The sequence below is a fragment of the Duganella sacchari genome (assembly GCF_900143065.1).
Lineage (GTDB): Bacteria > Pseudomonadota > Gammaproteobacteria > Burkholderiales > Burkholderiaceae_D > Rugamonas > Rugamonas sacchari.
Map to the genome: position 1 here is coordinate 627,712 of NZ_FRCX01000001.1, position 55,887 is coordinate 683,598.

The following is a 55,887-nucleotide window of genomic DNA, read 5'->3' on the forward strand; positions in this document are numbered from 1 at the left end:
AGCAGACCGGCTTCGCGCAAGGCCGAACGTACGGTCTCGTGATAAGCATCGCCAAGCTGGACCAGCGGCAGGCGGATGCCGCTTGGCATCTTGCCCATTGCCGCCAGCGCCCACTTGACCGGCACCGGATTCGGTTCAACAAACAGTTTCTGGTGCAGCGGGAAGACTTTGTTGTTCAGCTCGATGGCTTTGGCAAGTTCGCCGGCAATCGCTGCCCGGCACATGTCGGCCATGATGCGTGGCGCCACGTTGGCGGTGACCGAGATATTGCCGGCGCCGCCGCCCAGCATCAGCGCCATCGCAGTCGGATCGTCGCCCGAGTAGACAGCAAACGATTTTGGCGCCAGGCGCAGCAGGTCGTAGCCACGGCCGATGTTGCCGGTGGCATCTTTGACGCCCACGATGTTCGGGATTTCCGCCAGACGCAGGATGGTCTCGTTGCTCATGTCGGCAACGGTACGGCCGGGCACGTTGTACAGGATCACTGGCAGGTCAACCGCCTCAGCGATGGCCTTGAAGTGCTGGTACATGCCTTCCTGGGTAGGACGGTTATAGTAAGGGACAACTTGCAGGGTGGCGTCCGCACCGGCTTCCTTGGCAAAGCGGGTCAGCTTGATCGCTTCAGCGGTCGAGTTGGCGCCGGCGCCGGCGATGATCGGGATGCGGCCCTTGGCGTGCGCAACCGTCGCCTTGATCAAGGCGCAGTGCTCTTCCACGCTCACGGTGGCGGATTCACCGGTGGTGCCGGCAATGACGATGCTGTCCGTACCTTCGGCAATGTGCCAGTCGATCAGCTGATTCAAACCCTCAAAGTCCAGACTGCCGTCTGCGTGCATCGGGGTGACGATTGCTACGATGCTGCCCTTAATCATAGGAAACCACTGCAAAAAGTATTAAAACAACGATTGTAGTCGATAGGTTGCGCCCGTGGTGCATCCGGGGGCACAAATCGACGCTCAAAATGGCGGTAATAGAGCCGCCTCTCGGGGAAAATCGGGCTTGACGGCGCATAGTCGTTGCACCATGGCAGCTTTTGGCTCGGTAATCACGCCATCTTCAAACGCCACCACACGCAAGCCATGCTCGCTGGCCAGCGCCAGCAGCTCGCCAGGTTGCAGCAAGAACGCCGGATTCGATGGTTTGCCGAACTGCGCATTGCCATCCGCGAAGGTTTCGTAGATCAACACACCGTTCGGCGCCAGACTGCCCACCATCCCGGCAAATAAGGGACGATGCAGGTAGTTTGTGACCACGATGCCGGCAAAACGCTGCGGACCGAAAGGCCAGGCGGCGTCCTCCTCTTCCAGATCGATGGCCGACGTGGTAATGCCGAGGCCGCAAGCGGCCGCAAGCGCGGCGGGATCGCGGTCCACCGCCACCACTTCATGGCCCAGTGCGGCCATATGGCGCGAGTGGCGGCCGCTGCCGCAAGCCAGGTCCAGCACCGCGCCGCCGGGAACCAGCGGTGCGTAACGCTGCACCCAAGGAGAGATTTGATCGCTCATGATTTTTACCCGGTTTTACTTAACTATAAGCCAAGCCCATGGCCTCGCGGACATCGCGCATGGTTTCCAGCGCGAGACGGCGGGCCGCGTCGTTGCCGTCGGCCACAATGGCGCGTACCAGCGACGGATCGTCCAGATACGGCTGCGCACGCTCGTGCATGGGCTCTTGTTCCTTGATGATGGCGTCAATTACGGGCTGTTTGCATTCAATGCAGCCGATCCCGGCCGACTTGCAGCCATTGACCACCCATTCCCGGGTCGGCTGGTCGCTATACACCTGGTGGAACTGCCAGACCGGGCAACGGGCTGGATCGCCAGCATCGCTGCGGCGCACGCGCGCCGGGTCGGTCGGCATGGTCTTGATTTTTTTGGTGACCGAGTCCTTGTCCTCGCGCAGGGCAATCGAATTGCCGTAGCTCTTGGACATTTTGCGGCCATCCAGGCCAGGCAGGCGCGCGGCCTCGGTCAAGCGGGACTGCGGTTCGACCAGGATCAGCTTGCGGCTGCCTTCGAGGTAGCCAAACAGGCGTTCGCGGTCGCCCATCGACAGGCTTTGCGCATCATCGAGCATGGCCTTGGCCTGCTCCAGCGCTTCATCCTTGCCGTCCTGCTGGTATTCGGTGCGCAGCTCGTTGTAGAGCTTGGCGCGTTTGCTGCCCAGCTTTTTTACGGCATCCTGCGCCTTTTCCTCGAAACCTTTTTCTTTGCCGTACAAGTGATTAAAACGGCGTGCAATCTCGCGCATCATCTCGATGTGCGGCACCTGGTCTTCACCCACTGGCACCTGGCTGGCGCGGTAGATCAGCACGTCAGCGGCCTGCAGCAGTGGATAGCCGAGGAAGCCGTAGGTTGCGAGGTCTTTATTGGCCAGATTCTCGATCTGGTCCTTGTAGGTCGGCACGCGCTCCAGCCAGCCCAGCGGCGTGGCCATGGACAGCAGCAAGTGCAACTCGGCGTGTTCCGGCACGCGCGACTGGATGAACAGCGTGGATTGCGAGGGATCGATGCCGGCGGCCAGCCAGTCGATCAGCATGTCCCAGGTGCTGCGCTCGATGACGGTGGGATCGTCGTAGTGCGTCGTCAGCGCATGCCAGTCGGCCACGAAGAACAGGCATGGCAGCTCGGTCTGCATCTTGATCCAGTTTTTCAAGGCGCCATGGTAGTGGCCCAGGTGCATGGAACCGGTCGGACGCATGCCGGATACTACGCGATCGGGATACATAGACGGGCTCAGCTAAAAAGGAGAATCAACGGGGTGACCAGCAGATGGAACACACTTTGCAGAAGATGCATGCCGCCAATCAGGAAACCGGTCAGCAAACCGAATTGCATCAACAATATCAAGCCAATGAAAATATAGACGCCGAAACGCTCGATGCTGGCAAAACGGCGGGCCAGCGGCATCGGCAGCAAACCGGTGACAATGCGGCCGCCATCCAGCGGCGGAATTGGAATCAGGTTGAACACGCACATGGCGGAGTTCACGCCAATGCCGGCCTTGGTCATCTGCACGAAGAAATCATGCTGGTCCATGGCAAACACATAGCTAAAGATTACCCACAGCACCATCCAGCCCAGGCCCATCACAAAATTGGCAGCCGGGCCTGCTGCGGCCACGAAAGCCATTTGCTTTTTCGGATTGCGCAGACGGCCGAAATCCACCGGGACCGGCTTGGCAAAGCCCAGCGCCGGCAGACTCAGCAGGCTGAGCACCAAAGGCAGCAGAATGGTGCCAAATGGGTCGATGTGTTTCAGCGGGTTGGCGGTGAGGCGGCCGAGTTCGGCGGCGGTGGGGTCGCCGAAATAGCGGGCGACATATCCGTGTGCGGCTTCGTGCAGGGAAATTGCAAAAAGAACAGGGATCAGATAGACCGTGATGGTCTGGATAATACTGTCGGTTTCGTTCATGGACGGGATTTTACCAGAGGCGGCTTGCCTGCTTTGCGGCGCCGTCGGAGGCCGGGCCGCTTGCCTGAATAAGAAAGGAGAATCAGAGTCCGAACATGGAGGCGTCGCCACGGCCCTGGCGCACCAGTTCGGCGTCGTCGCCGGTCAGGTCGATCACGGTGGTGGGTTCCATGCTGCAGGCGCCGCCGTCGATAATCAGCTCCAGCTGCTTGCCGAGACGCTCGCAGATGATGTCCGCATCATTCAGCGGCTCGTCTTCATCGGGCATAATCAGCGTCGTGCCCAGCAAAGGCTGTTGCAACTCTTCCAGCAGCGCATGCATGATGGCATCTTCCGGCACCCGCAGCCCGATGGTCTTGCGCGAAGGATGGCTGAGCCGGCGCGGCACGCACTTGGTCGCTTCGAGGATAAAGGTGAAGGGTCCCGGCGTCGCCGCCTTCAGCAGGCGGAACTGGCGGTTGTCGACGCGGGCGTAGACACCCAGCTCGCTCAAGTCGCGGCACAACAGGGTCAGGTGGTGTTTTTCGTCGATGCCGCGAATGCGGCGCAGGCGCTCGACGGCGCCTTTATCGTCCAGGTGACACACCAGCGCATAGCAGGAATCCGTCGGCACGGCGACGATGCCGCCGCCATGGATGATCTGCGCCGCCTGTTTTATCAGGCGGGGCTGCGGATTGACGGGGTGGACCTGGAAGAATTGGCTCATGCTTAAGATTGTACGCTACGCAGCGCCGCAATACGCTCTTCAAAAGGCGGGTGGGTCGAGAACAGCGCGCCCCAGCCGCCACGGCCAGCGCTGATGCCCGACGCAGCAAACGACTGCGGCAGCGCGCCAGGTTCCACACCGTTCAGGCGTGCCAACGCGTGCTGCATCGGCACCGTGCTGCCCAGCAGCTTGGCCGAACCGGCGTCCGCACGGAATTCGCGCTGACGCGAGAACCAGGCCACGATCAGCGAAGCCAGCAGGCCGAACACGATTTCGCATACAAACACGGTAATCATGTAGCCGATGCCCGGACCACGACGCTCTTCATTCTTGTTGAGCATGCTGTCGACAAAAAAGCCGACCACGCGCGCCAGGAACACCACAAAAGTATTGGTCACGCCCTGGATCAGGGTCATGGTCACCATGTCGCCGTTGGCGATGTGCGCCACCTCGTGGCCCAGCACGGCTTCGACCTCATCGCGGTTCATGCTTTCCAGCAGGCCGGTCGATACCGCCACCAGCGCCGAGTTCTTGAATGCGCCGGTCGCAAATGCGTTCGGTTCACCCTGGTAGATCGCCACTTCCGGCATGCCGATGCCGGCGCGCTCGGACAGCGCCTTGACGGTGTTCACCAGCCACAGCTCGGTCGAGGACGTCGGGTTGTCGATCACGCGCGCGCCCGTCGACCACTTGGCCATGGGCTTGCTGATCAGCAGCGAGAAGATCGCGCCGGTAAAGCCGACCACCAGCGAAAACGCCAGCAGGCTGCCCAGTTGCAGCGTACCGCCCGCGCCCGGACGGCCGATGCCCAGCAGCGACAGGACGATGGACAGCACCAGCATCACGGCCAGATTGGTGGCGATAAACAGGAAAATGCGTTTCATATCAGGGTCTCCGGTACGACAATTTGCCGAAATCATAAGGTAAGACCGGGCTAACGCAAAATCAAGATACAGCTACTTACATGCCGACGGTAATCGACAGGCAAAATTACCGGTAGCTTAGAACCAGTCGTGCCAGACCGGTGTCACATTGGCAGGCAGCGGCGGCAAGGCTGCAAAATCGACGCGGGATTCGCCCGGCGCATGGAAGTCGGAACCGCGCGAGGCCAGGAAGCCGTAATGATTTGCCAACTGCGCATACACCGGATACTGGTCCGGCGTATGGCTGCCGGTGACCACCTCGATTGCCGCGCCGCCCAGCTGCTTGAATTCGCTGAACAGCTCGCCCTGCGCCAGCTGGGTGAAGCGATAGCGGCCCGGATGGGCGATCACGGCGATACCACCCGCATCGCGTATCCATCTGACCGACTGCTCCAGCGTCGCCCAGCAATGTGGCACATAGCCCGGCTTGCCTTCGGACAGATATTTCTTGAACACCTCGGCCGTGCTGGCACAGGCGCCGATCTCCACCAGATAACGGGCAAAGTGGGTGCGCGACATCAGGTCGGGATTGCCGACATATTTAAGCGCGCCCTCGTAAGCGCCGGTAATGCCGATCAGCTCCAGCTGCTTGGCGATTTCGCGGCCACGGTTATCGCGGCCGGAACGGGTGCAGGCCAGGCCGTCCACCAGCGCCGGGTGGTTCTCGTCGATCTGCAGGCCGACGATGTGGACAGTCTCCTTGGCCCAGGTAATCGAAATTTCCACGCCCGTCACAAAGCGCATGCCTTGCACAGTGGCCGCCGCGCGGGCGGCGGGAATGCCGCTGACCTCATCGTGGTCGGTCAGCGCCCAGACATCAACCCCCGCCTTGCGGGCAGTTTCCGCCACGGCAGCAGGAGCAAGAACGCCATCGGAGACGTTGGAATGACAATGCAGATCAACTTTCATAACTGTCATTGTACGCTGCCTTGGGCCATCCGATGCAAGGGTGCGGCAAACGCGGCCTCGCGCAGACGGGCGCCGCGCTAGCAGCTTGGCGTTGCGGAGCAGATGCAGCATGGCAAGCGATTCCTAGCGCGCCAGGAATGCCTCAATCATCTGCGCCAGCGCTTCCGGCTGGTCGTGGTGCAGCATGTGGCCGGCGTCGTGAACCAGTTCCTGGGTGACGTCGCGCAGGTGGCCCAGGCGGCGTTCCAGTTCGACGCGGCCGGCGGGTTTGCTGCCCATCCAGTCCCACATATTGGTCTGGTCGGCCTCCACCCACAGCACCGGCGCCGTGATCGCCTGCCAGCAAGCCATCACATCATCGACATGGTAGGGCAGCGGGCCGGCCTGCTTGTGGACCGGATCGCCGAGGATTTCCCACGCGCCCGCATCGTTCTGCGCCGACCAGTGCTGCGCCAGGAAAGCGGCCTTGTCGTCGCTGAGGCGGGGATTGGTTTTCTGCAGCCGCGCCGCCACCGCCGCCTGCGTGGGATACGTACGCATGTCCGGCTGCTCCAGCAGGCTGTCCATCCACTTGGCGTAACGGCCTGGCGTCTGTTCCGGCTTGGCCGCGCGCAGGCCGGCGCCTTCCAGATTGATGAGCTTGCGGATGCGTTCAGGCCGCGCGCCCGCATACAGGCCGACGATGTTGCCGCCCATGCTATGCCCCAGCAGATAAACCGCCTGGTCCGGCGAATAGTGGCGCAGGATCGCATCCAGGTCGGCCAGGTAGTCCGGGAACCAGTAGGTATCCAGCCCGCTGCGCTGCGACAGGCCGAAACCGCGCCAGTCCGGCGCAATCACATGCCAGTCGCCCTGCAAGGCATCCACCACAAACTGGAACGAGGCGCCCACATCCATCCAGCCATGCATCATGAACAACTTCGGGGCGCCCTCATTGCCCCAGTGGCGGACGTGGCAGCGCAAGCCGCGGATGGTCAGGAATTCGGAACGGGAAGGGGTGTGGGTCGTCATCTCTGTCTGCCTTGAAAATACGCGGGCCAGCGCCATATCGTAACCTTGCCAGCCGCAAAGCAAAATAATAGCACGACCGTTCGATAGCTGCGCAAGCGTAAAATAGCGCCATCCCACCGCACTCAACCAGGTTCCAATGTCAATATATCAACTGGGCGATCACACGCCCGAGATTGCCGCATCGTCCTTTGTTGCTGACACCGCCACTGTGATAGGCAAGGTCAGCCTCCACGACAACACCTCGGTGTGGTTCGGCGCCACCCTGCGCGGCGACAACGAGCGTATCACCATTGGTGAAAACAGCAACGTGCAGGAAGGCACGGTGATGCACACGGACATGGGCTACCCGCTCACCGTGGGCCGCAATGTGACCATCGGCCACCAGGTCATGCTGCACGGCTGCACCATTGGCGACGGTTCGCTGGTCGGCATCCAGGCTGTCATCCTGAATGGCGCCAAAATCGGCAATGGCTGCCTGGTCGGCGCCGGCGCGCTGGTCACGGAAGGCAAGACCTTCCCCGACCACTCGCTGATCATCGGTGCGCCGGCCAAGGTCGCGCGCCAGCTGACGGAAGAGGAAGTCGCCGCCCTGCAAGGCAGCGCCGACAGCTATGTCAAACGCGGCCAACTGTTCAAGACGCAACTCAACAAGATTGGATAAACAATGAGCACCACCCCAACCACTGGCCAGGACACCCTGCAAAAATTCATCTTCGAGAACGCCGCCGTACGCGGCGAACTCATCGACATTTCCGCCACCTGGCGTGAAGTGCTGTCACGCCACCACTACCCTGCCCCGGTCAAAAAACTGCTGGGTCAGATGGTGGCTGCCGCCGCGCTGCTGTCGGCCAACCTGAAGTTCAACGGCTCCATCATCATGCAGATCCACGGCGACGGCCCGGTGCGCCTGCTGGTAGTCGAGTGCGACGCCGAGCTGCGCCTGCGCGCCACCGCCAAGCTGAATCCGGATATGGACGTGGCCGACGACGCCACGCTGACCTCGCTGCTGAACGCGCAAGGCAAAGGCCGCTTCATCATCACGCTGGATCCGGCTGAAAAAGTGCCTGGCCAGCAACCCTACCAGGGCGTGGTGCCGCTGGACGGCGACGATGTCAGCACCGTCATTGAAAACTATATGCTGCGCTCCGAACAGCTGGATACCAAGCTGTGGCTGGCGGCGGACGACAACGTCTCGCGCGGCCTGCTGCTGCAAAAGCTGCCCTACCACGGCGGCAAAGCGGAAGCCACGCCAGTCAGCGAAGAAGATGCACTGGAAACCTGGAACCGCGCCGTGATCCTGGGCTCGACGGTGAAAGAGCAGGAACTGCTGGAAACCGGCATCGACGTGCTGATCCAGCGCCTGTTCTGGGAAGAGACCATCCGCGTGTTCGATCCCGTGCATCCGCAATTCCATTGCAGCTGCACGCGCGAGAAGGTCGGCAATATGCTCAAGATGCTGGGCCAGGAAGAGATCGACAGCGTGATTGCCGAACTGGGCCACGTCGGCGTCAACTGCGACTTCTGCGGCAAGCACTACGAGTACGACAAGGTCGATTGCGCCCAGCTGTTTGCCAGCAGCGCTCCGGTCGAAACACTGCTGCCCGCCGGCGAAGCCAAGCACTAATCAGCGGATTGTGCGTACCTCTGCGCCACCACGGCGCAGACCATCAGCTGCAATTGGTGGAACAGCATCAGCGGCAACACCACGGCGCCCAGCGCGCCGCCCGCGAACAGCACCTTGGCCATCGGCACGCCGCTGGCCAGGCTCTTCTTGGAACCGCAAAACACAATCGCAATCCGGTCCTCGCGATTGAAGCCCAGGCGCCGCGCCAGCTGCGCGCTCGCGCCCATCACCAGTGCCAGCAACAGCACGTTAATCAGCATCAGGCCGGCCAGCGTGCTCCATGACACCTGGTGCCACAGCCCTTCGCCCACAGCCTCGCTAAACGCCGTGTACACCACCAGCAGAATCGAGCCCTGATCGACCATGCGCGTGAGCGGCTTGTGCCGCTCCACCCAGGCGCCGATCCAGCGCCGCGCCACCTGGCCGGCAATAAACGGCAGCAACAGCTGCAAGGCAATCTGCAAGGCCGACTCCATCGGCGAACCGCCCTGCATCTGCGCCGAGGTCAGCAGGCCGACCAGCACTGGCGTGATAAAGATGCCCAGCAGGTTGGAGGCCGACGCGCTGCAGATCGCCGCCGGCACATTGCCGCGCGCCGCCGCCGTGAACGCAATTGACGACTGCACCGTTGACGGCAGCATGCACAGGAACAGGATGCCGAGATACAGGTCCGGCGTCACCAGCGGCGTCAGCACCGGCTTCAACAGCAAGCCCAGCAGCGGGAACAAGGCAAATGTGCACAGCAGCACCAGCAAGTGCAGGCGCCAGTGCGTGACGCCTGCAATCACCGCCTCGCGCGACAGCTTGGCGCCGTGCAGGAAGAACAGCAGCGACACCGCCACATGCGTCACATCATTGAAAATCACGGCGCCCTGGCCATGACAAGGGAAGAAGCTGGCCGCGATCACCGTCACGATCATGGCCAGCGTGAAGTTATCGGGCAAAAAACGCGGACGCTGCATCATTTCGGACACTTCACTTCCAGCACATCGACCGCGCCCAGGGTTTTCGCGGCCGTGGCGCTGCGCACCAGGTCGACCCGCTCCACACAGTCCTTGCGCACCAGCCGCTCATACGCGCGCGTGCAGCTGATGACGGCATCGCCGCCGCTACCCGTATTGCAATAGAAACCCTCCGCCTGCATGCGTACCAGCGCCTGCTCCATCGGCATGCCGGGCTGCACCGTCTGACTGACGAAATGGCCCAGCTTGGACTGATCGATTGTTGAGCAAGCTGCCAACATCAGTGGCAAGGCTGCCAATAAAAATCTCTGCATTGTCGCGGTCTCCTTATTTCCAGACAGCAGTTTAACGCATGTCCGCGTCATGATCCGGTAACACTTGAGACCTATGATGCGCAGCGTTATTCATCCCACCATCTGGACAAAACATGAACAAGAAATTATCCGCCGTGTGCTTCGCCGCGCTGAGCCTCCCCATGCTGGCCATGGCCGCCAACGTTGCTGCCGCCGTCGCCGACATGGCCGATGCCCCAGCCGTTGAAACCGCGCCGGAAATCGAGGCAGCTGCTGCGGCGCCGATCGCGACCGTTGAAGTCGCTACCCGCAAGACCCGTTCCTCTGTAGAGCTGGGGAAGCTGGAAATGCAGAAGATCCTGCCGGGCATCAACCCGCTCAAGGCGCTGCAAACCCTGCCCGGCGTCAGCTTCCAGACCGCCGACCCATGGGGCAATAACGAGCAAAACCTGTCACTGTTCATCCACGGCTTCAGCGGCCAGCAGCTGGGCTACACCATGGACGGCGTACCACTGGGCGACCAGCAATACGGCAACTACAACGGCCTGTCGCCACAGCGCGCCATCACCAGCGAAAACGTCGGCAGCGTGATCCTGTCCTCGGGCGCCGGCGACCTGTCGACCGCTTCGACCAGCAACCTGGGCGGCACCATCGAGACCTTCTCCAGCAACCCGCTGCCAAACCGCAACGTGGCCGTGCAGCAGACCGTGGGCAGCTACAAGACCTCACGTACTTTTGTCCGCTTTGATACCGGTAACTTCGGCGACGGCAACAGCGCCTACATCTCCGGCGTGCACCACGAACAGAAAGCCTGGGACTTCGCCGGCCGCCAGGGCGGCGACCAGATCAACGCCAAATTCATCAATAACAGCAGCCTGGGCAAGCTGACCCTGTACGTCGCGTACTCGGACAAGATCGAACCGAATGAAGATAGCACCGTGCGTTCGGCCAGCGAGAAATACCAGCCGTACACCCGTCCGTTCATGTACCCGAACTTCCAGCAGGCACTGTCCTACCTGTCGGCCACCGGCGGCACGCCTGCAGCCGACGGCAACAACTACCGCAACTACTACAGCGACGCCCAGCGTACCGACTACCTGACCTACGCCAAGTTCGACATGAACCTCGGCGAAAACACCACCTGGTCCAACCAGATCTACTACCACAATGATGACGGCGTCGGCGTGGTGGCCGGTCCGATCGGCGTGGCCGGCCTGCCGGCCCTGTTCGCGGTCTACTTCCCGGGCCAGAACCTGAAACAGGTGTTCGGCAACTCGGGCTTTGCCACCCGCACCACCGAATATGCGATCAACCGCAACGGCTGGCTGTCGACGCTGACCACCGAAATCGGCGATCACAAGCTGCAAGGCGGCCTGTGGCTCGAGCACAACCGCTCGTCGGCCTACCGCCGCTGGTACGCGCTGGACGTCAACAATCCAAGCTCGCCGTACGACCGTCCAGGCAATCCGCTGATTACCCAGTACGGCAGCGAGATCGACAACAAGGTCGCCCAGCTGCACCTGCAGGATGAATGGCGCGTGCGTCCCGACCTGGCACTGCAGGCCGGCTTCAAATCCAGCCTGCAATTTGCCGATGGCCAGTTCCCGGTCCAGCCGAAGAACGGCGCGATTGCCAACTCGACCGCGCTGCCAGTGGGCGAGATCATCACCAAGAAATGGTTCCTGCCGCAGATCGGCGGCCGTTGGGACATCACCGCGCAAGACCAGGCCTTCTTCAACGTGCAGAAAAACATGCGCCAGTTCGTCACCTACGGTGGTGGCGGCGCGTCGCCATGGAGCTTGTCGAGCCAGGGCGCGTTTGACCTGTTCAAGAGCACCGCCAAGCCGGAAACCTCGATCACCTACGAAGCCGGCGTACGCACCAGCCACAAGCTGGACCTGGGCGGCGTGACCGCGATTGATGGCCAGATCAACGTCTACCACGTCGACTTCAAAGACCGCCTGCTGCAAATCAGCCCGACCTCGGTGATCTCGTCGATTATCGGCGGCAACCTGGCCGTGCTGACCAACGTCGGCAGCGTCAAGACCGATGGCGTCGACCTGTCCGGCACCGTGCACTTCGGCCGCAACTTCTCGCTGTACAACGCGCTGTCGTACAACCAGTCCAAGTATGACAACAACTACGTGAGTGGCAAAGACACCGTGCTGACCTCCGGCAAAAAAGTACCAGGCAGCCCGGAGTGGATGGACAAATTCGTCGCCACCGCCAACGTTGCCGACACCGAATTCCAGCTCATCGGCGACTACGTCGGCAAGCGCTACGCCACCTACACCAACGACCTGGAAGTATCGAGCTACTTCCTGACCAGCCTCAGCGTTTCGGGTAAACTGCCGTTCCTGAACGGTGGCTGGCTCAAGAACGCACGCTACCGCCTGAACATCACCAACCTGACCGACCGCAAGGGCGACCTGAACGTGGTGGTAGGCGCTGCCAGCGGCACCTACAACACCTTCCCGATCGCACCGCGCCAGGGCTTCCTGACTTTGATGGCAGACTTCTGATGAACAAACTGATCTTGCCTGCGCGGCTGTCACGCCGCGGCTTCATCCAGACGGCAGCTGCGGCTGCCGGCGCCTCGCTGCTGCTGCCCGCAGCGTCAGTGCTGGCAGCGGGCATGTCGCCAGCGCTGCCGCCCGCCGACCTGTCCGGCCTGCCGGGCATCGCACCGGTGGGCGCCGGCAATGGCCGTCCGCTGGTGTTCGGTCACCGTGGCGCCAGCGCGCTGCGTCCCGAGCACACACTGGCCTCCTACGCCAAAGCGATTGCCGATGACGCCGACTATATCGAACCCGACCTGGTCAGCACCAAGGACGGCGCGCTGGTGGCGCGCCACGAAGCCTTCCTGAGCGAAACCACCGACATCGCCAGCCATCCCGAATTTGCCAGCCGCAAGACGCGCAAAACCATCGACGGCGAAACGCACGAAGGCTGGTTCGTAGACGACTTCACGCTGGCCGAACTGAAAACCCTGCGCGCCATCGAACGCATTCCGCAATACCGTCCCGGCAGCGCGCAGTACAACGGCATGTTCCAGGTGCTGACGTTTGAAGAAATCATCGACTTCGTGGCGGCGGAATCGGCCGCGCGCGGCCGCATCATCGGCATCGTGCCCGAGCTCAAGCACTCGACCTACTTTGCCAGCGTCGGCCTGCCGCTGGAAGACCGCTTCCTGTCCATCCTGGGCGCGCACGACTACACCCGCCGCAACCCGGTGGAAATCCAGTCGTTCGAAATCGCCAACCTGAAATACCTGCGCGGCAAGCTGGGCCGCCGTGCCAACCTGCGCCTGATGCAGCTGGTGATCGGTGAGAACGTGCGGCCGATGGACGTGGCCGCCGCCGGCGGCACACTGACGTTTGCCCAGATGTGCACGCCAGCAGGCCTGCGCGACATCGCCCAGTACGCCGACGTCGTCGCACCGCCAACGCGCAGCATCATCCCGCTGAAAAAAGACGGCACGCTGGACCAGCCGTCGTCGCTGGTGCAAGACGCCCACCAAGCCGGCCTGCGCGTCGAGCCGTGGACCTTCCGTCCGGAGAACCACTTCCTGGCGGCCGACTTCCGCAACAGCGCAGGCGACGCCGCCCGCAACGAAGCGGGCTCCATCGCCGAAATCAAACGCTACATCGCCGCCGGCATCGACGGCCTCTTCACCGACGACCCCGCCCTGGGCCGCGCCGCCCTTGCCTGAACTCCGGGGTCAGGTCCGTCATTTCTACACGAGCCCATCTGTAGGTCACGCTACGGCTGGGCTCGTGTTCAATTGGCGGACCTGACCCCGGAGTTGGACCGTGGCGCGCAGGCCGCCGCCTTCGGCATCGTCGAGGTGGATCTGGCCGTTGTGGCTGGCGGCGACGGCGGCGGCGATGGCCAGGCCCAGGCCGCTGCCGCTCTGGGTTTGCTGGGGATCGCGGAAGAAGCGGTCGAATACGCGTTCACGCAGTTCGGGCGCTATGCCAGGTCCCTGGTCTTCCACCGATAATGTCGCCGCACCTGCCGTGCCGGTCACGCTGACGCGTACCACGCCGTCTTTCGGGCTGTATTTGATGGCGTTCTCGACCAGGTTGTCGATCAGTGACACCAGGCTTTCGCGCTGCCCCATGATGCACACCGGCTCGGCCACCGTGAGCTCGAGTTCGACGTTGTTGCGCGAGGCCAGCATCGACAGCATCGCCAGCCGGTCCTGCACCAGCGCGTCCAGCGCGACGTCGGCGTGCGGCTCGCTGTCGGTGGCGTCGCTGCGCATCAGTTGCAGCAATTGCCCGACCAGGCGCCCGGCGCGGTTGCCGCTGCTGAGGATGCCCTTTAACAGTTCGCGCTGCACCGGATGGCCGGTCTGCCCCTGCAGCGCTTCCGCATGCACGCGCATGGCGGCCAACGGTGTGCGCAATTCATGCGCGGCGTCGGCAATGAAGCTGCGCTCGCGCTGCGCACTCTGGCCGACCCGTTGCAGCAAGGCGTTGATGCTGTCCACCATGGCCGCCAGTTCGCGATGCGGTGTCTTGGAGGTCAGCGGCGTCAGGTCCGCCGGCCCGCGCGCCGCGACTTCCTGCGCCACCTGCCGCCATGGCCGCATCGCCAGCCGGATCGACAGCCACGCCGGCAATGGCAGTAGCGGCAAGCTGATCAGCAACGGCGCCAGGAAAAAGCCACGTGAATTAATCGTCAGGAATAAGTTAAACCAGGCCACCGGCGCGGCAAACATCACCACCGTGCCGGTCTTCGCCGCACGAAAGGCCCGGCCGCGAAACCGCTCGCCCTTGATATACATGGTTTCCAGGCCATGGTCAGGATCGGGCTGCAAATTGGTGGGCGCCCCCGGTGTCGCATACACCAGCCGCCCGCCCTCCCAGACCAGCAGCACCGGTCCCAGATCCGGCAGGCCACTGTCGTCGAACTGCTCGCGCAGGGCGCTGTCGATGAGCGACAGTGTCGCATGCTGCTGCTCAGGGCGGTCCGCCAGGTTATCGGCCACGGCCAGCACCGTCTCGCCGGTCTTTGACGCGTTCAGATAGGATGAGGTATCGCCGCCCTGATGCAGGATGATGGCAATGACGCCGCTCCACATCAGCAGCACCAGCAGCACCTGGGCCACCATCATGCGGCGCACCAGCGTCGGCTCGACCAGCACGCGCCAGCAGCGCTTTAAGGCATTCATGGCGCGCCGCCCGGCACCTGCAGATCAATCACATAACCGACGCCGCGCACGGTGCGGATATAGCCGTCGCCGATCTTGCGCCGCAGATTGGCCATGTGCACGTCCAGCGAATTGGAGGCGTTGGTCTGGCTACCCGGCAGCGTCTGCTCTTCCAGCACGCGCCGCGTCAGTACGCGGTCGGCGCGCATCATCAGCATTTTCAGCAGCGCGTATTCGCTGGCGGTGAGATCAGTGGCACGGCCGCCGACGCTGACGCGCCGCGTTGGCGCATGCAGGCTCAGGCCGCGTATTTCGATGGTCTCGCCATCGAAGCCATAGCTACGCCGCGCCAAAGCCCGCACGCGCGACAGCAGCTCGGCCAGCACAAACGGCTTGACCAGATAGTCGTCCGCGCCGCCATCGAGTCCGCTCAGGCGGTCGTTGACGGAGTCGCGTGCGCTCAGGATCAGCACCGGCAGCCCGACCGCCGCGTCGCCCTGCGCACGGTTGCGGCGCAGCCTGGCCAGCAGTTGCAGGCCATCGCCGTCCGGCAGTCCCAGGTCCAGCAGCACCAGGTCGCAGCCGTCGCTGTCCAGGCTGCGGCTGGCGTCGTCCAGCGTCCGCACCCACACCACGTCCATGCCCTGCTCGGTCAAGGCGATCCGCACGCCGTTGCCCAGGTCGAGGTCGTCTTCTATCAGTAGAATTTTCATGGCGCTATTAAAGCACGGCAATCTGAAGATCAGCTAAAGCCGCCCTCTTCATGTTTTCTTCATCAAAAGCTCAGGGAGTCTTCATGGCAGTTGTTAATACTGCACGCAGTCAACCGGGCCGATGTGGCACCGGTTCTATCTTGAAATGGATAAACTATGAAGAAGCACCCTTCCCTGATGCTCGGCGCCGTCTGCCTGCTGAGTGCCGCCAGCGCCTGCGCCGCCGAACCGGATGGCCAGTTTGCCGTTGGCGGCGGCATCGGCGCCGGTCCGCGCTACGCCGGCTCCGACCGCAATGTGGTCTCGCCCGTGATCGTGCTGGACTACACCCACGCCAGCGGATTTTTCGCCAGCTCGCTGCGCGGTGTCGGCTACGGTTACCAGGCTGGTCCTTTTACCTATAGCACGGCGCTGGGCTATCGCGGCGAACGCAAGGAAAAGAATGAAAAAGCCCTGTTCGGCAACAATGGCAGTGAAGAACTGAAAGGCATGGGCGACGTCAAGGGCAACGCCAGCGCCATCGTCAGCATCGGCATCAAGCCCCTGCCTATCCTGGAATTCAACGTCAGCGCCGACGTTCCGCTGTCGCAGCGCGAAAATGGCAAGACCATCCACACCGGCATCACCGCGCAGTTGCTGGATGGCCGCAATGACACGCTGTCGCTGTCGGCCGGCGCCGGCTTTGCCGACAGCAAATACGCGCAAACCTACCACGGTGTCACGGCCCAGCAGGCGCTCACCTCCAACTTCAAGGCCTTCACGCCCAAGTCCGGCCTGTACGAAGCCAACCTCATGCTGACCTGGCAGCACAAATTCAGCAACCAGTGGAGTGTGACCGCGCTGGCCGGCGCCAACACCCTGCTGCGCGACGCCTCCAAGAGTCCGCTGACCAAGCGCAAAACCAGCCCCGCCGGCGGCTTCTATGTCAGTTACCTCTATTGAGCCGATTGCACTGAGCGCCGGACTGTCTGGTTACAGCGGTCTGGTCTGGTTGCGCGAGTGGGTCAAACTCTACGCCCGCGCACATTGGCATCGCGCGGCCACGCATGCGTGGCTGACGCAACTGTCGGCGCAGCCGCTGCTGACGGAGCTGCTGCGCACCCAGCCCCGGCTGGTACACAAAATCTACCGCCCCTACTTCAGCACCACGCTGACGCATGCGCAGCGCATCGATGTGCTGACGGCACATTACCGTTTCATTGCCGCGCAAGGCCTGGGCAGTATCGTGCGGCGTGCCGCAAGAGGGCCGCTGCACCTGGGCAGCGTCAAGGGAAAGTCCGGCACCGCCTATGTGATGCAGCTATGCGCCATCAGCGCACTCGAACGTGAAGGCGAACTGGTGCTGCAACTGCTGGACAACGAAGGCCTGCTGTACTCCGCCGCGTTCTGCTTCCTGCGCGACGGCATGCAGATGCAGGTCGGTCTGGCCTGCGTGCAAGGCCCCAACTATGGCGACCGCCAGGCACGGGTACGCGCAGCCACGCGCGACCTGGACGGTTTGCGGCCCAAGAGCCTGATGGTCAAGCTGGTGGAACAATGGGGACGCGACCATGGCTGCCGCAGCATGCTGCTGGTCGGTAATGGCAATCGCCCCGTGCATAGCGCCATCCGGCAAGGCAAGGTGCACGCCGACTACGATGCCTTGTGGTGCGAGCTTGGCGCCCAACGCCGCAGCGACGGCAATTTCGTGCTGCCTTGTGACGGCCACTTGCCTGCTACCGCCAAAGGCCGCCAGCGTCATGCCATGGCCATGGCGTTTTGCGACACCATGCGCAGCGGTCTGCAAGGACAGAAACATCTGCACGCCATCATGACACTGGCCGCCGACTGGACCCACGATTTGTGCGATCCCGTCGGCGGCCAGCAGAGAGGAGCCTGACGATTTAGCGGCTGGCTTGACGGCTGGCGTCTGCCGCTTTCGGCAGCGCTGCCGTCATGTCGTTCCAGCTTTGAGGCTGTGGCTTGTTACGTTCGCGCACGCCGAAGAAGCTCACCACCAGTTCGCCGTTGTGGTCGAAGAACTCCACCGACGTCACACCGGCGCGCTTGATGACGTAGCCGCTATGGAAGGCCTTGTCGCGCAGGTGCAGGTTGAACTCCGGGTCCAGCACGTTGAAGTAGCCGCCCGCTTCCTGTACCTTGCCGACCTTGCCGCTGTAGATCTGGATCGTCGCGTCATTGCCCAGGAAGGCCATGATGTCGAGCTTCTGCTTGGCCGACTCTTCCAGCAGCTGGCGCACCGCTTGCGGCGTGATGCGCTGCACCTTGTCCGGCGGTCCCAGGCGCAGCGACTGCTCGCGCGACATGCCGAATTCCGTCACCAGGCGGTTGAACTGGTGCACATCGTTGAGCTCATTCCACGCCATCTGGTATTCCTTGACGTCGATCGTGCTGTCCGGCTTTTCCGCCGGCCTGACCGGCGCCGCCGCCACTTTCAGCTCGGCGCTTTGCTCCGGGTTGCGGAAGTCGGCCACGATCTTGTCGAACACGGCCACGCCTTCATCGCTCTTCACGTACAGCTTGTGCGCGGCATTGCCGCTCTGGTCGAAGAACTGCAGGCTGCGCGAGACGACGCCGTCCTTGCCTGGCTGGGCTACCGCAAACGCATACTTCCAGTTCTTGAAGGTGAAGCGCAGGTCGATCTCGCCGCCCAGGTAGCCGCCGGCGATGTTACGCATGCGCGCTTCGCGTTCCTTTTCCTTGTCCGCGTCCAGGCCGGTGATTTCTTCCTGCGGTTTCAGGCGCATCGCCACGCCGGTGCGTTCAATCACGCCGTTCTCGTTGCGGGTCAGCGCCATGACCTTGCCCAGGTCCAGCGCACGGCGCATGATTTCGCGCGGCACGTTATCGCCTTCCTGCAGGCGGATCACGGTCTTGCCGATGCCGGTGGACGCCAGCAGTTCCGCTTCCGACACGTTCAGCTTGGCAGCGGCGTCGCGCAGCGCCAGCTTGGGTTGCTCGGTGCGCAGCGCATCGTAGCGCTCCGCCAGACTGGCTGCACCCGCCGGCAGAGCGGAGATCAGCAAGGCGCCGGTCAGCGCCAGGGCAAATCGATGGTGGGGTTTCATGGCTAGCTCCTTAGTAAATCACTTTGAGGTTGAAGGCATAGTTACGGCCTGGGCGAGCTTGACGTTCAATGTCCGCCAGCGAGGCGGCACTGGTGGCGGCGGCGAGGCTGCGCGACGAGGCGTAGTCCCAGTACTTCTTGTCGCTCAGGTTATACACACCGCCGCTGAGGCTGACGTGTTGGTTGATGTTCCAGTACGCGGTCAGATCGAACACGGTGGAACCCGGTACGGCAAACATGGTGGTGGTGGTGCCGCTGATGACATCGCCCGCCGCACGTTTGCCGCGCACGGTGCTGGCGGTGAAGGCCGCGCCGCCACGCTCATCGTCATAGGCGAAGGTGGCGTTGGCCTTGTACGGCTGCACCGACGCCAGGTCGGCGCGCTTGCTGGTCTGGGTATTGTCGGCCGTGCCTTTCGAGACGCCGCCCGCCAGGTTGATGCTATAGCCTTTGAGCGGCTGGACCCACTGGCCCAGCGCGAAGCGCGAGGCGAATTCCAGGCCGTAGATCTTGGCCTGGCCCACGTTCTCGGGACGGAACAGGCCTTGGGTGATGGTCGGGTAATTGACCGGGTCGGCCGGCTGCGCAACATATTCTATGAAGTTGCTGTACTTGGTGTGGAACACCGACGTGCTGAGTTCCACACCCGGCGTCGGCGCCCCTTTCAGGCCCAGCTCGAAGGCGTTGCTGGTTTCCTTTTGCAGGCCCATATTGCCCAGCACGGCGTAGGCATTGCCGGCGGCGGTGTAGCTGAACGAATCATAGGTGCCGGTACGTTCGGCCGCGCTTGGCAGGCGGGTGCCGCGCGAGTACTGCGCATAGGCGTTGAAGTTGGGCGCCAGTTCCACCGACAGGTTCAGGCTCGGCGTCAGGAAGGAATCGGTTTCTGCCTTGATTTCCTTGGCGGCGGCTGGCACGGCAATCACGTAGTTCTGCAGGTTCTGCGGCGTCAGCTTGCGCTGTTCGGCGCGCAGGCCTGGCGTCAGCGTGGCCTGGTAGCCGCCCAGGTTGAAGCCGAACTCGCCGCGCACATAGGCCGCATACTTGTCGGTGTCCATGTCCGCCATGCGGTTCTTCTGGGTGATCTGGTGCGCGCCGGTCTTGGTCACGGTGCGGTCTTCACGCCACGGGCGGCGGCTCTGCTGCTGCTCGTAGGTGAAGCCGTAGTTCAGCATGCTGCCCGGATTGAGCTGCTTGCTGGCGTCCATCGCCACACCCTTGCTGCTGTTGTAGTAGCCGGTGCTGATGTCGCGCACGTACGGCTGGCCGCCGGTGACGTAGTTGGCGTGGGTCAGGTCCACCACCGAGGCATTCTGCGTGTAGAACTTGGTTTCCAGCGTGTCGAACAGCGCCACGCCGGTGGGTGCCCACTGGTGTTCGATGCTGTAGCGGTCACGCTGGGTGTTGGAATTCTGGGCCGCGCCATCCGGATAGGAGACGCCGGTTTTGTTGCTGTAGACGCGGTCGTGGTGCGCCTTGTAGCTGTCGATGGTGAAGCCCAGCTTCTGGTCCTTGGCGATGGTCCAGCTCAGCTTGGCCAGCACGGCGTCCGAATCCCAGTCGTCCGGATTCAGCGGCACATTGCTCAGGCTTTTGGCTTTCTCGCCGCTGCGGTGCACGCCGACGATCAGGCCTTTGAGGTTTTCGCCCAGTTCGCTGGCGGCGGTCACCGCATGCATCCGCATCGCGTGGTCCGAGGTGTAGCCGAACTTGTAGTCGGCGTAGAGCTTGCGCTTGCCGTCCAGGTAGTCTTCCGGCGCTTTGGTGACGAAGGACACCGAACCGCCCAGGCCTGGCGTCCCCGCACCGGCAGGGCTGGAGCCGGAACCGATACGCACTTCGCGGAAGGTCTCGGGGTCAAAATAGTCGCGGCCGATGCCGAAGCCGTTCAGCGTGGTGCCGTCCGGTTTGGGGGCGGCGTCCGGCAGCGCAATGCCGTCCAGCTCCATGCTGACGCGGTTGCCTTCGACGCCGCGCACATTGACGCCGGTGTTGCCCGAGCCATCCCAGATGTTGGCGCCGCCACTGGCTGCGGCTGGCACGCTGACCAGCGGCGAGTAACGCGCGATGTTGGCCAGGTCGATGGCGCTGTTGCGCTCGAGCTGACGGCTGTTCAGTACGGTCGTGGTGCCATTGCGGCTGGTGCTGGCGTCGTCACGCTTGGCCTGGACCAGGATTTCCGACAGCTCGTTGCTGATTTTGGCTTCCTGAGCGAAGGCCGGCAGCGCAATTGCGCCCAGCATCACCAGCAGCGCGGATTGGACGTGAAGAGACAAAGGCGCGGCCTTGTGCCGTGCGCCCGTAGGGGTAGCGACCATAGTTATCCAAGAAAGAGTAGTTCAACGGCTGGCTCTCGGACAAACGACGATTGCTGGCAAAAGCGCATCTTAACAATAATGATTCTCATTTACAAGGGATAATGGTATCAATATTGGTCAATCCGCTACAATCTTTGGATGGAACCCACTTCCCTGACCATGCCCTACGCCGCCGGCGACCGCCAGCGCACGCTGGCGTTCTATGTGGCCGCCCTGTGCTCGCTGGGCGGGCTGCTGCTGGCGTTGCTGCTACCGGCGCTATGGCCGCTGGCGGTCAGCACCTGCGCCGCGCTGGCGTTTGCGTGGCTGATGCATAGCCATCCGCTGGTGCAGCATGTGGAATATTTTTGCGCCGATGAAGATGGCTTGCGCTATGTGCATGCGCCCGGGCCGGAGGGCCAGGTGTCGCACTACAAATGGACCGAGCTCCGCAGCGTGACGGCGGAAACCGGCGCCGGCACGCCGCGCCTGATCGTGCAGACCGGACGCGGCGCCCTGCAGGGCGCTACCGTAGCCCTGCCCATGCCATCCGCAGTGGACTGCCAGGCCGCCGCCGCAGCGGCGACGCAATGGCTGTCAGCCTACCGGCTGTAGGTAGTTGTTCTTGACGCGGACATAGTGTTCCGCCGAGTACTTCAGATAGGCGATTTCTTCCGGCGTCAGCGCCCGTACCTTGGCGGCGGGACGGCCCACGTACAGGTGGCCGCTCTCCAGCACCTTGCCCGGCGGTACCAGGCTGCCCGCCCCCACCATCACCTGATCCTGCACCACCACGTCGTCCATGATGATGGCAGCCATGCCGATCAGCACCTCATTGCCGATGGTGCAGCCGTGCAGCATGGCCTGGTGGCCGATGGTCACATAGTCGCCAATGATGAGCGGCGAACCGTCCGGCTTGGCAGCATTCTTGTGCGAGACGTGGCCCATGGCGAAGTCCTGCACATTGGTGCAGTTGCCGATGACGATGCGGTTGACGTCGCCACGCAGCACGGTGTTGCACCAGATCGAGCAGTCAGTGCCGACGGTGACATCGCCAATCACCTGCGCCGAGGGATGCAAGTACAGACCTTCGCCCAGTTGCGGCGTGGTGTTGAGGTAGGAAGAAACAGGCATACACTTTCCTATGCAGTTATTTACGGGAATATTTACCGAGCAGCGCACCCAGCTCGCCCTGGTGCGTTGCCATCCAGTTCCACAGGGCTTCGACCTGCTCGCGGTGCGCCACATAGTAATTCTGGTTGGCCACCAGCCAGATGTGGGCCGTCACCAGCGGCACGCGCAGGCGCACCACTTCGCTGCCGTAGCGGCTGGCGACAGCGTAATCCATATCGCCGGGCGCGGCCACGGTGAGCGCCACGCCATCGATACGCTTGAGTCTGAGCTTGCCGATATTGCGGTCCAGGTCGCGGCCGCCCTCGTCAATTTTATAGCCCGCCGCGCGCAGCGACGGCGCATACGGCGCACCGGTCGGCACGCCGATCAGACGGTCCTGGAAATAGCGTGGCGTATCGGTATCGGCCGGCAAATGATCGGCGCTGCGCACCAGCATGATGACATTGGTCGCCAGCGCACGGCTGCGGTCCGGCGCGCCGCTCCTGTCGCGCGGCAGCGCGTACTCGGGCGGATAGTCCATGCGGTCGCCCAGTGGCGCGAAATCAATCTCGCCGCTTTGCAGCGCACTGCGCATACGCGCCAGCGGCAAACGCACCCACTGCACCGGGCACGGCAGTACAGCAGCGGTTGCTGCGCGCAGATACTCCACGCCCGCGCCGGGCGGCTCTGCCACTTCGTTGCCGTTGCCCAGCCAGTAAGGCGGACGGTCCTGGTCCATATAGCCTATGCGTACCGGCACGCACGCCGCCTCGGCACAGGTGGCGGCAAGCAAAGCAGAAACAAGAAAGGTGCAGCGTAACATGGCATGCCGGATGCAGAAGCGAAGCCATCATTATAAGCTGCCTGAATGACAATTTAGGCGGCACACCCGCATGCTGCCGCCCGTTATTGGCAGGCTGGCTGCCACGTGTCTTGCTCAAGCTGGACAGCTATCCTGGCATTCTCGGCTTTAATGGTCGTCAGGTCGCTGCCTTTCGGGTACTTGACGGCGTACTGCAAAATGACGGTGCCGCAATCGGCCACATGGAAACTCTTTTGGACATTGGCTTCGTACTCTGGATTGGCGGCATCCGGTTCAAACACCATTTGCGCGTAGGCGTTTGCCCCTTTCACATCAAGCTGATGAGCAGGCTTGGCCGGGTTGGCGTCGAGTGCTTTCCTGGTCGCGTTCGCCCATGTCTGCGCGTCGACGCGCAATTGCGGCGTGTAGTTCAGCGTGACCAGCCTGGTCCAGTTCTGCACGCTTTCGTTATTGTCCGTGTATTCATAGATTGCGCGGCCGTTGTTGGCCTTCTGCTGATAGGCCTGCTTGTAGACATGACCGGCTTGCGCCATCTGCTCTGGTGCGGCAAAGGTCAGGGCGGCGGCGATTAAGGAAGGGATGATCATAATAAGGCCTGTAGAGCGGCACTGCGTGCGTGGATGGAAGTGGTGTCAAATAGCGGGACGGCAGCATCCTGCTGCGCGACCAGCAACGAGATTTCGGTGCAGCCCAGGATGATGGCTTGCGCGCCCTGCGCAACCAGGCTGGCGATGATGCGGCGGTATTCATCACGCGAGGCATCAACAATGCGGCCCAGGCACAGCTCGTCGTAAATGATGCGGTGGACAATGTCGCGGTCGGCCTGTTCCGGCACCACGACTTCCAGGCCATGCTGCTCGCGCAAGCGCTCCTTGTAGAACGCCTGCTCCATGGTGAAACGCGTACCCAGCAGACCGACCCTGTTCAGGCCGGCGCGCTGGATTGCCTGCGCGGTGGGATCGGCGATGTGGAACAGTGGAATCTGCACGGCGGCTTCGATGGCTGGCGCCACCTTGTGCATGGTGTTCGTGCACAGCACGATGAAATCCGCACCTGCCGCCTGCAAAGCGCGCGCCGCATCGGCCATCATGGCGCCGGCAGCGTCCCAGTCGCCGGCATGCTGCAGGCGCTCGACCTCATGAAAGTCGACGCTGTACAGCACCACTTTCGCGGAATGCAGCCCACCCAGTTCACGCTTGATGGTCTGGTTGACCTCACGGTAGTAAGGCACGGTGGATTCCCAGCTCATGCCACCTATCAATCCTATGGTTTTCACATCCGCTCCTTCACTGGCGGCCGTCAGGCCCATCGGCGCATTCTAGCGGCAAACGGTGCGCGCGTCCGGCAGACAGTTGGATGCTTGCAGCTGGCGAGGACGGTATGCAGGAGCCATCAGCTTGTGCTGCTGCAGACGGCTGAATTCCGCATCGCGCTCCTGCCACGTAACGCCTTCAGGCACCGGTTTGGCAGGCGGCGTGTTCGGCTTGAGCTTGGTGATGGGCGCATCGCCCGCTTCAAATTTGTTGTCGGTGTAATGCACCACACCCTTGGCATCGACCCATTTATAAACCTGGGCCTGGCTCGCCGTGGCGGTCAGCAGCAATATGATGAGTAGCGCTGGCTTCATGCGTTTTTCTTGCGGCGCGCGCCAAACAAACCGACCGAATATCCCGCCGCGCGAAGGAATTTGGTGGCCTTGTGGTTGAGTACAAACAGGGCGATGAAACCGATGTAGGGCAACCACAGGAAGAACAGCCACTTGCTGCCGCCACTCACCGCGAAACCATCCTCATGGGCTTGCAGCGCATCGCCCATGTTGTACACAGCCCAGTAGGACATGAGGACACCAACCACATAGAACGGCCATCCCAGCACTGGCACCACGCTGGCCAGTTCCAGCAGGACGGCCAGCAGCAGCCACTTCTGCGCCTTGGCCACATTCCAGCCATATTCCGGCGAACGCTCATCCAGCGTCGAGATGACAGCGCTGGCCTCCTGCTCAGTAGATTTCACGATACTTCCTTGGTAAAAAATATTCGCCGCATTCTACGAAATTTTTCCACAGGGAAATCTATTGAAATGTCACTAAGCTTGCATTAAAACCGATGCGCCGCGGCTTACCGCATGCACCACCTGCATGACATCCCAGTTGGTCAGGCGTACGCAGCCATGGGACTGGGTCTTGCCGATTTTGCCCGGCTCGGGCGTGCCATGGATGCCGTAGTGCTCGATGCTGAGATCGATCCACGCCAGGCCCACCGGGTTGTTGGGCCCGGCGGCGATACGGGCCTTGGTGTCGCCCGCCTTGGCGTCCCAGAACAGCTTGGGGTTGTAGCGGTATTCAGGATTGGTGGCGACGCCGCGCACCTGCCAGCGCCCTTGCGGCAGCGGGTCGTGCTGACTGCCGGTGCTGGCCGGGAACTGGGCAAACGGCATGCCGCCCGCATCCAGCAGAGTCAGCGTGCCCTCTTTCGCATCGACCAGCAGCGAGGCGGCTTTCGGCAGCGGCTTGATGATGGCCACATTCGGCACCAGCAATTGCTCGCCTGCGCGCTTCATGCTGCGGCCGGGATTGAGCCGGCGCAGCAGCTCCGGGCTGCAATGAAAGCGCTCGCCCAAGGCTTCGGCCAGGCTGGCATAGCCCAGCGTGGCGAGTTTGGCCTTGCCCGCCATATCCGGCGGCACCGGCGCATAGGGTCCGGCGACATCCTGCGCCGTCAGCGTATAGACCGCCAGCACGGGCGCATCGTCGCGCTCAAGTTCGGTCCACGTGGCGGCATCGATGTTGCCGCTTACCGGCAACTGGCGCAGCTTCTGGAAACCGCGTATGGCCTGGCGCATATTGCTGCCGTAAGCTGCATCCATCTCGCCAGGGGAAAAGTGCGCGCGGTCCAGCAGCACCTGCGCGCGCAGGACATTGGGGCCGCTCGTCTGAGGCGTGACAGGTTTCACGCGCTGCACCGCGCTCAAGGTATCAGCTGCCGACAGGGCCGGCTCCACGGCGTACGTGCTGCCCGCCGCCAGCAATAAGGCAAGGAATAAAGCTCTCAAACCAGACTCGGATAAAACCAGGGAGCTTATTTTAGCTGACAGGACGGTTGATGACTGCTTCGATACGATGACCTTCTGGATCGATCAGAAATGCAGCATCAGGATTCCAGTTGCTGGCCGACTTCCCAGCTGTGGCCAGCCGGATCGACAAAGTTAATCGTGCGCAGTCCCCATGGCCGGTCCAGCGGGCCGTTGACGGCGATGCCGCGCTGCCTCAGGCGTTCGTAGACTGCCTGCACATCCGGCACCCAGATGCTCAACTGGAAGCGCGAACCGACGTCACGCGCCGCCACCGTACCCGGCGCGATGATCTCCGGCGCATGGGCAATCTGCAGCAGGTTGATGAGCAGGTTCTCGAATTTGACGACCGTGCAGTTGTCGTCTTCGTAGGCCACCGGCACCTCGAACACGTCGAGATAAAACGCCTTTGCCGCCGGCAGGTCTTCAACAAACAGGCTGATGGCGCTGATGTGTTTCATGGTTCAGTCCTTGCGGTAGCGTTGCATCACGTAGCCGAGGCGGCCGCGGTTTTTGTCCAGCCAGGTCCACAGGGCTTCGCTCTGTTTGGGGTGGGCGCGGTAAAAGCTGTCGTTGAACGCCAGCCAGACGCGGATGTTGAGTAGCGGCTGCGGCAGTTGTTCGATTTCGCCTTTATACCTGGCCAGTGTTTCCTTGAGATGGGCCGGCGCCACCGCCGCCACCACCACGCCATCCACGCGGCCCAGCTTGAGCTTTTCGATATTGCGGTCCAGATCGCGGCCGCCGTCATCGAGCGTCAGGCCGGCTTCGCGCAGGCGCGCGGCATAGCCGTTGCCTTGCGGGATACCCAGCGTCTTGCCGCGAAAGTATTGCATGGGATTGGTCGCGGCCGGCAGCTTGTCACGGGTGCGAACCAGCACCAGCACCTGGTTATGTAGCGCACGTTCCAGATCGATATTGCCGACCTTGTCGCGCGGCAGTGCAATCTCGGCGGGGTAGTAGCTCAGTTCCGCCAGCGGCGCCAGGTCGATATCGCCGTTGGCCAGCGCCACTTTCAGGCGCGCGACGGGCAGGCGCACCCACACGGGCGTACAGCCAAAACCTGCGCCCTTGACGGCATCGCTGATGAGATCGACGGCAGCGCCCGGCGGATCGGGCACCTTGTCACCTTCGCCCAGCCAGTACGGCGGACGGTTCTGGTCCATATAGCCCACGCGCACCGGGATGCAGCCGGCGGCCTGCACTGCTGGTGCGGCAACGGCCACGGCCAACATCAGCAATATGCCAGCGCGTCGCTTCATGATGGAACTCAGTGTTCGGGAGATTCAGCTGGCTTGGGCGCCAGCGGTGCAAGAGCAGCAGCCTGGCCCTTGCCGACGATTTGAATGAAAATCTCGTTCTGCTTGATCATGCTGAGCTCGTAGCGAGCCCGTTCCTCGACCGCGCCGGTGCCGTCCTTGAGGTCGCGCACTTCGGAGTCGAGCTTGGCGTTGCGGGCGATCAGCTCCGCATTTTTCCGGTGCGCCTCGTTGACCTGGGCTTCAAAGTCCGCCACGCGCAGCCAGCCGCCCTTCCCCAGCCAAAGCGGGTACTGGATCAGCAACAGCAGGCATGCCAGTGCGAGGGTAATCAGACGCATATCTCAAGAAAAATCAAACAGCGGCCGGATGATTCCGGCCGCATTTGCGGTGTTACTTCAGATTATAGAACGCATCGCGGCCTGGGTAGGAAGCGATGTCGCCCAGATCTTCTTCGATGCGCAGCAGCTGGTTGTACTTGGCCATGCGGTCCGAACGCGACATCGAGCCGGTCTTGATCTGCAGGGCGTTCAGGCCAACCGCGATATCGGCGATGGTCGAATCTTCGGTTTCGCCCGAACGGTGCGAGATCACGGCGGTGTAGCCGGCGCGCTTGGCCATTTCGATGGCGGCGAAGGTTTCGGTCAGGGTGCCGATCTGGTTAATCTTGATCAGGATCGAGTTGGCGATGCCCTTCTGGATGCCTTCTTTCAGGATCTTGGTGTTGGTGACGTACAGGTCGTCGCCGACCAGTTGCACTTTCTTGCCTAGTTCCTTGGTCAGGATCGCCCAGCCTTCCCAGTCGCCTTCGTGCATCGCGTCTTCGATCGAGATGATCGGGTACTTGTCGCACCAGGTCGCCAGCAGGTTGGTGAACTCGGTCGCGGTCAGCGACAGGCCTTCGCCTTCCAGTTCGTATTTGCCGTCTTTGTAGAATTCCGACGCGGCGCAGTCCAGGCCAATCGCGATCTGGGTGCCTGGCTCGTAGCCGGCTTGCTCGATCGCTTCAATGATCAGCTTGATCGCTTCTTCGTGGTTGGCCAGCGAAGGAGCAAAACCGCCTTCGTCGCCGACGTTGGTGTTCAGGCCCTTCTTGTGCAGGATCTTTTTCAGCGTGTGGAACACTTCCGCGCCGTAACGGACGGCTTCCTTGAACGACGGTGCGCCCACGGGAATGATCATGAATTCCTGGATGTCCAGGTTGTTGTCGGCGTGTGCGCCGCCGTTGATCACGTTCATCATCGGCACTGGCAGCTGCATCGCGCCCGAACCGCCGAAGTAGCGGTACAGCGGCAGGCCGGCTTCTTCCGCAGCGGCTTTGGCCACCGCCATCGATACCGCCAGCATGGCGTTGGCGCCCAGGCGTGCCTTGTTTTCGGTACCGTCCAGGTCGATCAGAGTGCGGTCCAGGAACGCTTGCTCATTGGCGTCCAGGCCCATGATGGCTTCCGAGATTTCGGTGTTGATGTTTTCGCAGGCTTTCAGTACGCCCTTGCCGAAGTAACGCTTCGGATCGCCGTCACGCAGTTCGATCGCTTCGCGCGAACCGGTCGAGGCGCCCGACGGTACCGCAGCGCGGCCCATCACGCCCGATTCCAGCAGCACGTCGCATTCGACGGTTGGATTGCCGCGCGAATCGATTACTTCACGGCCGATAATATCAACAATAGCACTCATGTCATTCTCCAAAGTTAGGCGATACGGAGTCGCGCCGCGTCTTTACGCGCGTTGCGAACAAGGATAACGGGAATTGTACCCGGTGCAGACAAGATTGCTAAATTCTCTACACCGGGTAGGCTGCTTTAGTTGAAGCTGTTCTCCAGGAAGCCAGCTTTTTTGGTAATGCGGTCCAGCTCGATCAGAACGGACAGCAAGTCCTTCATTTTGCCCAGCGGAACGGCGTTGGGGCCGTCCGACAGTGCTTCTGCAGGGTTGGGATGGGTTTCCATGAACAGGCCGTCGACGCCGACCGCCACTGCCGCACGCGACAGCACCGGCACCATTTCACGCATACCGCCCGACGACGTGCCATTACCGCCTGGCAGCTGCACCGAGTGGGTGGCATCAAACACGACCGGCGCACCGGTTTCGCGCATGATGGCCAGCGAGCGCATGTCGGACACCAGATTGTTGTAGCCGAACGAGGCGCCACGCTCACAGGCCATGAAGTTGTCTTCGATGAGACCGGCTTCCTTGGCGGCAGCGCGGGCTTTGTCGATGACGTTCTTCATGTCGTGCGGCGCCAGGAACTGGCCCTTCTTGATGTTGACCGGCAGGCCGGACTGTGCGCAGGCGATGATGAAATCAGTCTGGCGGCACAGGAAGGCCGGGGTCTGCAGCACGTCGACGACTTTCGATGCGACTTCGATGTCTTCGATCGAGTGCACGTCGGTCAGCACCGGCACGCCCAACTCGCGCTTGACGGCGGCCAGGATCTCCAGGCCCTGTTCGCGGCCAGGGCCACGGTAGGACTTGCCCGAGGAACGGTTGGCCTTGTCGAACGACGCCTTGAAGATGAACGGAATGCCCAGCTCGGTGGTGATGTCTTTCAGCGTGCCGGCGGTGTCGAACGCCATCTGGCGCGATTCGACGACACAGTTACCGGAAATCAGAAAGAACGGTTGGTCCAGGCCTACGTCGAATCCGCACAGTTTCATGCCGCCTCTCCTTGCAGTTCAGGGGCACCGCTCGCAGCCTTGTGGGCCAGCGCTGCCTTGATGTAAGACGTGAACAGCGGGTGGCCATCACGCGGGGTGGATTTGAATTCCGGGTGGTACTGCACGCCCATATACCATGGGTGCGCGTTGTCGCCGCTGCGCGGCAGTTCCATGATTTCGCACAGGTCTTCGGTCGGCGTACGGGCCGCCACCACCAGGCCGGCCGCTTCCACGCGTGGCAGGTAGTGGTTGTTGGCTTCGTAGCGGTGACGGTGACGCTCGGTCACCACCGCGCCGTAGATTTCCGAGGCCAGCGTGCCTGGCTTGATGGCGCAGGTTTGCGCGCCCAGGCGCATGGTGCCGCCCAGATCGGAATTCTCGTCGCGTTTTTCAACCTTGCCGTCCTGGCCTTGCCATTCGTCGATCAGGGCGACCACTGGCTGTGGCGTGCCCAGGTCGAACTCGGTCGAGTTCGCTTCGCTCAGACCGGCCTTGTGGCGCGCGTATTCGATCAGCGCCACTTGCATGCCCAGGCAGATGCCCAGGTAAGGGATCTTGTTTTCACGGGCGAAGCGCGCGGCCATGATCTTGCCTTCCACGCCGCGCTTGCCGAAGCCGCCCGGTACCAGGATCGCATCGTACTTGGCCAGCGAGGCGCAGCCGATGGTTTCGATCTCTTCCGAATCGATGTACTCGATGTTGACCTTGGATTCGGTATGGATGCCGGCGTGGCGCAGCGCTTCAGTCAGCGACTTGTACGACTCGGTCAGTTCCACATACTTGCCGACCATGCCGATCGACACTTCCTGCTTCGGATGCTCTTGCGTGTAGATCAGCTTGGTCCAGACCGACAGGTCGGCTGGGGCCGGGTTGATGTCCAGCGCTTCGCAGATGATGGTGTCCAGGCCCTGGTCGTGCAGCATCTGCGGCACTTTGTAGATGGTGTCGACGTCCCATACCGAAATCACGGCCTGCTCTTCGATGTTGGAGAACAGCGAGATCTTGGCGCGCTCGTCGTCAGGGATCGGGCGGTCGGCGCGGCACAGCAGCGCGTTGGGCGAGATGCCGATTTCGCGCAGCTTCTGTACCGAGTGCTGGGTCGGCTTGGTTTTCAGTTCGCCAGCGGAAGCAATGTACGGCACCAGCGTCAGGTGCACGAACGCGGCGTTCTTGCGGCCAGCGCGCAGGCTCAGCTGACGAGCCGCTTCCAGGAACGGCAGCGATTCGATGTCGCCCACGGTGCCGCCGATTTCGCACAGGGCGACGTCATAACCTTCCGCGCCACGGCGGATGTAGTCCTGGATTTCGTTGGTGATGTGCGGAATCACCTGCACGGTTTTGCCCAGGTATTCGCCACGGCGCTCCTTGCGGATCACCGATTCGTAGATCTGGCCGGTGGTGAAGTTGTTCACCTTCTTCATGCGGGTGCTGATGAAGCGCTCGTAGTGGCCGAGGTCCAGATCGGTTTCAGCGCCGTCGTCAGTGACGAACACTTCACCGTGTTGCATTGGGGACATCGTGCCAGGGTCCACGTTGATGTACGGGTCCAGCTTGAGCATGGTGACTTTGAGGCCGCGCGATTCAAGGATCGCAGCGAGGGAAGCAGCGGCGATCCCTTTACCCAGGGAAGACACGACGCCGCCGGTGACGAAGACAAATTTGGTCATTGCGGAAGGTGCCGAACGGCACATGCGGGAAATTGAAATTATACCCTAAAACGGCCAATTCTTCACCTTCCATGTGCATCAGCGTACAGACTCGGCTTGCATAAAAGAACAAAATGACAACTCATTAATCAAAGGAGATCCGTGATGAGCTACGAAGATCGTGATCAATATGGCATGTACGTGGACAACGGCCACAAAGGCCCCGGCCCCGAGCTGATGGGCGCCGACACCCTGATTGGCGACCACGTCCACAACCTCAAAAACGAGCACCTGGGCGAGATCAAAGAGATCATGCTGGACATGCACACCGGGAAAATCGCCTACGCCGTGATGGCATCGGGCGGCGTGCTGACCATCGGCGAAAAGCTGTTTGCCGTGCCATGGGAAGCGTTGACGCTGGACACCGTCAACAAACGCTTCACGCTGAACCTCGACAAGGAACGCATCGAGGCCGCCCCAGGCTTCGACAAGGACCACTGGCCGGACATGGCCAACCAGACCTGGGCCAGCCAGGTGCATAGCTACTACGGCACCAGCGGCGGCGTCCGCAGCGACCTCGGAGCACGATAATGTTTGCCGCCATCCTCGTGCTGGTCGGCATAGCCGGTCTGGCAACTCATTGGTTGTACCGTAACTTTCTGCGCCGTCCTGAGCGTCTAAAGGAAGGCATGCCCGTCATGCTCAGCGGTTGGACTGACGGGCACGAATCGATGGTGGCGGTACATTTGCGCCGCAGACCGCGCTAACAGAAATCCCGGCTGACGGTCGGCAGCCGTCCCAGCAAGTGGGACATGTCGACCAGCCGCTTGGCAACCAGGTGGCGCACCATGCCCTCCTGCTGCCACACCCCATACACCCCGAGCAGCGGCGCACTCAGCACCTCGCGCCGCTGCTGCTCCAGCAACGCCGGCCAGATGATGACGTTGACGTTGCCGGTTTCATCTTCCAGTGTCATGAAAATCACACCCTTGGCCGTGCCCGGCCGTTGCCGCACCGTCACCATGCCGCACGCGCGCGCCACCATATTGTTGGTGTAGGTGTTGAGGATTTCCGCCGGCATGAAGCGGTGCTTGAGCAAGGTGGCGCGCAGCAGCGCGACCGGATGGCGGCGCAGGCTGAGACCATGCGAGCGGTAATCGCCCAGAATATCCTCGCCTTCGCTCGGCGCTTGCAAGGCAGGCGTCTCCTCGTCCGGCATGGTCGGCCGCAGCAAATCCTTGTCCGGCACCGCCCCGACCGCTTGCCACAGCGCCGTACGGCGATGGCCGGCCAGCTGGCTCAGCGCATCGCCCCCCGCCAGCGCATGCAAGGCATGGCGGTCCAGGTCTGCGCGCCGCGCCAGATCGGCCACACTGGCAAACGGCTGCTGTGCCCGCGCCTGTTCAATCCGCTCTGCAGCCTTGGCGTTCATCCCGCTCAACAGCGACAAGCCCAGGCGCACTGCCGGCTGGCCGCGTTTGCCGGCGGGTTCCTCCAATGAGGAATCCCAGCCGCTGATGGTGACATCAATTTCGCGCACCACCACACCGTGCCGCCTGGCGTCCTGCACCAGCTGCGAGGGACTGTAAAAGCCCATCGGCTGACTGTTCAGCAGCGCACACAGGAACGCTGCCGGCTCATGGCATTTGATCCAGGAACTGGCATAGCTCAGCAGCGCAAAGCTGGCCGAATGCGACTCGGGAAAACCGTATTCGCCAAAGCCCTGAATCTGCCGGCAAATCGCGTCGGCGAAATCATCGTCGTAGCCGCGCTCGCGCATGCCATCCTTGATGCGCTGCTCGTATTTGTCGACGCCGCCCTTGCGCTTCCACGCGGCCATGGCGCGGCGCAGCTGATCGGATTCGCCCTCCGTAAAGCCGGCGGCAATCTGGGCAATCTGCATCACCTGTTCCTGGAAGATGGGCACGCCCAGCGTGCGGCCCAGCGCCTCTTCCAGACGCGGCGGAAAGTTGACCGGCTCCTTGCCCATGCGGCGTTTCAGGTAGGGATGGACCATGCCACCCTCGATCGGCCCCGGCCGCACGATGGCCACCTCGATCACCAGATCGTAGAAGGTCTTGGGCCGCAGGCGCGGCAGCATGCTCATCTGTGCGCGCGACTCGATCTGGAATACGCCGATGGTGTCAGCCTCGCAGATCATGCCGTAAGTCTCGGCGTCCTCGGAGGGAATATCCTGCATGCGGAAACGTGCACCGCGCTGCTTGCTCAGCAAGTCCAGCGCGCGTCGCAGTGCAGACAGCATGCCCAGCGCCAGCACGTCCACCTTCATCAGGCCGAGTTCTTCGAGATCGTCCTTGTCCCACTGGATGACGTAGCGGTTTTCCATGGTGGCCGCCTCGATCGGCACCAGCCGCGTCAGCTTGCTGTGCGAGATCACGAAGCCGCCTGGATGCTGCGACAAGTGGCGGGGCAAGCCCAGCAGCGCAAACGCCAGCGCCGCCCACTGCTGGGCGATTTGCGATGCCGGATCAAGCCCGCATTCCGCCATCCGGCCCAGCAGGTCATGGCGGCTATCGAACCAACGCTGCGACTTGCAGACCTTCTCCACAATCGCCAGATCCACGCCGACCGCCTTGCCGCTGTCGCGCAGCGCGCTCTTGGGACGATAGCTGATGACCACCGCTGCCAGCGCAGCACGGTCTTGGCCGTATTTCTTGTAGATGTACTGAATCACCTCCTCGCGCCGCTGGTGTTCGAAGTCAACGTCGATGTCCGGCGGTTCGTTGCGTTCCTTGGAGATAAAACGGCCTGTCAACATCTTGCTGCGTTCCGGGTCAACCTCGGTAATACCCAGGCAATAGCACACCACCGAGTTGGCCGCCGATCCCCTGCCCTGGCACAGGATGCCCTCGCCACGCGCAAACTTGACGATGTCATACACGGTCAAAAAGTAGGCTTCATATTCAAGGTCGGCAATCAGCGCCAGCTCTGTTTCAATTTGCTTGCGCACTTTCTCCGATGCGCCGGCAAACCAGCGAACCAGGACGCCCTTCTCCACTTCCTGCCGCAAGTAACTGGCGGGCGTATGGCCGGGTGGGATCAGCTCTTTCGGATATTCGTACTTGAGCTCGTCCAGATTGAATTTGCACTGCCCGGCAATGCGTACCGTTTCCGCCAGCGCGGCGCGCGGATAGATGTTCGCCAGCCGCATCCGCGAGCGCAAGTGTTGCTCGGCATTCTGCGCCAGCGCGTAGCCGCAATCCCCGACTGCCTTGCCGAGACTGATGGCCGTCATCGTATCCTGCAGGGGCTTGCGCGAGCGCACGTGCATGCACACATGGCCCACCGCCGCCACCGCCATCTGATGCTGCGACGCCACCTCCGCAATGCTCAGCCGGTGCGCCTCATCGAATGCGCGCTGCAGCAGGTTCAAGCCCATCCACACCCGGCCCGGAAACGTCGCCTCCATCCACGCCGCCTGGGCGTGCAGCCGGTCGACATCCCTGGCCGTGTGCGAAGGATATTGCGGCAGCAGTATCAGCAGGCAATCCGGCAGGCCCTGCAGGTGCGCGAACTCCGCCGGCGGCGACGCCAGATCGGCCGGCGTGAGCAGATAACTGCCCTTGGCCACCCGGTTGCGTCCTATCGTAATCAGCTCGCACAGATTGCCGTAGCCTTCACGGTTTTGCGCCAGCGCCACAAACGACAGCGCCGGCGTACCATCCGGATGCGTCAGCTGGAAATAGCTGCCGATGATGAGCGGGAACTTGGCTGCCTTCGCCTCCGCATGCGCCCGTACCACACCAGCCAGCGAGCACTCATCCGTTATTGCCAGCGCCGCATAATCCAGCTGCACCGCGCGCGCCACCAGCTCCTGCGCATGGGAAGCCCCCTGCAGGAAGGAAAAATTAGAAAGGCAGAACAGCTCGGCATATTCCGGCAGTCCCACGGCGGTCGATGGCGTGTTCATATTGAATACTGTGTTTTTATACAGTATTCTACACCACCGTCACGTCTCCGCCTATTGATGTTGCCCGGCCTCCATTACGTCTTTAATAGCCTGCACCACCACCTCTGGCGAGGCGCTCTGCATTTGGTGGTCAGAATCGACTACCACGGTTTTGGCGTGGGGGTACAAGGCGCGTACGAAGGAAATGGTTTGCGGGTCGCTGTTGACGACGCCAAAATCGACGGGCACCGCGGTTGCGCCCTTGGGCTGATTGACCAGGCGTACCATCGGCTTGCTGTCGATGTCGCCCTGGGCCATCACCTGCTCGCCGGTTTCGTAGATGCCGCTGATTTCTTTGCGTACCATGCTGGAAAAGAACAGCCATTCGCCCGCACGCGTCAGCAATGGAAAATCCTCCTGCTTCTTGATCACGCGCGGATACAGGGCATCGACCAGCACGATGCCGGCCACTTCCTCTGGATGGCGCTTGGCGAACAGCTGCATGTACAGCCCGCCCAGCGAATGCCCCACCAGGATGTAGGGCGGCGCCAGACCTTCATGCTGAAGGATGCGGCGCAGTTCTTCAACGATGGTCAGGCCGTCGCGTGGTGTTGCCGTGTCTGCGCTCTTGCCATAGCCCGGCCGGTTGTAGGCAAACACCGACGCTTGCGGCGCGATGCCATCAATGACCTTGTCCCATTTATCCACGGTGGCGCGGGAGCCGTTTTCAAACACGACCGTGGCCTGCGCCGCCGGATTTTTCATGGCCACCAGCTCGACCTTGCGGCCATCGATCAACTGGGTGGTGGCCGTGGCGGCCAGCACGGGAGCGGCCAGTATCAGCCCTGCCAAGCAAAACGCGGCGTGCTTTGTCATAATGCCTATCCTTAACGAAAACCACATTCTTGCCTGCGCCCGACGCGCGGACGGCAGGGATGCGATGAAACGCAGATTCAAGGGACCAGAATGCAAAATTCGCAAGTACAGGAGCTGCTGTGCTTTGGCATCGCCCCAGGCAGCGGCAACGCCGCGCTGGTCGTGCAACACGACCGTTCCAGCACCGGGCAGCGCCAGCAGTTTGCGGCGGAGCGCAACCAGCCTGCCTGCGTGTTCATTGACCAGGTGGATGGCGGCCTGGTGCTGGATTATTTCTATCCGCACACGCGCAGCCCACTCTGCCTGCACGCCACGCTGGCGGCAGCACGGGTGCTGCTGTCGTCCGGGCAGCCTCGCCTCACCGTCCGCACAGCCCTGCGCGGCCAGGAACTGACTTTGTTATGGCAGGACGGTGAAGTGTTCATCGAACTCAGCCCGCAAGCGGTACCGCAGGTAGCGATGGCACCGGAACTGCCAGGCCAGCTGCTGGCCGTGCCGGGCATCGCACTGCGCTCGCCCCCCGTGATCGCCTCGGTCGGCAGCCCCAAGCTGCTGCTGGAAGTGGCCGACAGCGCCACGCTGCACGCCCTCACGCCAGATCTGCCCCGCGTTGCGGCATGGGGCAAGGCACACCAGGTCAGCGGCTGCTACGTCTGGTGCCGTCGTCCGGACGGCGCGCTGGAAGGCCGCAACATCAACCATCTGGACCCGGCGGGCGAAGACGGCGCCACCGGCGTGGCGGCAGGCGCGCTCACGGTGCACCTGCAAACGGGTGTGACCTTGTACCAGGGCGCCAACCTGGGCACGCCGTGCAAACTACGTACGGAATTCCGAAATGAAACAATTTTAATCGGCGGCCGCACGGAACTTGCGTAGTGCTACGTAAGTGAAACGTTGTACTGGCGCGCCCATACAACAGAAAATAATGTTTGAGCGCAAAATTGCCAGAAAATCAGCTATCCATATGAATAATTTGCATAAAATCAAATTTTTCATGGGAGACGACTCGTGCTCAAAACAACAACCTTACGTAAAGCCGTCTTGTTCAGTCTGTATGGCGCCAGTGCGCTGGCACTGACGCCAGAGACCTACGCCCAAACCGCTGACGGCGCCGTGCAGTCGGTCAGCATCGTGGGGTCGCGCCGCGCAGCCAGCTCGGCCACCGACACCGTCGTACCCGTGGATATCATTCCACTCAGCAAAGCCGGCGAGACCGGCGGCCAGTTCGATCTGGCGCAGACGCTGACCTATATTTCGCCATCGTTCAACTCCACGCGTCAGACCGGCTCCGATGGCGCCGACCTGGTGGACTCGGCCGCGCTGCGCGGCCTGGGTTCGGACCAGACCCTGGTGCTGGTCAACGGCAAACGCCGCCACACCACCGCGCTGGTCAACCTGTTTGGCGCGCGTAACCGCGGCAACACCGGCACCGACATGAACGCCATCCCGATGATGGCGATTAAGGACGTGCAAATCCTGCGTGACGGCGCTGCCGCCCAGTACGGTTCCGACGCGATTGCCGGTGTCATGGACATCGGCCTCAAAAAATCCAAAGGCTGCGAAGCCGTGACCGGTTTCAGCGAATACAGCAAGCGCGACGGCAAGAACTACATGGCTTCCGCCTACTGCGGCTTTGAGATCGGCAATGGCGGCGTGCTCGGCGTGACCGGCGAGTACCTGGACCGTGGCCGCTCCAACCGCGCCGACGCCGACAATCCGCGCACCATCGGCGACAGCAAAACCAAGAACCAGACCATCTACCTGAACGGCGAGCTGCCCACCACTGGCACCGGCAAGCTGTACTTCACGGCCGGCGCGCAAAGCCGCGATGCTTCGTCCGGCGCTTGGGCGCGCGGCGGCATTGGCAGCGACGATATCCCGTCGCGCAACTCGGCGGCCATGTACCCGAACGGCTTCGTGCCATTCATCAACGCCAAGATCGACGACCGCTACGGCACCATCGGCCACCGCAACCAGATCGGCGACTGGAATATGGACCTGTCGCAGACCTATGGCTACAACAAGATGATCTACGACATCAGCAACACGCTGAATGCGTCGATCGCCAACAAGGACCTGCTGGCCGGCGGCAAAGGCATCAGCCCGAGCAGCTTCAACGCCGGCGGCTTCTCGTTTGAACAGCTGACCACCAACCTCGACTTCAACCGCTACTTCGATGGCGTGTTTGGCAGCGGTGGCCTGAACGTGGCATTCGGTGGCGAATACCGTCACGAGAACTACAAGATCTACGCTGGCGAAACTGGTTCCTACATTGATGCCGATGGCGTCGGGATTGGCGGCGCTGCTGGCAGCCAGGGCTTCCCGGGCTTCCAGCCTGGCGACCAGGTCAACGCCAATCGCCATAGCCTGGCCGTCTACCTCGATCTGGAAGCCGACCTGAGCGACACGGTCAAGGCACAGGGCGCGGTGCGCCATGAAAAGTACAGCGACTTCGGCTCGACCACCACCGGCAAGCTGGCTGGCAGCTGGCGCGTGGCCCCGACCGTGCTGCTGCGCGGTTCGGCCTCGACCGGCTTCCGTGCACCGTCGCTGCAGCAGATGTACTTCTCGTCCACCTTCACCGACTTCATCGGCGGCGTGCCGACCGACGTGGTGCTGGCGCCAAACAACAGCCCGGTCACCAACCTGGCCGGCATTCCCAAGCTGAAGGAAGAAAAGTCCACCAGCTTCACGCTGGGCTCGACCTGGACGCCGACGCAAGCCGTGTCCGTCACCGCTGACCTGTACCAGATCAAGATCAAGGACCGCATCGTGCTGTCCGGCCGTTTTGACGACAGCAACTATCCGGACCTGGCAGCCAAGCTGGCCACGCTGGGCGTCGGTCAGGCGCAGTTCTTCGTCAACTCGGTCGATACCAAGACCAAGGGCCTGGACCTGACCGCGTCGCACAAAACCACGTTTGGCGCCGACAAGCTGACCACCTTCCTGGCCATGAACGTCAGCAAAACCGAGGTGACCGGCATCCACGCGCCAGCGTCGCTGAAGGGTTATGAAGACGTGCTGCTGTCGGAGAAGGAACGCCTGTACATCGAACAGGGCGCACCGCGCTCCAAGGCCACGCTGGGCTTCGACTACACGCACGGCGCCTGGGAAAGCGACCTGAAAATTATTCACTTTGGTCCACAGACGCTGGGGACCTACAGCGGCACCGCGGCTGGCGTGGCGAACCAGCACTACGAGTCCAAAACCTCGGCGGACCTGGCGTTCACCTACACCATCAACAAGAACATGAAGTTCACGTTTGGTGGCAATAACATCTTCAACGTCCACCCAAGCACGCAGAATCCGGATGAAACCGATAACGGCTTCAAATACGAGTCGGTGCAGTTTGGCTTGAACGGCGCGTCCTATTTCGGCCGCCTGTACCTGAAGTTCTAAGCATGAGCCAGCTGCGCGCCCACGGTTTCCTGCTGCGGCCCTTCGTGGAAACCGACGCTGCCACCTTTGCGGCAGCGGTGCGCGAATCCACCGAGACGCTCGCCGTCTGGATGCCGTGGGCGCGCAGCGACTACACCGAGCAGGATGCGCTGGACTGGTTTGCCTTTTGCGCGGCAGGCCAGGCCAGCGGCAGTGCCTACGAGTTCGGCGTCTTCCGCCAGGATGACCTGCGCTTTGTTGGCGGCGCGGGCCTGAACCACTTCAATTCCGTTCATGGCTTCTGCAATCTCGGCTACTGGATACGCAGCTCGGCCTACCGCCAGGGCGCAGCCACGGCCGCTGTTGCCGCGCTGGCACGCCATGCATTTGACACCCTGCAGCTGTCACGCGTGGAAATCGTGGTCGCTGAGGGCAACGAAGCCAGCATGGGCGTGGCCCGCAAATCCGGCGCCACCTATGAATGTCTGGCGCGCAATCGCGTGCGCCTGAGCCAAGGCCCGGTTGCGGCCCACATCTTTTCGCTGATTCCGTAACGTTTGCTTACATCTCGCTAACTTAATCCAACTCGCGGCGGCCCTACACTCTGATTGTCTTAATTTTCGGCAATGAGGTGTTCCATGCGCCGCGCGTTCACGTTGATGTTATTCCTGTCCCTGCTGCAAGGCGCACTCGCCTGGGCAGCGTTGGGCAGCACGCCTTCCAATTTCGGCGGCACGCCGACCCAGACCCGCATGGCGGCACGCAGCCTGGCTGCCAGCGCCAGTGAATCGGTCTACACCGTCAGCCAGTCCACACTGGACAGCGGCACCATCGTGCGCGAGTACGTGGATAGCAACGGCGTGGTGTTTGCCGTCAGCTGGAACGGCCCGACGCTGCCCGACCTGCGCACGCTGCTTGGCGATAAATTCACCGTCATGACCAGCAACGCGGCCAAGCGGCCCAAGGCTGGCCATTCGCAGCTGGCGGTGGACCAGTCCGATGTAGTGATCGTCTCCAACGGCCATATGCGCGCTTACACCGGGCAAGCCTGGATCCCCGGCGCACTGCCGGCCGGCTTCGACACCAGTAGCATCGAATAAGGAAGCCGCCATGAAATCTTTATCTCTGGCCAGCGTGGTGCTGTGCCTGTTTCTGGCTGCGTGCGGCGGTGGCGGCGAGTCGTCCACCACCAGCAACGGCGCCACGACGGAAGCGATGGCGGCAGCCACGCCAGTAGTCAGCATCAGCGCCTCGCCGACGGCCACCACCACCGGCCAGGTGATTACGCTGACCTGGAACGTCAGCAATCCGCCGTCCAGCGGCTGTACGGCGTCCGGCGCCTGGAGCGGCAGTGTCGCCAGCAGCGGCACGCAAAGCGTGACCGCCGGTGCGGCGGGTACCGCCAATTACACCTTGACTTGCGGCAGCGTCAGTAACACGGCCGCTGTCACGGTCAGCACGCCGCCACCATCGCCGACGGTCGGCCTGACGCTGGCGCCGGCCAATATCACCACCGCGCAAAGCACGGTACTGAGCTGGTCGTCGGCCAATGCCACCAGCTGCACCGCCAGCGGCGCCTGGAGCGGCAGCAAGGCCACCTCGGGCAGCATCACCGTGACATCTACCGCAGCAGGCAATTTCACTTACAGCCTGGCTTGCACCGGCGACGGCGGCACGGCCAATGCCAGCGCCGCGCTCAGCGTGACGGCGGCGCTCAGCAACAGCACCGCAATCGTGGTCGACAATGGACCAAGCGGCGCCAACGGTGCAATCAATATCCCGTATGTGAGCGTTACGGTGTGCCGTCCTGGCACCACCACCTGCGAGACTATTGACCATGTGCTGCTGGATACCGGCTCCTACGGCCTGCGCCTGCTGGCCAGCCAGCTCAGCTCGACGCTATCGCTGCCGGCCGTGACCACCGCGTCAGGCGCGGCGGCGGGCGAATGTGGCAAGTTCATCAGCGGCTATACCTGGGGCGCAGTGCGCCAGGCTGACGTCAAGATGGCCGATGAAGTGGCGTCCGGTATTTCGATCCAGGTGATCGGCGATACGGGCGCGGCTTACGCCACCACGCCCTCCAGCTGCAGCAGCGCGGGGACCAACCTGGGGTCGCTGTCGGCCATGGGCGCGAAAGGCATCCTGGGCGTGGGCATGTTCAAGCAGGACTGCGGCACGAATTGCGCCAACGCGGCCATCAGCGGCGTGTACTACGCTTGCGCCAGCGGCAGCTGTACGGCCAGTGCCATGCCACTGACCAAGCAAATCAGTAATCCGGTGGCTTCGTTCTCGGTCAACAACAATGGCTTGCTGATCACGCTGCCCAGTGTCGGTACGGCGGGCCTGACCTCGGTCAGCGGCACGCTGATCTTTGGCGTCAACACGCAGAGCAACAACACCATCAACACCGAGACCATCTACAAAGCCAATAGCAGCGGCGATTTCAGCACCACCTACAAAGGCAAGACCTACAGCGCCAGCTTTATCGACAGCGGCTCCAACGGCTACTTCTTCAGCGACAGCACGATACGCCAGTGCTCGGGTGGCGACTTCTACTGCCCATCGTCCACGCTGTCGCTGAGCGCCACCAACACGGCAGCGGACGGCAGCGCTTCGGGCGCCGTCAATTTCAATGTGGTCAACATGGTCGGCCTGGCCTCGACCATCAGCGCGGCGCAAGTCGGCGGCACGGTGGGCAGTAGCAGCTCGTCCGGCAACTACTTTGACTGGGGCCTGCCCTTCTTCTACGGCCGCCGCGTGTTTGTGGTGATGGAAGCCAATACGGTCGCGGGCAAGGCCGGACCGTACTGGGCTTACTAGCGCGGTGAGGATTGCGCGTTCGGCGCCTGCTTCACGCGTACTGGCTCGGCCGTGGCCTTGAGTCCGCCGAGCGCAACCGGCACCGCAGCGCGGCCGGCTGCACGTACCACCTCGGCTTCGCTGATGAGCATGGCGCGCTGCTGATGGTGCAGCACGCCCAGCCGGCCCTGGTCGAGCAGGAACAGCTCGCGCAGCTCGAACGGACCGGTAGCATTGGCGATCAACTCCGGCGCGAAGTTGAGCGCAATGCTGCCCGTGCCCTGCTCCAGCCACTGCGCCGAATCGGCCACGCCCAGCGGCGTCAGCGCCCCCTTCACCGTGCCGTATAAAACGCCGCGTACTTCATAGCGCCCGGCCGTCGCCGCTTCCACGCCCACCGCCAGATTGACGCCTGCGCCGGAAGTCAGCTCAGCACTGCGCGTCAGGCGTGCCACGGGCATGGCGACCGGGAAGGCCAGCCGTATCGAGCGCTTGACTGTCTGGCCCTTTGTGCTGGCCGTACCTTCGGCCGAGATCTCCCACAAGCCCGGCGTTGGCGTTTCGTCCGCGTCCAGTGTCAACGTAGCGCGCATGCGCCCGCCGCTGTCGGCCTTGAAGCTGACCGGGAAGTGGCGCCCGGCCGGCGACACCACGTCGCCCGTCAGCTGGCTCAGCTTGACCTTGGCGCCATCCACCGCAGTTTCCAGCGCGGCTTGCAGTACCAGTTCGTTGCCGTGCAAATAGTGCAGCGCGCCGGTCTGCATGGTCAGTGCATACGGACTGTCCGGCTCCACCACGTTAACCAGGTAACGATCACTGCCGCTGGCGCCCTCCACCTTCAGCTTGAATTCGCCCGCACCCAGCGAGGATTGCAGCCGGAAGGCCGAGGTGCCTTCTGCGAACGGGATGTCGGCCTTGGCCAGCTTGTCGGCGGTGACCATGGCCTCCATACCCTCGCCGGCTTTCATCGCGCGGCCTTTCGGATCAATCACCGTCATGGACTGAGGATGGATGGCGGCCTGCTCGCGCGGACCGACCGTACTCAGCGCCTGCACCCGCACCAGCGCGCGCGGCGCCGTGGTATGCAGCGGCACGCCAGCAGCCAGCTCATCGGCCGTCACCGTGGTATAGGATTCCTTGCTGCGCGCAACGAAAGGCGCTGGTGCGACGGCGGCAATCTCCGGCGAGGCCCAGCTCAACGACACCGGCTCGCGTGCCACCACCGGCAGTGCGGCAGCCTCCGCTTTCATCGCGGCCGGCGCCGCAGGCACAACCACGGCCTTGGCGGCCAGATCGCCGCTCTGTGGCGGCAGCAAGCTGGCCGCGTACAAGGAATTGGCGCACGACAGCGTGGCGGCCACCAGTAATTTCAGACGTGTTTGCATGATGGTCCCTTTCAGATGTCGTTACGCAGGATGACGTCCAGGCCAAAGCACTGGCGGCGGCTCTGGTTGTGCGACAGCGGCTCGGCGCCGTTGGTCTTGTCCTTGTCGTTGAACCAGTGCGAGCCGGCGCCGGCCTGGCTGGTGCAGTTGAGGAAGCCGTCCGAGCAGCTGTCCAGCCAGCCCTGCGTGATTTCCAGTCCCACGTTCAGCGTGTAGCCGCCGCAATAGCTGTCGCTGTCGAACGGCGAGCTGTCGACATCGGTGCCGACGATGTTGTAGAACGGCTTGGGCAGCGCCGGCCGGCCCGCCGTGCCATACAGCCAGGACGCGTTGTAGTTGGCCATCCAGCTGGTCTGCTGCATGCGCACGGCGTCGCTCTTGTAGCCGAGCAGCCAGCCGACAGCGCTCTCGAATACATTGCCGCTGATGGCAGCGTCCGCCAGTGGCGTGCCCAGCGACGACGGCGCCAGCGCATTGGCCCAGCGTATCGCCTTGATGATGGCCGGGTAACGGCTGTCGGCGGTCGGGTTGGACATCAGCCAGCGCAGCACATTACCGCCGTTGGAATGGGTCTCCACCACCAGGTCGGTGATGTTGTTATTGACGATGAAGGGATACAGCTGATCGGCCAGGCAACCGACGGCTGCCGCACTCCACATGTACTGGTCGAAGTCGCAATTGATGACCACATACAGATTCTGATTCGGCAAACCTTGCTTCACCGAATTAATCATGTCCCAAGTCCAATAATTATTGGCAGCATCGGTCTGGTGACCCGTGCCATGCACAAACGCCACGCCCGTATTGCCGGCGGATGCGGGCAGCGCTGCTGTCAGCGCCGCCACTATCGCCGCCCCAGTGATCCATCTATTGCGTAGTTTCATGCCTTGTCTCCATGGTGGTTGATCGAAGGATGACGCATCTCTATGCGCCCCGGCCGCTTGTGGCTCCGGCACGCTCAACAAGACTAGGGAAAAGTTGGTTAAATGGTATTGTTTAAATGTGCCACAAAGTTGCTAAATCACGCCAAGGCTCGTGCGGCCCGCTATTAGCGGCTCGCGGCGCAAACATTTGCGTTTTGTCATGCGTATGTCATGTTGTTTGATTAGAGTCACAACCTTAATTTTTCTCACTCTTGGGGTAGCAATGAAACTGAATCTGGTGATGTTGGCGGCAATGACTGCGGCCGGCCTTGTAGCGTGCGGCGGCGACAGCGCCCCGGTGGCAACCACTCCACCGGCACCGGCGATCCCGGAAGGCACCACCGTTACGCTGGCGCTGTTGGAAACCACCGACATCCACACCAACGTGATGAGCTACAACTACTACTCGCTGGCCGAGGACACCAGCCTGGGCCTGGAACGCACCTCGTCGCTGGTCAAGGCCGCGCGCACCGAGAACCCGAACAACGTGCTGCTCGACGACGGCGACGTCATCCAGGGCACGCTGCTGGGCGACCTGCAAGCCGTGACCAGGCCGATCGCCTGCAGCGACACGCTGGCCGTGCACAAAGTCATGAACGCCATGAAGTTCGACGGCGGCGGTTTCGGCAACCACGAATTCAACTACGGCCTGCCGTTCCTGAGCCAGATCACCAACACCGACTTCGGCATCCCCGGCATCACCAAGCCCACCGGCAACTGCGGTGCGCCAACCTTCCCGCTGGTGCTGAGCAACGTCACCGGCGTGGCCAGCGGCAAGCCGATCGTGCAGCCCTACTCGCTGCTGCCAAAAACCTTCTCGGCCACCAAGCCCGACGGCAGCAAGCTGGACGTGAAAATCAACATCGGCATCATGAGCTTTGTGCCGCCGCAGATCCTGGAATGGGACCAGAAAAACCTGGCCGGCAAAGTCGCCGTCACCGGCGTGCAGGAAGCCGCCAAGCAATACGTGCCTGAAATGCGCACCAAGGGCGCCGACCTGGTGGTCGCGCTGTCGCACGGCGGCCTGGACCCAAGCGCCTACAGCCCGAAAATGGAAAACGGTTCCTACCACCTGACCACCACCGGCATTGACGCGCTGCTGATCGGCCACTCGCACCTGATCTTCCCGAAAGGCAAAGAAGCCAACGCGCCAGCGCTGGACCCATCGTTTGCCGCCTTCCCGGCCAGCGCCAACATCGACGCCGTCAACGGCTTCGTCAACGGTGTGCCGACCGTGATGGCGCAAAGCTGGGGCCGCCGTCTGGGCATCATCAAGCTGACGCTGGCCTACACCGGCGGCAAATGGGTGGTGCAGCCCACCAAGACCACGGTGGAATCGCGCGGCTTCAAATACACCGACGGCAGCACCAACATCGCCGCCGACAGCAGCGTCGCTCCGCTGGTCGCCACCGAACACGCCGCCACCATCGCCTTCGCCAAGCAGCCGCTGGGCGTGACCACCGACTTCGAGATGTCGTCCTACTTCTCGCTGGCCGGCGATGTGACCGCGATCCAGCTCGTGAACCAGGCACAGCTCGCGTATGTGAAAAACTTCATCGCCACCAGCACCGACGCCACGCTGGCCAGCTACAAGAACATTCCGGTGATTTCGTGCAGCGCGCCGTTCAAGGCCGGCCGCAACGGTCCATCCGACTTCACCGACGTGGCGCCAGGCGCCAGCGCGGCGGTACCGGTTGGCCTGCAAGTGCGCAACCCGGGCGACCTGTATCTGTATTCGAACAACAACCTGCAAGCGGTGAAGATCAAGGGTTCCGACCTCAAGGCCTGGCTGGAAACGGCAGCCAAGCAGTTCGGCCAGATCGATCCGGCCAAGACCGCCGAGCAGGACCTGGTACCGTCGTACGGCACCATCTACAACTACGACGTGTTCTACGCCGAGAACAACGCGCTGACCTATCAGATCGACGTCACCAAGCCAGCTGGCAGCCGCATCGTCAACCTGACTTACAACGGCAAAGCGATTGCGGATGCGGACGACTTCATCGTCGCCACCAACGACTATCGCGCGGGCGGCGGCGGTGCGGTGCCGGGCATTGATGGCAGCAAGACCATCATCAAATCGCCGGATGCCAACCAGACCGTGGTCAGCAACTACCTGGCGGCGCAAGGCACGGCCACCGGCAAGGTCACGCTGACCGGCAATGGCAGCGCGCGCAGCTGGAGCTTCGTCAAGATAGCGACCGCTGGTCCGGTAATCCTGCGTTCGGCGCCTGGCCACCTGGCGCTGGCGAAGAGCAACGGCATCACCGCCGTCACGGCCGAAGGCAGCCTGGACGCCAGCGGCTTTGCCAAGTACACCATCGACCTGAGCAAGTAATCACCATGCGACTCCAACACTACCCCGGCGCGGCTTTGCTCGCAGTGCTGGGGTCGGTGTTCCTGCTGGGATGCCAGATGCAGCAGGAGAAACCGACCTCGGCGCAGATTGAAGTGATTGGCATGAAAGCCAAGCAGGAAGCGGACGCCCATGCCGAGCGCAAGCTCATGGCATGGTCGGAGCAGAATCTGCCGGTGGCGCAGCGCGAGCTGGCCATCCTCTACCAGACGCGCCCCGAACAACGCGCCGATGCGCTCAAGCTGTTTGAGCAGTCGGCACGCGGCGGCGATACGGAAGCCGCGTTCCAGCTGGGCGAGATGCTGCGGGTGGGCGTGTTGGGCGTCGCCGCCGCACCAGCGGCAGCCGCACCGTGGTACACGCAAGCAGCCCAGCACCAGCATGCGCGCGCATCGTTGATGCTGGGTCTGCTCTACAAGAACGGCGAAGGCGTGAAGCAAGACGCGGCCCAGGCAGCGCACTGGCTCACCGCAGCGGCAGAGCTGGGCAACGCCCACGCCATGTTCCTGCTGTCCAACGTCTACCGCGAAGGCGCCGGCGTCGCGCCAGACCAGGCCCAGGCCCGCCACTGGCTGGAAGAAGCAGCCGAGCACGAATACCCGCCAGCAATCCAGGAACTGGCCATGACCGTCCAGCTCGGCGACGCCCTGAGTCCCAAAGATGAGCTACGCGCCAGCCACCTCATGAAAGAAGCCAGCGAACACCGCCGCAACAACTGGAACCGCTTTTAAATAGCACAAAGCCAGCAGGACCCGCAGTGCTAGAATCGATTCTCACTGCGGGAGAAAAATCATGGCGGATCATATTTTGGAAGAAGCAGACAACAACGATCTGCATGTTTTGGCAGATCAACGTTTCAAGAACTTCCTTGCCACCCAAAAAACCATCCCGTGGGCCGAAGCAAGCGCCTATCTGGACAAGCGTGCTGCTGGCAACACCCCCTCTCTTCCGCAGCCTCAACAGTTTGTCCCTTAACGATGGCCCGCATCGAACTGATGCCCGAGGCGTTAGATGACTTGGACCGCATCGTCAACCACCTGGTTCAAAGCAAAGCCGTCAATATCCCAAAGAAGATTGCGGAAATTCAGCAAGCGATCAGCGTGCTGCAAACAAGCCCCAGAATTGGCCATGCCATTAGCAATGACAAGCGAGAGCTACTCATCGGCCAAAGACGTCATGGATATGTTGCTGTGTACAGCTACCTTGCGGACATTGATTGCGTATTTGTGCTGACCATACAGAGCCAGCGGCAACAACGTTAAGCAATGCACAGACCGAAGCTCTTCGCACTCCTAGACTGAATGTGCAGTCCCATTCGCCACGCAAGGAGCCGACATGAGAACCACTTCGCACACACCTGGTAAAGTTACCAAGCCCATCCCTACCGAAACCGATCCGCAAGACGCCATCACGTTGCTGACGGAAGATCACGAGCATGTGAAATCGCTGTTCGAGCAATATGAAGAACTGGGCGATCGTGCTCATGTGAGCAAACACAAGCTCGCATTGCAAATCTGCGATGAACTGACGCGGCACACCATGATCGAGGAAGAAATCTTCTACCCGGCCGTGCGCAAAGCCATCAAGGAAGACGACCTGATGGATGAAGCAGTGGTGGAGCACGCCTCCGCCAAAGACCTGATCGCGCAAATCCAGAGCATGGAGCCGACCGAAGACCTGTTTGACGCCAAAGTCAAAGTGCTGTCGGAAATGATCGACCACCACGTCGGCGAAGAGGAAAACGACATGTTCCCCAAAGTCCGCAAAGCCAAGCTGGACCTGATGGAACTGGGCGAAGCCATGGCCGCCCGCAAAGAAACCATCGAACTGCCACCGCACTAATTAAAATCCGGGGTCAGTTCTTGCAATCCAACACGGGCTCTGCCGTAGCAAGCGCTACGGCAGAGCCCGTGTTGGATTGCAAGAACTGACCCCGGATTATTTGACCGCGAGGCGTTCCATTTCGTGCTGCATGTTGTCGATCGCGCGTTGGTTGTACTGGTCGGCGAAGTAGGCGTCGCGGAATAGCTCGCCGGCCTGTGCTTTGCGGCTCAGGTGCGCCAGCGCGCCGCCGCGCTGGGCGCGGTAGGTGGCATCCGGCAGGTGGATGTATTCTTGCCGGATGGCGCGCGCGTAGTTCTGGTAGACCTCGTCATCCTGCCCCAGGATTGCCAGGTCCACGCACAATAGGATGTCTTTCAGCCGGTGGGTGATGGCGGCTTCCTGGAAGTGGTCGGTGGCGCGTATCAGCTCGGCCGCGTCGCCCATTTCCTGCCCCAGATGGCTGCCCAGCCACAGTTGTGCGCTGGCTTCTTCGTTGGTCAGCGCGGCCGGGTCGGGATTGTGGCCATACTCGGCGTCATGGAACCAGAACGCCTGCTTGATGATGTCGACGTCGGCCGGATCGGGCCGCGTGTTGGCGGCCCATACGCGGATTTCGCACAGGCCATGCACCAGGTGGTCGAGGTTGTGGTAGTAGCGCGCGGCGCCGCCGTATGCGGTCGCTCCGGTCAGCTGGGCGAACCAGTCGTCCGCATGGGCAATCGCGATGGCGTCGCGGTGTTCGTAGTCCCACAGCGTTTCCCATTCCTTGCGCAGCCAGCTCAGTACCCACGCGTGATAGGCCGGGCCGGGCACGAATTTCTTCATGATCCAGTTCCAGCCGATCGGCCCTTCCAGTGCTTTCACAAATGATGAGCTGACCGAGCCCAGGTCGCGCGGCGGCATCACGAACACGGTCTTGGCGCCTTGCAGCACGTCGACGTTGGTTTGCTGGATCAGGTTTTCGTAATCAAAGTCGGCGGTGGTGCGGATGCCGCGGATCAGGCATTCGACGCCCTGCTTCTTGGCCGCGCGCGCGGTGTAGTCGCCGCGCACGATCACCACCGAGACATTTTCCCAGCCCTGTTCGGCGCAGCTGAGCGCGATGATGCTTTTGCGCTCTTCGGCCGAGAACTTGGGCTTCTTGGCCGGATTCTCGGACAGGAACACCACCACCTCGTCCGCCAGCGAACGGGCTTCGTTGATCACCCACATGTGTCCATTGGTGATCGGGTCCAGCGTTCCCGAAAAGCCGATTTTCTTCATGCACCACTCCAAAACCGTGTCAAAACGGCATTTTAAGCTGGAGTGGCCTTGATGGTGTCAGGAAAATCGACTTTGACCTTCAAGCCGCCCAGACGCTCGGACTGGTCCAGCGACAGCACGGCGTTATGGCGCTCGGCAATCGACTGCACAATCGCCATGCCCAGGCCGCTACCGCCGGCAGGGCTGCCCGGCACGCGGTAGAAGCGGCTGAACACGCGTTCACGCTCGTCGGCCGGGATGCCGGGGCCGGAATCTTCCACGCTCAGCAGGATGCGCGGCTTGGCATTTTTTGTGGCGGCGACGCTACGCCGCACTTCAATATCGACGGTGCCGCCCGCCGGCGTGTATTTGATGGCGTTGTCGATCAGGTTGCGCAGCAGGATCAGCAAGGCGTCCTGCTGGCCGGCTACCATCACGTCGTCGGCGTGATAAACGCCCAGGTCGATCTGGCGCGCTTGCGCCAGGCCGTTCATATCGCCCAGCACCCGCTTGACCAGTTCGCCCAGGCTGACCGGTTCCAGCTTGATTTCCTCGCTGCCGCCTTCCTGGCGCGCCAGTACCAGCAGCTGCTCGACCAGGCGCGTCGCGCGTTCGATGCCGGCCGTCACGCGCGACACGGCCACTTTGCGCGCCGCCTCATCCTGTGCGCGCTCCAGGCTCAGCACCTGCAATTTGAGCGCTGCCAACGGCGTGCGCAGTTCGTGCGCGGCGTCGGCCACAAAATGCTGCTGCGCCTCGAACGCCGTGCGAACACGCGCAAACAGCAGGTTCAGCTCCTGCACCAGCGGCAGTACTTCATCGGGCAGATCGCTTTCCGACACGGGCGACAAATCCTCGGCCTGGCGCGCCGCCACCTGCCGCTTGACGCGCGAGACCGGCGCCAGCGAACCGGACACCACCCACCACACCACCAGCATCAGCACCGGCGCCATGACGGCAATCGGCCCCACCGTGCGCAAGGCCAGCGTGCCGGCCATGCGCTGGCGCACCGCCATGTCCTGTGCGATCTGTACGGTCTGGTTGGAAGTCTGCACCGAGAACACCCGGTAGGTGGTCTTGTTGACGCGGACGTTGGAGAAGCCCAGCACGGCGCGCTGTGGCAGGGCCGCGCGCGACAGCGAACGGAACACCTGCGCGCCGTCCGGCGTCCATACCTGCACCACGAGGTCGTCGTTTTCGGGATCGGCTGCCGTGTCGGCGGCCTTGTTGGTCAGCGTGGCGCTGGAGCGCAGCGACATCGCCATCTGCTGCATGTGGTAGTCGAAGATCTGGTCAGCGTCGCTGAGCGCGCTGCGGTAGGCGATCATCGCCTGCGCCAGCGCGGCCATGGTGATGGCCGCCAGCAGGAACCACAGCAGGCGTCCGCGCAGCGAGTGGGTCGGAACCGGCACGCGCGGCAGCGGCGGCATCCTTACCTTCATAGTTTCGGCACCATATAGCCCAGGCCACGCACGTTCTGGATCAGCTCCGCGCCCAGTTTCTTGCGCAGGCCGTGGATGTAGACTTCCACCGCGTTACTGTTGACTTCGTCCTTCCAGCTGTACAGCTTTTCCTCCAGCTGATGGCGCGACAGCACGATGCCCGGGCGCGCAATCAGCGCTTCCAGCACCGCCCATTCACGCGCCGACAGGCTGACTGGCTTGCCGTCCGCGATCACTTCGCGGGTTTGCGGATTGACCGTGACGTTGCCATGCTCGAACACCGGTTCGGCGCGGCCTGCCGAACGGCGCAGCAGCGCGCGGATACGGGCCAGCAGCTCGTCGAGGTCGTAGGGTTTGAGCACATAATCGTCGGCGCCAGCATCGAGGCCGGCAATCCGCTGTTCCTTGGCGTCGCGCGCGGTAGCGATCAGCACCGGCGTCAGCTCCTTGCGCAGGCGCATCGAGCGCAGCACGTCGAGGCCATCCTTGCGCGGCAGGCCCAGATCCAGCAGCACCAGATCGTAGGTCTGGGTCTGCAGCGCGGTATCGGCCATGTCGCCATCCTTGACCCAGTCGACCGCGTAGTGCTCGGCCCGCAAGAGGTCCAGCACTACTTCGCCTATCATCGTGTCGTCTTCTACCAGCAGAAGTCGCATATTATTCCCTTTCTGTTTTTGTTCAGCGTTCTGCCGGCCCGAAGTTTATCCCAGACGGACCGGTATGAAGATTTTATCGTCGCCGCGCTGGATCAGCAATGCCACCGACTTGCCGGCCTTGCCCACCACCTCGCGCACCTGGTCGATGCTGTTGACCGGACGGCCATTCACCGATAGCAGCACGTCGCCCGGCTGCACGCCGGCGTTGGCGGCCGCTCCACCTGCATCCTGGATCAGCAGGCCGCTGCCGATGCCGGATTCACGGCGTTCCGACGGGTCCAGCGGACGCAGCGACAGGCCCAGGCGCAGCTTGGCGCTGGCCTGATCGGCCGGCGCCGCGTCTTCGCGCGCCACCTTGTCGTTGGCGTTACCCAGGGTGGCCGTCACCTGCATCGGCTTGCCCTGGCGCCAGACGTTCAGCGTGATTTTCTCGCCGGGCGTCGACAGGCCTACCGTCGAAGGCAAGTCGGCCGAGCTGACGATCTTCTGGCCATTCAGCGCAAGGATCACGTCGCCCGCCTTGAGGCCGGCTTTATCGGCCGGACCGCCGCGCTCGACATTGGACACCAGCGCCCCTTCCGGCGTCGCCAGGTTGAAGGAATCGGCAAAGCCCTGGTTCACTTCCTGCACTGTCACGCCCAGCTTGGCGTGCACCACCTTGCCGGTGGCGACAATCATGTTCTTGATCTTGGTGGCGACATCAATCGGAATCGCAAACGACAAGCCCTGATAACCACCGGTCTGGCTGTAAATCTGCGAGTTGATGCCCACCACTTCGCCGCGCGTGTTGAACAGCGGGCCGCCCGAGTTACCCGGATTGACCGCGACGTCGGTCTGGATGAAGGGCACGTTACCATCCGGCAGCGACCGGCCCTTGGCGCTGACCACGCCGGCGGTGACGGTGTTATCGAGGCCGTATGGCGAGCCGATCGCCAGTACCCATTCGCCTACTTTCAAGTCATTGCCTTTGGCCAGCGGCACCACGGGCAGGTTCTTGGCGTCGATCTTGAGCACGGCAACGTCGCTTTGCGGATCCGAGCCCAGCACCTTGGCGCGGAATTCGCGGCGGTCGGTCAGTTTGACCACCACCTCGCTGGCGTCGCGCACCACGTGGGCATTGGTCAGGATGATGCCGTCCGGGCTGATGATGAAGCCCGAGCCCAGGCCGTGGGTAGGCGCCTGGCGCTGCTGGCCACGTTGCTGGCCCTGGAAGCGGCGGAAGAATTCATAGAAGGGATCGTCGGCAAACGGATCGTTGCGGCCTTGCGGACCGTCGCCATCGTAGGCGGTCTTGGTGCTGCCGGTGACGTTGATGTTGACCACGGCCGGGCCATTGTGGGCGGCGATGACACTGAAGTCCGGCAGCGCGATGGCAGGCGCGCCGACCGGAGCAGGCGCGGCAGCAGGAGCGGCGGCGACAGCGGGAACGGTGGCGGCGGCAACGGCGGCATTCTGTTTGACTGCGACTGCACCGCCGACACCGACCACGCCCAGTACGGCGACTGCGACGGCGGCACGTTTGAGAGTAGATGTGGACATAACGGTTCTCCTGAATCAATAAGGATTTTAGATGTATCCAATATGAGGGTAAAAACTTAGGCCCTACTTAACCAAAAACGGGGCCGTAACGCAAAACTGGCCGGATAAACCGGCCAGTTGTCAGGACTTGCTTAAAGCGGAATTAAGCAGCTGCGCGTTGCTCCAGCGCGGTCACGTTGTCGCCACCGTCGATGACGATTTTGCGGGGTTTCAGCGCTTCAGGAATCTCACGCACCAGCTCGATGGTGAGCATGCCGTTGTCGAAGCTGGCGCCGGTCACCTTGACGTGGTTGGCCAGCTGGAAGCGCTGTTCGAAGTCGCGTGCTGCGATGCCACGGTGCAGATAGTTGCGCTCGCTGGCGTCCTTCTGTTTGCGGCCTACCACGGTCAGCGAATCACGTTCGAAGGTGATGTCGATTTCCGCGCGGCTGAAGCCGGCCAGCGCCATCACGATGCGGTACTGGTCATCGGAGACCAGTTCGATATTGTAGGGAGGATAGCTTGGGGTGTCGTTGCGCTGGGCGTCGTTGAGCATTTGTGCCAGACGGTCAAAGCCAATCGCGGAACGATACAGTGGGGCGAGGTCAAAAGTACGCATGGTAGATATCCTTGTCAAAATAAGCGATATGGTTAAAGTCGGGGGGTTTCCCCTGCTCGCGGTCCCCATCTGGGCAACCGCTGAGTCCCATATAAGTTGCCTCGCAACGCTTTCAAGAGTCTTTTTTCAAAAAAATTTACGCTGCGCTGCGTCATCGGTTTACAAGATTTGCAAGTTGCTTGCGTGCTACACTCGTCCTCTTGTCAACCGTTTTATCGCTTAGATCATGTCACTGACCCGTGCTGTACTTGCTGCCGTGCTGGCTACCGCCTTCAGCGCCCAGGCCGCATCCGACCTGCCTTATCCTGGCACCATCGTACTCAAAGTCGACGCTTCCGACACCGCGCAAAATATCTTCCGCGTGCGCGAAAGCATTCCCGCCAAACCCGGCAAACTGACGCTGCTGTATCCCCAGTGGATACCTGGTAACCACGGCCCCAGCGGCGCGCTGAGCCAGTTCGCCGGCCTCAAGGTCAGCGCCAACGGCCAGCCGCTGGAATGGAAGCGCGACATGGTCAACGTGTATGCCTTCCACGTCACCGTGCCCAAAGGCGCGAACAGTGTGGACATCGAATTCCAGTACCTGTCGCCCGTGGAAGCCAACCAGGGCCGCACCACCATGACCAACGACATCCTTGGCGTGCAATGGCAATCGGTGACGCTGTACCCGGCCGGTTATAGCAGCAACAAGATCACCGTCCAGCCCAACCTGAAAGTGCCGGCCGGCTGGCAATACGGCAGCGCGCTGGAACAGCAGACGCGCGACGGCGACGAGGTCGCCTTCAAGCCGCTGGACCTGGAAACCCTGGTCGATTCGCCGCTGTTCGCGGGCCGCTACTTCCGCCGCATCGACCTCGACCCGGGCGCAAAAATTCCCGTGCACCTGAACGTGGTGGCCGATACGGCCGAACAGCTGGAAGCAACGCCGGAACAGATCGCCCCGCACCGCGCGATGGTGCAGCAGGCCTACAAGCTGTTCAACTCGCAGCACTACAAGCACTACGATTTCCTGTTCGCCATCAGCGATGAATTCGGCGGCATCGGCCGCGAACATCACCAGTCGAGCGAGAACGGCGTCAAGCTGGGCTACTTCAGCGAATGGAATAAATACGAAGCGCGGCGCGAACTGCTGTCGCACGAATTTACGCACTCGTGGAACGGCAAGTTCCGCCGCCCGGCCGGCCAGAATGTCCCGGACTTCAACACGCCGCTGCAAAACGAACTGCTGTGGGTGTACGAGGGCCAGACCCAGTACTGGGGCGCCGTGCTGGCAGCACGCTCGGGCCTGATCAAGCCTGAACATACGCGCGACATGA

Annotated in this window: 56 protein-coding genes (2 of these 56 cut by a window edge); 20 read left to right on the forward strand and 36 right to left on the reverse strand. The window is 62.3% G+C overall.

Annotated elements, in window-relative coordinates; translation table 11 throughout:
* The 8 genes from dapA to BUA36_RS02980 form a co-directional block, all read right to left on the reverse strand.
* On the reverse strand, nucleotides 1-872 hold the 5' portion of the coding sequence (dapA, locus tag BUA36_RS02945) for a 4-hydroxy-tetrahydrodipicolinate synthase (protein WP_072781179.1). It extends 4 nt beyond the left edge of the window; 872 of the gene's 876 nt are visible here — the first part of the coding sequence; its start codon is at nucleotides 870-872; its stop codon lies off the left edge, out of view.
* Between the two features lie 84 nt (nucleotides 873-956).
* Entirely contained in the window at nucleotides 957-1,505 is a 549-nt protein-coding gene (locus BUA36_RS02950) for a class I SAM-dependent methyltransferase (protein WP_072781181.1), read from the reverse strand.
* 19 nt (nucleotides 1,506-1,524) lie between these two features.
* Nucleotides 1,525-2,727, reverse strand: a complete 1,203-nt coding sequence (locus BUA36_RS02955) for a tryptophan--tRNA ligase (RefSeq protein WP_072781182.1) — start codon at nucleotides 2,725-2,727, stop codon at nucleotides 1,525-1,527.
* 8 nt (nucleotides 2,728-2,735) lie between these two features.
* Complete coding sequence (locus BUA36_RS02960; protein ID WP_072781184.1) at nucleotides 2,736-3,413, reverse strand: site-2 protease family protein; 678 nt, start codon at nucleotides 3,411-3,413, stop codon at nucleotides 2,736-2,738.
* Between the two features lie 82 nt (nucleotides 3,414-3,495).
* A complete protein-coding gene (locus BUA36_RS02965) occupies nucleotides 3,496-4,119 on the reverse strand; it encodes an L-threonylcarbamoyladenylate synthase (protein ID WP_072781185.1) in 624 nt (207 codons plus the stop codon).
* Nucleotides 4,120-4,121: 2 nt separating this feature from the next.
* Complete coding sequence (htpX, locus tag BUA36_RS02970; protein WP_072781187.1) at nucleotides 4,122-5,003, reverse strand: protease HtpX; 882 nt, start codon at nucleotides 5,001-5,003, stop codon at nucleotides 4,122-4,124.
* A 117-nt stretch (nucleotides 5,004-5,120) separates the two neighbouring features.
* Nucleotides 5,121-5,960, reverse strand: a complete 840-nt coding sequence (locus tag BUA36_RS02975; RefSeq protein WP_072781188.1) for a 3',5'-nucleoside bisphosphate phosphatase — start codon at nucleotides 5,958-5,960, stop codon at nucleotides 5,121-5,123.
* Nucleotides 5,961-6,074: 114 nt separating this feature from the next.
* Complete coding sequence (locus BUA36_RS02980) at nucleotides 6,075-6,962, reverse strand: alpha/beta fold hydrolase (RefSeq protein WP_072781190.1); 888 nt, start codon at nucleotides 6,960-6,962, stop codon at nucleotides 6,075-6,077.
* A gap of 136 nt (nucleotides 6,963-7,098) precedes the next feature.
* Here BUA36_RS02980 and BUA36_RS02985 point away from each other — a divergent pair, with 136 nt between their 5' ends.
* Together BUA36_RS02985 and hslO are read left to right on the forward strand one after the other, a co-directional pair.
* Complete coding sequence (locus BUA36_RS02985) at nucleotides 7,099-7,623, forward strand: gamma carbonic anhydrase family protein (protein ID WP_072781192.1); 525 nt, start codon at nucleotides 7,099-7,101, stop codon at nucleotides 7,621-7,623.
* Nucleotides 7,624-7,626: 3 nt separating this feature from the next.
* Nucleotides 7,627-8,586 (forward strand): Hsp33 family molecular chaperone HslO, encoded by a 960-nt coding sequence (gene hslO, locus BUA36_RS02990; protein ID WP_072781193.1) that lies wholly within the window; start codon nucleotides 7,627-7,629, stop codon nucleotides 8,584-8,586.
* On the opposite strand, the gene BUA36_RS02995 is transcribed toward hslO, so the two are convergent.
* Nucleotides 8,583-9,548, reverse strand: a complete 966-nt coding sequence (locus BUA36_RS02995; RefSeq protein WP_072781567.1) for a bile acid:sodium symporter family protein — start codon at nucleotides 9,546-9,548, stop codon at nucleotides 8,583-8,585. The two genes, hslO and BUA36_RS02995, sit on opposite strands and share 4 nt — an antisense overlap.
* A complete protein-coding gene (locus BUA36_RS03000) occupies nucleotides 9,548-9,862 on the reverse strand; it encodes a hypothetical protein (RefSeq protein ID WP_072781195.1) in 315 nt (104 codons plus the stop codon). The genes BUA36_RS02995 and BUA36_RS03000 overlap by 1 nt, the downstream gene beginning before the upstream one ends.
* A 113-nt stretch (nucleotides 9,863-9,975) precedes the next feature.
* On the opposite strand from BUA36_RS03000, the gene BUA36_RS03005 reads away from it, so the two are divergent.
* Both BUA36_RS03005 and BUA36_RS03010 read left to right on the forward strand, forming a co-directional pair.
* On the forward strand, nucleotides 9,976-12,363 hold the full coding sequence (locus BUA36_RS03005; protein WP_072781197.1) for a TonB-dependent receptor: 2,388 nt from the start codon (nucleotides 9,976-9,978) through the stop codon (nucleotides 12,361-12,363).
* Entirely contained in the window at nucleotides 12,363-13,553 is a 1,191-nt protein-coding gene (locus tag BUA36_RS03010; protein ID WP_072781198.1) for a glycerophosphodiester phosphodiesterase, read from the forward strand. Before BUA36_RS03005 ends, BUA36_RS03010 begins: the two co-directional genes overlap by 1 nt.
* Nucleotides 13,554-13,598: 45 nt before the next feature.
* Here BUA36_RS03010 and BUA36_RS03015 read toward each other — a convergent pair whose 3' ends face one another.
* A complete protein-coding gene (locus BUA36_RS03015; protein WP_072781200.1) occupies nucleotides 13,599-15,020 on the reverse strand; it encodes a sensor histidine kinase in 1,422 nt (473 codons plus the stop codon).
* Nucleotides 15,017-15,712 carry a response regulator gene (locus BUA36_RS03020; protein WP_072781201.1) on the reverse strand — a complete coding sequence of 232 codons (696 nt, stop codon included), beginning with the start codon at nucleotides 15,710-15,712 and terminating at the stop codon, nucleotides 15,017-15,019. Before BUA36_RS03020 ends, BUA36_RS03015 begins: the two co-directional genes overlap by 4 nt.
* Before the next feature lie 156 nt (nucleotides 15,713-15,868).
* Here BUA36_RS03020 and BUA36_RS03025 point away from each other — a divergent pair, with 156 nt between their 5' ends.
* On the forward strand, nucleotides 15,869-16,654 hold the full coding sequence (locus tag BUA36_RS03025; RefSeq protein ID WP_072781203.1) for a MipA/OmpV family protein: 786 nt from the start codon (nucleotides 15,869-15,871) through the stop codon (nucleotides 16,652-16,654).
* Nucleotides 16,635-17,591 (forward strand): DUF535 family protein, encoded by a 957-nt coding sequence (locus BUA36_RS03030; RefSeq protein WP_084559955.1) that lies wholly within the window; start codon nucleotides 16,635-16,637, stop codon nucleotides 17,589-17,591. Before BUA36_RS03025 ends, BUA36_RS03030 begins: the two co-directional genes overlap by 20 nt.
* 4 nt (nucleotides 17,592-17,595) lie before the next feature.
* Here BUA36_RS03030 and BUA36_RS03035 read toward each other — a convergent pair whose 3' ends face one another.
* Both BUA36_RS03035 and BUA36_RS03040 read right to left on the reverse strand, forming a co-directional pair.
* The gene (locus BUA36_RS03035) at nucleotides 17,596-18,780 is read right to left on the reverse strand and encodes a hemin-degrading factor (protein WP_072781206.1); all 1,185 of its coding nucleotides are present in this window, start codon (nucleotides 18,778-18,780) and stop codon (nucleotides 17,596-17,598) included.
* Between the two features lie 10 nt (nucleotides 18,781-18,790).
* Nucleotides 18,791-21,055 (reverse strand): TonB-dependent receptor domain-containing protein, encoded by a 2,265-nt coding sequence (locus BUA36_RS03040; protein ID WP_229255591.1) that lies wholly within the window; start codon nucleotides 21,053-21,055, stop codon nucleotides 18,791-18,793.
* A 180-nt stretch (nucleotides 21,056-21,235) separates the two neighbouring features.
* Here BUA36_RS03040 and BUA36_RS03045 point away from each other — a divergent pair, with 180 nt between their 5' ends.
* Nucleotides 21,236-21,691, forward strand: a complete 456-nt coding sequence (locus BUA36_RS03045) for a hypothetical protein (RefSeq protein ID WP_139260330.1) — start codon at nucleotides 21,236-21,238, stop codon at nucleotides 21,689-21,691.
* On the opposite strand, the gene BUA36_RS03050 is transcribed toward BUA36_RS03045, so the two are convergent.
* The 13 genes from BUA36_RS03050 to pyrG form a co-directional block, all read right to left on the reverse strand.
* Nucleotides 21,674-22,210: a gamma carbonic anhydrase family protein gene (locus BUA36_RS03050; protein WP_072781211.1), complete on the reverse strand. Its 537-nt coding sequence runs from the start codon at nucleotides 22,208-22,210 to the stop codon at nucleotides 21,674-21,676. The genes BUA36_RS03045 and BUA36_RS03050 overlap by 18 nt on opposite strands.
* Nucleotides 22,211-22,226: 16 nt before the next feature.
* Nucleotides 22,227-22,949 (reverse strand): transporter substrate-binding domain-containing protein, encoded by a 723-nt coding sequence (locus BUA36_RS31660; RefSeq protein ID WP_139260331.1) that lies wholly within the window; start codon nucleotides 22,947-22,949, stop codon nucleotides 22,227-22,229.
* Between the two features lie 146 nt (nucleotides 22,950-23,095).
* The gene (locus BUA36_RS03060; RefSeq protein ID WP_072781214.1) at nucleotides 23,096-23,599 is read right to left on the reverse strand and encodes an HI_0983 family protein; all 504 of its coding nucleotides are present in this window, start codon (nucleotides 23,597-23,599) and stop codon (nucleotides 23,096-23,098) included.
* Nucleotides 23,596-24,288: an aspartate/glutamate racemase family protein gene (locus tag BUA36_RS03065; protein ID WP_072781568.1), complete on the reverse strand. Its 693-nt coding sequence runs from the start codon at nucleotides 24,286-24,288 to the stop codon at nucleotides 23,596-23,598. Before BUA36_RS03065 ends, BUA36_RS03060 begins: the two co-directional genes overlap by 4 nt.
* 42 nt (nucleotides 24,289-24,330) lie before the next feature.
* Nucleotides 24,331-24,639 carry a DUF4124 domain-containing protein gene (locus BUA36_RS03070; RefSeq protein ID WP_072781216.1) on the reverse strand — a complete coding sequence of 103 codons (309 nt, stop codon included), beginning with the start codon at nucleotides 24,637-24,639 and terminating at the stop codon, nucleotides 24,331-24,333.
* A complete protein-coding gene (locus BUA36_RS03075; protein WP_072781217.1) occupies nucleotides 24,636-25,025 on the reverse strand; it encodes a hypothetical protein in 390 nt (129 codons plus the stop codon). Before BUA36_RS03075 ends, BUA36_RS03070 begins: the two co-directional genes overlap by 4 nt.
* A gap of 72 nt (nucleotides 25,026-25,097) precedes the next feature.
* On the reverse strand, nucleotides 25,098-26,063 hold the full coding sequence (locus tag BUA36_RS03080; RefSeq protein ID WP_072781219.1) for a L,D-transpeptidase family protein: 966 nt from the start codon (nucleotides 26,061-26,063) through the stop codon (nucleotides 25,098-25,100).
* A gap of 98 nt (nucleotides 26,064-26,161) precedes the next feature.
* Entirely contained in the window at nucleotides 26,162-26,542 is a 381-nt protein-coding gene (locus BUA36_RS03085) for a VOC family protein (RefSeq protein ID WP_072781220.1), read from the reverse strand.
* Between the two features lie 3 nt (nucleotides 26,543-26,545).
* On the reverse strand, nucleotides 26,546-27,343 hold the full coding sequence (locus BUA36_RS03090; protein WP_072781222.1) for a transporter substrate-binding domain-containing protein: 798 nt from the start codon (nucleotides 27,341-27,343) through the stop codon (nucleotides 26,546-26,548).
* Between the two features lie 8 nt (nucleotides 27,344-27,351).
* On the reverse strand, nucleotides 27,352-27,681 hold the full coding sequence (gene ftsB / locus BUA36_RS03095; RefSeq protein ID WP_072781224.1) for a cell division protein FtsB: 330 nt from the start codon (nucleotides 27,679-27,681) through the stop codon (nucleotides 27,352-27,354).
* 52 nt (nucleotides 27,682-27,733) lie between these two features.
* Nucleotides 27,734-29,017: a phosphopyruvate hydratase gene (gene eno / locus BUA36_RS03100; protein WP_072781225.1), complete on the reverse strand. Its 1,284-nt coding sequence runs from the start codon at nucleotides 29,015-29,017 to the stop codon at nucleotides 27,734-27,736.
* Nucleotides 29,018-29,142: 125 nt separating this feature from the next.
* Nucleotides 29,143-29,997, reverse strand: a complete 855-nt coding sequence (kdsA, locus tag BUA36_RS03105; protein WP_072781227.1) for a 3-deoxy-8-phosphooctulonate synthase — start codon at nucleotides 29,995-29,997, stop codon at nucleotides 29,143-29,145.
* Nucleotides 29,994-31,664 (reverse strand): CTP synthase, encoded by a 1,671-nt coding sequence (gene pyrG / locus BUA36_RS03110; protein WP_072781228.1) that lies wholly within the window; start codon nucleotides 31,662-31,664, stop codon nucleotides 29,994-29,996. The genes kdsA and pyrG overlap by 4 nt, the downstream gene beginning before the upstream one ends.
* 144 nt (nucleotides 31,665-31,808) lie before the next feature.
* Here pyrG and BUA36_RS03115 point away from each other — a divergent pair, with 144 nt between their 5' ends.
* Together BUA36_RS03115 and BUA36_RS30635 are read left to right on the forward strand one after the other, a co-directional pair.
* Nucleotides 31,809-32,234 carry a PRC-barrel domain-containing protein gene (locus BUA36_RS03115; RefSeq protein ID WP_072781230.1) on the forward strand — a complete coding sequence of 142 codons (426 nt, stop codon included), beginning with the start codon at nucleotides 31,809-31,811 and terminating at the stop codon, nucleotides 32,232-32,234.
* Nucleotides 32,234-32,410, forward strand: coding sequence for a hypothetical protein (locus BUA36_RS30635; protein ID WP_161075847.1), 177 nt, complete (start codon nucleotides 32,234-32,236; stop codon nucleotides 32,408-32,410). Before BUA36_RS03115 ends, BUA36_RS30635 begins: the two co-directional genes overlap by 1 nt.
* On the opposite strand, the gene BUA36_RS03120 is transcribed toward BUA36_RS30635, so the two are convergent.
* Both BUA36_RS03120 and BUA36_RS03125 read right to left on the reverse strand, forming a co-directional pair.
* Complete coding sequence (locus tag BUA36_RS03120) at nucleotides 32,407-35,574, reverse strand: error-prone DNA polymerase (protein WP_072781232.1); 3,168 nt, start codon at nucleotides 35,572-35,574, stop codon at nucleotides 32,407-32,409. The two genes, BUA36_RS30635 and BUA36_RS03120, sit on opposite strands and share 4 nt — an antisense overlap.
* Nucleotides 35,575-35,625: 51 nt before the next feature.
* Nucleotides 35,626-36,429, reverse strand: coding sequence for an alpha/beta fold hydrolase (locus tag BUA36_RS03125; protein ID WP_072781234.1), 804 nt, complete (start codon nucleotides 36,427-36,429; stop codon nucleotides 35,626-35,628).
* Nucleotides 36,430-36,519: 90 nt separating this feature from the next.
* On the opposite strand from BUA36_RS03125, the gene BUA36_RS03130 reads away from it, so the two are divergent.
* The 5 genes from BUA36_RS03130 (at nucleotide 36,520) to BUA36_RS03150 (ending at nucleotide 42,627) form a co-directional block, all read left to right on the forward strand.
* Entirely contained in the window at nucleotides 36,520-37,305 is a 786-nt protein-coding gene (locus BUA36_RS03130; RefSeq protein ID WP_072781235.1) for a PhzF family phenazine biosynthesis protein, read from the forward strand.
* A 132-nt stretch (nucleotides 37,306-37,437) separates the two neighbouring features.
* On the forward strand, nucleotides 37,438-39,828 hold the full coding sequence (locus BUA36_RS03135) for a TonB-dependent receptor plug domain-containing protein (RefSeq protein ID WP_072781237.1): 2,391 nt from the start codon (nucleotides 37,438-37,440) through the stop codon (nucleotides 39,826-39,828).
* 2 nt (nucleotides 39,829-39,830) lie between these two features.
* Nucleotides 39,831-40,361: a GNAT family N-acetyltransferase gene (locus BUA36_RS03140; RefSeq protein ID WP_072781239.1), complete on the forward strand. Its 531-nt coding sequence runs from the start codon at nucleotides 39,831-39,833 to the stop codon at nucleotides 40,359-40,361.
* An 84-nt stretch (nucleotides 40,362-40,445) separates the two neighbouring features.
* Nucleotides 40,446-40,907: a DUF2844 domain-containing protein gene (locus BUA36_RS03145; RefSeq protein ID WP_072781240.1), complete on the forward strand. Its 462-nt coding sequence runs from the start codon at nucleotides 40,446-40,448 to the stop codon at nucleotides 40,905-40,907.
* Between the two features lie 10 nt (nucleotides 40,908-40,917).
* The gene (locus tag BUA36_RS03150; RefSeq protein ID WP_072781242.1) at nucleotides 40,918-42,627 is read left to right on the forward strand and encodes a DUF3443 family protein; all 1,710 of its coding nucleotides are present in this window, start codon (nucleotides 40,918-40,920) and stop codon (nucleotides 42,625-42,627) included.
* Here the strand turns inward: BUA36_RS03150 and BUA36_RS03155 are convergent.
* Nucleotides 42,624-43,991 (reverse strand): DUF4785 domain-containing protein, encoded by a 1,368-nt coding sequence (locus tag BUA36_RS03155; RefSeq protein WP_072781243.1) that lies wholly within the window; start codon nucleotides 43,989-43,991, stop codon nucleotides 42,624-42,626. The genes BUA36_RS03150 and BUA36_RS03155 overlap by 4 nt on opposite strands.
* Nucleotides 43,992-44,002: 11 nt before the next feature.
* The gene (locus BUA36_RS03160) at nucleotides 44,003-44,875 is read right to left on the reverse strand and encodes a Fes1 domain-containing protein (protein ID WP_072781245.1); all 873 of its coding nucleotides are present in this window, start codon (nucleotides 44,873-44,875) and stop codon (nucleotides 44,003-44,005) included.
* 262 nt (nucleotides 44,876-45,137) lie between these two features.
* On the opposite strand from BUA36_RS03160, the gene BUA36_RS03165 reads away from it, so the two are divergent.
* The 5 genes from BUA36_RS03165 (at nucleotide 45,138) to BUA36_RS03185 (ending at nucleotide 49,112) form a co-directional block, all read left to right on the forward strand.
* Nucleotides 45,138-47,252 (forward strand): bifunctional 2',3'-cyclic-nucleotide 2'-phosphodiesterase/3'-nucleotidase, encoded by a 2,115-nt coding sequence (locus BUA36_RS03165; RefSeq protein WP_084559960.1) that lies wholly within the window; start codon nucleotides 45,138-45,140, stop codon nucleotides 47,250-47,252.
* A 5-nt stretch (nucleotides 47,253-47,257) separates the two neighbouring features.
* On the forward strand, nucleotides 47,258-48,001 hold the full coding sequence (locus BUA36_RS03170; protein WP_072781247.1) for a tetratricopeptide repeat protein: 744 nt from the start codon (nucleotides 47,258-47,260) through the stop codon (nucleotides 47,999-48,001).
* Between the two features lie 61 nt (nucleotides 48,002-48,062).
* The gene (locus tag BUA36_RS03175) at nucleotides 48,063-48,245 is read left to right on the forward strand and encodes a hypothetical protein (RefSeq protein ID WP_072781248.1); all 183 of its coding nucleotides are present in this window, start codon (nucleotides 48,063-48,065) and stop codon (nucleotides 48,243-48,245) included.
* Nucleotides 48,246-48,247: 2 nt separating this feature from the next.
* The gene (locus tag BUA36_RS03180; protein ID WP_072781250.1) at nucleotides 48,248-48,532 is read left to right on the forward strand and encodes a type II toxin-antitoxin system RelE/ParE family toxin; all 285 of its coding nucleotides are present in this window, start codon (nucleotides 48,248-48,250) and stop codon (nucleotides 48,530-48,532) included.
* Between the two features lie 73 nt (nucleotides 48,533-48,605).
* Nucleotides 48,606-49,112, forward strand: coding sequence for a hemerythrin domain-containing protein (locus tag BUA36_RS03185; RefSeq protein ID WP_072781251.1), 507 nt, complete (start codon nucleotides 48,606-48,608; stop codon nucleotides 49,110-49,112).
* A 96-nt stretch (nucleotides 49,113-49,208) separates the two neighbouring features.
* Here BUA36_RS03185 and coaD read toward each other — a convergent pair whose 3' ends face one another.
* The 5 genes from coaD to BUA36_RS03210 form a co-directional block, all read right to left on the reverse strand.
* Nucleotides 49,209-50,357: a pantetheine-phosphate adenylyltransferase gene (coaD, locus tag BUA36_RS03190; RefSeq protein ID WP_072781253.1), complete on the reverse strand. Its 1,149-nt coding sequence runs from the start codon at nucleotides 50,355-50,357 to the stop codon at nucleotides 49,209-49,211.
* A 32-nt stretch (nucleotides 50,358-50,389) separates the two neighbouring features.
* Complete coding sequence (locus BUA36_RS03195; protein WP_229255592.1) at nucleotides 50,390-51,766, reverse strand: ATP-binding protein; 1,377 nt, start codon at nucleotides 51,764-51,766, stop codon at nucleotides 50,390-50,392.
* Between the two features lie 8 nt (nucleotides 51,767-51,774).
* Nucleotides 51,775-52,434: a response regulator gene (locus tag BUA36_RS03200; RefSeq protein WP_072781257.1), complete on the reverse strand. Its 660-nt coding sequence runs from the start codon at nucleotides 52,432-52,434 to the stop codon at nucleotides 51,775-51,777.
* A gap of 45 nt (nucleotides 52,435-52,479) precedes the next feature.
* Nucleotides 52,480-53,973, reverse strand: coding sequence for a Do family serine endopeptidase (locus BUA36_RS03205; RefSeq protein ID WP_072781258.1), 1,494 nt, complete (start codon nucleotides 53,971-53,973; stop codon nucleotides 52,480-52,482).
* Between the two features lie 142 nt (nucleotides 53,974-54,115).
* Entirely contained in the window at nucleotides 54,116-54,571 is a 456-nt protein-coding gene (locus BUA36_RS03210) for an Hsp20 family protein (RefSeq protein WP_072781260.1), read from the reverse strand.
* 226 nt (nucleotides 54,572-54,797) lie between these two features.
* On the opposite strand from BUA36_RS03210, the gene BUA36_RS03215 reads away from it, so the two are divergent.
* A protein-coding gene (locus tag BUA36_RS03215) for a M61 family metallopeptidase (protein ID WP_072781261.1) crosses the window boundary here: on the forward strand, nucleotides 54,798-55,887 show its 5' portion. Its footprint extends 785 nt past the window's final position; 1,090 of the gene's 1,875 nt are visible here — the first part of the coding sequence; its start codon is at nucleotides 54,798-54,800; its stop codon lies beyond the right edge, outside the window.

Excerpts from the sequence above, each read along its gene's own strand:
- BUA36_RS03035 (WP_072781206.1), bottom strand. The coding sequence starts at position 18,780 with ATGAAACCCCACCATCGATTTGCCCTGGCGCTGACCGGCGCCTTGCTG.
- BUA36_RS02965 (WP_072781185.1), bottom strand. The coding sequence starts at position 4,119 with ATGAGCCAATTCTTCCAGGTCCACCCCGTCAATCCGCAGCCCCGCCTG.
- BUA36_RS03155 (WP_072781243.1), bottom strand. The coding sequence starts at position 43,991 with ATGCAAACACGTCTGAAATTACTGGTGGCCGCCACGCTGTCGTGCGCC.
- BUA36_RS03115 (WP_072781230.1), top strand. The coding sequence starts at position 31,809 with ATGAGCTACGAAGATCGTGATCAATATGGCATGTACGTGGACAACGGC.
- BUA36_RS02975 (WP_072781188.1), bottom strand. The coding sequence starts at position 5,960 with ATGACAGTTATGAAAGTTGATCTGCATTGTCATTCCAACGTCTCCGAT.
- BUA36_RS02950 (WP_072781181.1), bottom strand. The coding sequence starts at position 1,505 with ATGAGCGATCAAATCTCTCCTTGGGTGCAGCGTTACGCACCGCTGGTT.
- ftsB (WP_072781224.1), bottom strand. The coding sequence starts at position 27,681 with ATGCGTCTGATTACCCTCGCACTGGCATGCCTGCTGTTGCTGATCCAG.
- BUA36_RS02985 (WP_072781192.1), top strand. The coding sequence starts at position 7,099 with ATGTCAATATATCAACTGGGCGATCACACGCCCGAGATTGCCGCATCG.
- hslO (WP_072781193.1), top strand. The coding sequence starts at position 7,627 with ATGAGCACCACCCCAACCACTGGCCAGGACACCCTGCAAAAATTCATC.
- BUA36_RS03170 (WP_072781247.1), top strand. The coding sequence starts at position 47,258 with ATGCGACTCCAACACTACCCCGGCGCGGCTTTGCTCGCAGTGCTGGGG.
- BUA36_RS03000 (WP_072781195.1), bottom strand. The coding sequence starts at position 9,862 with ATGCAGAGATTTTTATTGGCAGCCTTGCCACTGATGTTGGCAGCTTGC.
- BUA36_RS30635 (WP_161075847.1), top strand. The coding sequence starts at position 32,234 with ATGTTTGCCGCCATCCTCGTGCTGGTCGGCATAGCCGGTCTGGCAACT.
- BUA36_RS03175 (WP_072781248.1), top strand. The coding sequence starts at position 48,063 with ATGGCGGATCATATTTTGGAAGAAGCAGACAACAACGATCTGCATGTT.
- BUA36_RS03140 (WP_072781239.1), top strand. The coding sequence starts at position 39,831 with ATGAGCCAGCTGCGCGCCCACGGTTTCCTGCTGCGGCCCTTCGTGGAA.
- BUA36_RS03150 (WP_072781242.1), top strand. The coding sequence starts at position 40,918 with ATGAAATCTTTATCTCTGGCCAGCGTGGTGCTGTGCCTGTTTCTGGCT.
- pyrG (WP_072781228.1), bottom strand. The coding sequence starts at position 31,664 with ATGACCAAATTTGTCTTCGTCACCGGCGGCGTCGTGTCTTCCCTGGGT.
- BUA36_RS02980 (WP_072781190.1), bottom strand. The coding sequence starts at position 6,962 with ATGACGACCCACACCCCTTCCCGTTCCGAATTCCTGACCATCCGCGGC.
- BUA36_RS03160 (WP_072781245.1), bottom strand. The coding sequence starts at position 44,875 with ATGAAACTACGCAATAGATGGATCACTGGGGCGGCGATAGTGGCGGCG.
- BUA36_RS03025 (WP_072781203.1), top strand. The coding sequence starts at position 15,869 with ATGAAGAAGCACCCTTCCCTGATGCTCGGCGCCGTCTGCCTGCTGAGT.
- eno (WP_072781225.1), bottom strand. The coding sequence starts at position 29,017 with ATGAGTGCTATTGTTGATATTATCGGCCGTGAAGTAATCGATTCGCGC.
- BUA36_RS03070 (WP_072781216.1), bottom strand. The coding sequence starts at position 24,639 with ATGAAGCCAGCGCTACTCATCATATTGCTGCTGACCGCCACGGCGAGC.
- BUA36_RS03205 (WP_072781258.1), bottom strand. The coding sequence starts at position 53,973 with ATGTCCACATCTACTCTCAAACGTGCCGCCGTCGCAGTCGCCGTACTG.
- BUA36_RS03090 (WP_072781222.1), bottom strand. The coding sequence starts at position 27,343 with ATGAAGCGACGCGCTGGCATATTGCTGATGTTGGCCGTGGCCGTTGCC.
- BUA36_RS03060 (WP_072781214.1), bottom strand. The coding sequence starts at position 23,599 with ATGATCATCCCTTCCTTAATCGCCGCCGCCCTGACCTTTGCCGCACCA.
- BUA36_RS02960 (WP_072781184.1), bottom strand. The coding sequence starts at position 3,413 with ATGAACGAAACCGACAGTATTATCCAGACCATCACGGTCTATCTGATC.
- BUA36_RS03145 (WP_072781240.1), top strand. The coding sequence starts at position 40,446 with ATGCGCCGCGCGTTCACGTTGATGTTATTCCTGTCCCTGCTGCAAGGC.
- BUA36_RS03125 (WP_072781234.1), bottom strand. The coding sequence starts at position 36,429 with ATGACAAAGCACGCCGCGTTTTGCTTGGCAGGGCTGATACTGGCCGCT.
- BUA36_RS02955 (WP_072781182.1), bottom strand. The coding sequence starts at position 2,727 with ATGTATCCCGATCGCGTAGTATCCGGCATGCGTCCGACCGGTTCCATG.
- BUA36_RS02995 (WP_072781567.1), bottom strand. The coding sequence starts at position 9,548 with ATGCAGCGTCCGCGTTTTTTGCCCGATAACTTCACGCTGGCCATGATC.
- BUA36_RS03180 (WP_072781250.1), top strand. The coding sequence starts at position 48,248 with ATGGCCCGCATCGAACTGATGCCCGAGGCGTTAGATGACTTGGACCGC.
- kdsA (WP_072781227.1), bottom strand. The coding sequence starts at position 29,997 with ATGAAACTGTGCGGATTCGACGTAGGCCTGGACCAACCGTTCTTTCTG.
- BUA36_RS03130 (WP_072781235.1), top strand. The coding sequence starts at position 36,520 with ATGCAAAATTCGCAAGTACAGGAGCTGCTGTGCTTTGGCATCGCCCCA.
- BUA36_RS03020 (WP_072781201.1), bottom strand. The coding sequence starts at position 15,712 with ATGAAAATTCTACTGATAGAAGACGACCTCGACCTGGGCAACGGCGTG.
- BUA36_RS03030 (WP_084559955.1), top strand. The coding sequence starts at position 16,635 with ATGTCAGTTACCTCTATTGAGCCGATTGCACTGAGCGCCGGACTGTCT.
- coaD (WP_072781253.1), bottom strand. The coding sequence starts at position 50,357 with ATGAAGAAAATCGGCTTTTCGGGAACGCTGGACCCGATCACCAATGGA.
- BUA36_RS03045 (WP_139260330.1), top strand. The coding sequence starts at position 21,236 with ATGGAACCCACTTCCCTGACCATGCCCTACGCCGCCGGCGACCGCCAG.
- htpX (WP_072781187.1), bottom strand. The coding sequence starts at position 5,003 with ATGAAACGCATTTTCCTGTTTATCGCCACCAATCTGGCCGTGATGCTG.
- BUA36_RS03010 (WP_072781198.1), top strand. The coding sequence starts at position 12,363 with ATGAACAAACTGATCTTGCCTGCGCGGCTGTCACGCCGCGGCTTCATC.
- BUA36_RS03085 (WP_072781220.1), bottom strand. The coding sequence starts at position 26,542 with ATGAAACACATCAGCGCCATCAGCCTGTTTGTTGAAGACCTGCCGGCG.
- BUA36_RS03050 (WP_072781211.1), bottom strand. The coding sequence starts at position 22,210 with ATGCCTGTTTCTTCCTACCTCAACACCACGCCGCAACTGGGCGAAGGT.
- BUA36_RS03015 (WP_072781200.1), bottom strand. The coding sequence starts at position 15,020 with ATGAATGCCTTAAAGCGCTGCTGGCGCGTGCTGGTCGAGCCGACGCTG.
- BUA36_RS03210 (WP_072781260.1), bottom strand. The coding sequence starts at position 54,571 with ATGCGTACTTTTGACCTCGCCCCACTGTATCGTTCCGCGATTGGCTTT.
- BUA36_RS03185 (WP_072781251.1), top strand. The coding sequence starts at position 48,606 with ATGAGAACCACTTCGCACACACCTGGTAAAGTTACCAAGCCCATCCCT.
- BUA36_RS03195 (WP_229255592.1), bottom strand. The coding sequence starts at position 51,766 with ATGCCGCCGCTGCCGCGCGTGCCGGTTCCGACCCACTCGCTGCGCGGA.
- BUA36_RS03165 (WP_084559960.1), top strand. The coding sequence starts at position 45,138 with ATGAAACTGAATCTGGTGATGTTGGCGGCAATGACTGCGGCCGGCCTT.
- BUA36_RS03120 (WP_072781232.1), bottom strand. The coding sequence starts at position 35,574 with ATGAACACGCCATCGACCGCCGTGGGACTGCCGGAATATGCCGAGCTG.
- BUA36_RS03005 (WP_072781197.1), top strand. The coding sequence starts at position 9,976 with ATGAACAAGAAATTATCCGCCGTGTGCTTCGCCGCGCTGAGCCTCCCC.
- BUA36_RS03200 (WP_072781257.1), bottom strand. The coding sequence starts at position 52,434 with ATGCGACTTCTGCTGGTAGAAGACGACACGATGATAGGCGAAGTAGTG.